This is a genomic window from Mycobacterium sp. E3198 (assembly GCF_001667015.1).
Lineage (GTDB): Bacteria > Actinomycetota > Actinomycetes > Mycobacteriales > Mycobacteriaceae > Mycobacterium.
This window is the reverse complement of the sequence record NZ_LZIS01000230.1, coordinates 1-55,991: the sequence shown is the minus strand read 5'-3', so window position 1 is coordinate 55,991 and position 55,991 is coordinate 1. Positions and strand designations below refer to the sequence as shown.

General features: G+C 68.5%; 55 protein-coding genes and 2 pseudogenes. 33 read left to right on the top strand and 24 right to left on the bottom strand.

What is annotated here, in order from left to right; translation table 11 throughout:
* Positions 1-364 precede the first annotated feature (364 nt).
* Both A5673_RS24025 and A5673_RS24020 read left to right on the top strand, forming a co-directional pair.
* Positions 365-1,267, top strand: a complete 903-nt coding sequence (locus A5673_RS24025) for an alpha/beta fold hydrolase (RefSeq protein ID WP_068238442.1) — start codon at positions 365-367, stop codon at positions 1,265-1,267.
* A 68-nt stretch (positions 1,268-1,335) separates the two neighbouring features.
* Positions 1,336-1,821, top strand: a complete 486-nt coding sequence (locus tag A5673_RS24020; RefSeq protein WP_068238441.1) for a pyridoxamine 5'-phosphate oxidase family protein — start codon at positions 1,336-1,338, stop codon at positions 1,819-1,821.
* A 17-nt stretch (positions 1,822-1,838) separates the two neighbouring features.
* On the opposite strand, the gene A5673_RS24015 is transcribed toward A5673_RS24020, so the two are convergent.
* The 4 genes from A5673_RS24015 to A5673_RS24000 form a co-directional block, all read right to left on the bottom strand.
* Positions 1,839-3,008, bottom strand: coding sequence for an aldose epimerase family protein (locus A5673_RS24015; protein ID WP_068238440.1), 1,170 nt, complete (start codon positions 3,006-3,008; stop codon positions 1,839-1,841).
* Between the two features lie 90 nt (positions 3,009-3,098).
* Positions 3,099-3,479: a DUF4189 domain-containing protein gene (locus A5673_RS24010; protein WP_068238439.1), complete on the bottom strand. Its 381-nt coding sequence runs from the start codon at positions 3,477-3,479 to the stop codon at positions 3,099-3,101.
* 82 nt (positions 3,480-3,561) lie between these two features.
* Entirely contained in the window at positions 3,562-3,996 is a 435-nt protein-coding gene (locus A5673_RS24005) for a DUF4383 domain-containing protein (protein ID WP_068238436.1), read from the bottom strand.
* Positions 3,997-4,063: 67 nt separating this feature from the next.
* A complete protein-coding gene (locus A5673_RS24000) occupies positions 4,064-5,620 on the bottom strand; it encodes a succinic semialdehyde dehydrogenase (protein ID WP_068238434.1) in 1,557 nt (518 codons plus the stop codon).
* A gap of 69 nt (positions 5,621-5,689) precedes the next feature.
* Between A5673_RS24000 and A5673_RS23995 the strand changes: the two genes are divergently transcribed.
* On the top strand, positions 5,690-6,055 hold the full coding sequence (locus tag A5673_RS23995) for a nuclear transport factor 2 family protein (RefSeq protein WP_156748560.1): 366 nt from the start codon (positions 5,690-5,692) through the stop codon (positions 6,053-6,055).
* Here A5673_RS23995 and A5673_RS23990 read toward each other — a convergent pair.
* Together A5673_RS23990 and A5673_RS23985 are read right to left on the bottom strand one after the other, a co-directional pair.
* Positions 6,052-6,597, bottom strand: a complete 546-nt coding sequence (locus tag A5673_RS23990; RefSeq protein WP_068238428.1) for a GNAT family N-acetyltransferase — start codon at positions 6,595-6,597, stop codon at positions 6,052-6,054. The two genes, A5673_RS23995 and A5673_RS23990, sit on opposite strands and share 4 nt — an antisense overlap.
* Before the next feature lie 40 nt (positions 6,598-6,637).
* Positions 6,638-7,087 carry a DUF5994 family protein gene (locus tag A5673_RS23985; protein WP_068238425.1) on the bottom strand — a complete coding sequence of 150 codons (450 nt, stop codon included), beginning with the start codon at positions 7,085-7,087 and terminating at the stop codon, positions 6,638-6,640.
* Between the two features lie 225 nt (positions 7,088-7,312).
* Here A5673_RS23985 and A5673_RS23980 point away from each other — a divergent pair, with 225 nt between their 5' ends.
* The 8 genes from A5673_RS23980 (at position 7,313) to A5673_RS23945 (ending at position 15,118) form a co-directional block, all read left to right on the top strand.
* Positions 7,313-7,546, top strand: a complete 234-nt coding sequence (locus tag A5673_RS23980) for a hypothetical protein (RefSeq protein ID WP_068238423.1) — start codon at positions 7,313-7,315, stop codon at positions 7,544-7,546.
* Between the two features lie 41 nt (positions 7,547-7,587).
* On the top strand, positions 7,588-8,178 hold the full coding sequence (locus A5673_RS23975; protein ID WP_068238421.1) for a TetR/AcrR family transcriptional regulator: 591 nt from the start codon (positions 7,588-7,590) through the stop codon (positions 8,176-8,178).
* Positions 8,179-8,284: 106 nt separating this feature from the next.
* Complete coding sequence (locus tag A5673_RS23970; protein WP_068238419.1) at positions 8,285-9,019, top strand: cysteine hydrolase; 735 nt, start codon at positions 8,285-8,287, stop codon at positions 9,017-9,019.
* 22 nt (positions 9,020-9,041) lie between these two features.
* The gene (locus tag A5673_RS23965; protein WP_156748558.1) at positions 9,042-9,989 is read left to right on the top strand and encodes an aldo/keto reductase; all 948 of its coding nucleotides are present in this window, start codon (positions 9,042-9,044) and stop codon (positions 9,987-9,989) included.
* 4 nt (positions 9,990-9,993) lie between these two features.
* A complete protein-coding gene (locus A5673_RS23960; protein WP_068238416.1) occupies positions 9,994-10,869 on the top strand; it encodes a pyridoxamine 5'-phosphate oxidase family protein in 876 nt (291 codons plus the stop codon).
* Between the two features lie 160 nt (positions 10,870-11,029).
* A complete protein-coding gene (locus tag A5673_RS23955) occupies positions 11,030-13,600 on the top strand; it encodes a SpoIIE family protein phosphatase (protein ID WP_068238413.1) in 2,571 nt (856 codons plus the stop codon).
* Positions 13,600-13,920: an STAS domain-containing protein gene (locus tag A5673_RS23950; RefSeq protein WP_068238411.1), complete on the top strand. Its 321-nt coding sequence runs from the start codon at positions 13,600-13,602 to the stop codon at positions 13,918-13,920. The genes A5673_RS23955 and A5673_RS23950 overlap by 1 nt, the downstream gene beginning before the upstream one ends.
* A 241-nt stretch (positions 13,921-14,161) precedes the next feature.
* Positions 14,162-15,118 carry a PE family protein gene (locus A5673_RS23945; protein WP_082958924.1) on the top strand — a complete coding sequence of 319 codons (957 nt, stop codon included), beginning with the start codon at positions 14,162-14,164 and terminating at the stop codon, positions 15,116-15,118.
* On the opposite strand, the gene A5673_RS23940 is transcribed toward A5673_RS23945, so the two are convergent.
* Together A5673_RS23940 and A5673_RS23935 are read right to left on the bottom strand one after the other, a co-directional pair.
* The gene (locus A5673_RS23940) at positions 15,115-15,441 is read right to left on the bottom strand and encodes a hypothetical protein (protein WP_068238407.1); all 327 of its coding nucleotides are present in this window, start codon (positions 15,439-15,441) and stop codon (positions 15,115-15,117) included. The genes A5673_RS23945 and A5673_RS23940 overlap by 4 nt on opposite strands.
* Before the next feature lie 120 nt (positions 15,442-15,561).
* Positions 15,562-16,290 carry a glycoside hydrolase gene (locus tag A5673_RS23935; RefSeq protein WP_369806521.1) on the bottom strand — a complete coding sequence of 243 codons (729 nt, stop codon included), beginning with the start codon at positions 16,288-16,290 and terminating at the stop codon, positions 15,562-15,564.
* Between the two features lie 121 nt (positions 16,291-16,411).
* Between A5673_RS23935 and A5673_RS29325 the strand changes: the two genes are divergently transcribed.
* The 3 genes from A5673_RS29325 (at position 16,412) to A5673_RS23925 (ending at position 19,576) form a co-directional block, all read left to right on the top strand.
* A complete protein-coding gene (locus A5673_RS29325; RefSeq protein WP_156748556.1) occupies positions 16,412-16,558 on the top strand; it encodes a hypothetical protein in 147 nt (48 codons plus the stop codon).
* A gap of 40 nt (positions 16,559-16,598) precedes the next feature.
* Positions 16,599-17,216, top strand: coding sequence for a DUF3060 domain-containing protein (locus A5673_RS23930; protein WP_068238405.1), 618 nt, complete (start codon positions 16,599-16,601; stop codon positions 17,214-17,216).
* Positions 17,217-17,287: 71 nt separating this feature from the next.
* Entirely contained in the window at positions 17,288-19,576 is a 2,289-nt protein-coding gene (locus tag A5673_RS23925; RefSeq protein ID WP_068238403.1) for an MMPL family transporter, read from the top strand.
* An 18-nt stretch (positions 19,577-19,594) separates the two neighbouring features.
* On the opposite strand, the gene A5673_RS23920 is transcribed toward A5673_RS23925, so the two are convergent.
* Positions 19,595-19,834 (bottom strand): three-helix bundle dimerization domain-containing protein, encoded by a 240-nt coding sequence (locus tag A5673_RS23920; RefSeq protein WP_068238401.1) that lies wholly within the window; start codon positions 19,832-19,834, stop codon positions 19,595-19,597.
* Positions 19,835-19,935: 101 nt separating this feature from the next.
* Here A5673_RS23920 and A5673_RS23915 point away from each other — a divergent pair, with 101 nt between their 5' ends.
* The gene (locus tag A5673_RS23915) at positions 19,936-20,967 is read left to right on the top strand and encodes an epoxyqueuosine reductase (RefSeq protein WP_068238399.1); all 1,032 of its coding nucleotides are present in this window, start codon (positions 19,936-19,938) and stop codon (positions 20,965-20,967) included.
* Between the two features lie 3 nt (positions 20,968-20,970).
* On the opposite strand, the gene A5673_RS23910 is transcribed toward A5673_RS23915, so the two are convergent.
* Both A5673_RS23910 and A5673_RS23905 read right to left on the bottom strand, forming a co-directional pair.
* Positions 20,971-21,309 carry a DUF732 domain-containing protein gene (locus A5673_RS23910; protein ID WP_068238397.1) on the bottom strand — a complete coding sequence of 113 codons (339 nt, stop codon included), beginning with the start codon at positions 21,307-21,309 and terminating at the stop codon, positions 20,971-20,973.
* Positions 21,310-21,387: 78 nt separating this feature from the next.
* The gene (locus A5673_RS23905) at positions 21,388-21,753 is read right to left on the bottom strand and encodes a DUF732 domain-containing protein (RefSeq protein ID WP_068238395.1); all 366 of its coding nucleotides are present in this window, start codon (positions 21,751-21,753) and stop codon (positions 21,388-21,390) included.
* Positions 21,754-22,055: 302 nt separating this feature from the next.
* On the opposite strand from A5673_RS23905, the gene A5673_RS23900 reads away from it, so the two are divergent.
* Together A5673_RS23900 and A5673_RS23895 are read left to right on the top strand one after the other, a co-directional pair.
* A complete protein-coding gene (locus A5673_RS23900; RefSeq protein ID WP_231971440.1) occupies positions 22,056-22,901 on the top strand; it encodes a CDP-alcohol phosphatidyltransferase family protein in 846 nt (281 codons plus the stop codon).
* Positions 22,898-23,533 (top strand): lysophospholipid acyltransferase family protein, encoded by a 636-nt coding sequence (locus A5673_RS23895; RefSeq protein ID WP_068238393.1) that lies wholly within the window; start codon positions 22,898-22,900, stop codon positions 23,531-23,533. The genes A5673_RS23900 and A5673_RS23895 overlap by 4 nt, the downstream gene beginning before the upstream one ends.
* A gap of 8 nt (positions 23,534-23,541) precedes the next feature.
* Here the strand turns inward: A5673_RS23895 and A5673_RS23890 are convergent, their stop codons facing one another.
* Positions 23,542-24,447, bottom strand: coding sequence for a phosphatidate cytidylyltransferase (locus tag A5673_RS23890; protein WP_068238392.1), 906 nt, complete (start codon positions 24,445-24,447; stop codon positions 23,542-23,544).
* Between the two features lie 208 nt (positions 24,448-24,655).
* Here A5673_RS23890 and A5673_RS23885 point away from each other — a divergent pair, with 208 nt between their 5' ends.
* The 6 genes from A5673_RS23885 to A5673_RS23860 all read left to right on the top strand — a co-directional run bounded on the left by A5673_RS23885 (position 24,656) and on the right by A5673_RS23860 (position 34,746).
* The gene (locus A5673_RS23885; protein WP_068238391.1) at positions 24,656-26,461 is read left to right on the top strand and encodes an N-acetylglutaminylglutamine amidotransferase; all 1,806 of its coding nucleotides are present in this window, start codon (positions 24,656-24,658) and stop codon (positions 26,459-26,461) included.
* Positions 26,458-28,254, top strand: a complete 1,797-nt coding sequence (gene ngg / locus A5673_RS23880) for an N-acetylglutaminylglutamine synthetase (protein WP_068238389.1) — start codon at positions 26,458-26,460, stop codon at positions 28,252-28,254. Before A5673_RS23885 ends, ngg begins: the two co-directional genes overlap by 4 nt.
* 54 nt (positions 28,255-28,308) lie before the next feature.
* Positions 28,309-29,790 (top strand): MFS transporter, encoded by a 1,482-nt coding sequence (locus tag A5673_RS23875; RefSeq protein WP_068238388.1) that lies wholly within the window; start codon positions 28,309-28,311, stop codon positions 29,788-29,790.
* Positions 29,791-29,994: 204 nt separating this feature from the next.
* Positions 29,995-32,172: a glutamine synthetase III gene (locus A5673_RS23870; protein ID WP_068238385.1), complete on the top strand. Its 2,178-nt coding sequence runs from the start codon at positions 29,995-29,997 to the stop codon at positions 32,170-32,172.
* Positions 32,173-32,387: 215 nt separating this feature from the next.
* Positions 32,388-34,304, top strand: coding sequence for a serine/threonine-protein kinase (locus A5673_RS30525; RefSeq protein WP_082958927.1), 1,917 nt, complete (start codon positions 32,388-32,390; stop codon positions 34,302-34,304).
* A gap of 76 nt (positions 34,305-34,380) precedes the next feature.
* Positions 34,381-34,746, top strand: a complete 366-nt coding sequence (locus A5673_RS23860) for a hypothetical protein (RefSeq protein WP_068238381.1) — start codon at positions 34,381-34,383, stop codon at positions 34,744-34,746.
* A 47-nt stretch (positions 34,747-34,793) separates the two neighbouring features.
* Here the strand turns inward: A5673_RS23860 and A5673_RS23855 are convergent, their stop codons facing one another.
* Both A5673_RS23855 and A5673_RS23850 read right to left on the bottom strand, forming a co-directional pair.
* On the bottom strand, positions 34,794-36,623 hold the full coding sequence (locus tag A5673_RS23855) for a serine/threonine protein kinase PknE (RefSeq protein ID WP_068238379.1): 1,830 nt from the start codon (positions 36,621-36,623) through the stop codon (positions 34,794-34,796).
* Positions 36,624-36,785: 162 nt separating this feature from the next.
* The gene (locus A5673_RS23850; protein ID WP_369806522.1) at positions 36,786-37,085 is read right to left on the bottom strand and encodes a hypothetical protein; all 300 of its coding nucleotides are present in this window, start codon (positions 37,083-37,085) and stop codon (positions 36,786-36,788) included.
* A 280-nt stretch (positions 37,086-37,365) separates the two neighbouring features.
* Between A5673_RS23850 and A5673_RS23845 the strand changes: the two genes are divergently transcribed.
* A complete protein-coding gene (locus tag A5673_RS23845) occupies positions 37,366-37,851 on the top strand; it encodes an SRPBCC family protein (protein WP_068238377.1) in 486 nt (161 codons plus the stop codon).
* A 4-nt stretch (positions 37,852-37,855) separates the two neighbouring features.
* Here the strand turns inward: A5673_RS23845 and A5673_RS23840 are convergent, their stop codons facing one another.
* The 6 genes and pseudogenes from A5673_RS23840 to A5673_RS23810 form a co-directional block, all read right to left on the bottom strand.
* The gene (locus A5673_RS23840; RefSeq protein WP_068238376.1) at positions 37,856-38,572 is read right to left on the bottom strand and encodes a pyrimidine reductase family protein; all 717 of its coding nucleotides are present in this window, start codon (positions 38,570-38,572) and stop codon (positions 37,856-37,858) included.
* 1 nt (position 38,573) lies between these two features.
* The gene (locus tag A5673_RS23835) at positions 38,574-39,071 is read right to left on the bottom strand and encodes a flavin reductase family protein (protein WP_068238374.1); all 498 of its coding nucleotides are present in this window, start codon (positions 39,069-39,071) and stop codon (positions 38,574-38,576) included.
* Between the two features lie 48 nt (positions 39,072-39,119).
* The gene (locus A5673_RS23830; protein WP_068238372.1) at positions 39,120-39,539 is read right to left on the bottom strand and encodes an ArsI/CadI family heavy metal resistance metalloenzyme; all 420 of its coding nucleotides are present in this window, start codon (positions 39,537-39,539) and stop codon (positions 39,120-39,122) included.
* Positions 39,540-39,567: 28 nt separating this feature from the next.
* A pseudogene (arsB, locus tag A5673_RS23820) lies at positions 39,568-41,067 on the bottom strand (ACR3 family arsenite efflux transporter).
* Positions 41,064-41,402 (bottom strand): metalloregulator ArsR/SmtB family transcription factor, encoded by a 339-nt coding sequence (locus A5673_RS23815; RefSeq protein WP_068238366.1) that lies wholly within the window; start codon positions 41,400-41,402, stop codon positions 41,064-41,066. The pseudogene arsB and the gene A5673_RS23815 overlap by 4 nt, the downstream one beginning before the upstream one ends.
* Before the next feature lie 48 nt (positions 41,403-41,450).
* The gene (locus tag A5673_RS23810; protein WP_068238364.1) at positions 41,451-42,707 is read right to left on the bottom strand and encodes an APC family permease; all 1,257 of its coding nucleotides are present in this window, start codon (positions 42,705-42,707) and stop codon (positions 41,451-41,453) included.
* A 42-nt stretch (positions 42,708-42,749) separates the two neighbouring features.
* Here A5673_RS23810 and A5673_RS30520 point away from each other — a divergent pair, with 42 nt between their 5' ends.
* The 5 genes from A5673_RS30520 (at position 42,750) to A5673_RS29320 (ending at position 49,307) form a co-directional block, all read left to right on the top strand.
* Positions 42,750-43,490 carry a helix-turn-helix domain-containing protein gene (locus A5673_RS30520; RefSeq protein ID WP_304442585.1) on the top strand — a complete coding sequence of 247 codons (741 nt, stop codon included), beginning with the start codon at positions 42,750-42,752 and terminating at the stop codon, positions 43,488-43,490.
* Complete coding sequence (locus tag A5673_RS23800; protein ID WP_068238362.1) at positions 43,487-44,977, top strand: multicopper oxidase family protein; 1,491 nt, start codon at positions 43,487-43,489, stop codon at positions 44,975-44,977. The genes A5673_RS30520 and A5673_RS23800 overlap by 4 nt, the downstream gene beginning before the upstream one ends.
* Positions 44,978-45,001: 24 nt before the next feature.
* On the top strand, positions 45,002-46,858 hold the full coding sequence (locus A5673_RS23795) for a serine/threonine-protein kinase (RefSeq protein WP_068238360.1): 1,857 nt from the start codon (positions 45,002-45,004) through the stop codon (positions 46,856-46,858).
* A gap of 44 nt (positions 46,859-46,902) precedes the next feature.
* On the top strand, positions 46,903-48,810 hold the full coding sequence (locus tag A5673_RS30515; protein WP_068238358.1) for a serine/threonine-protein kinase: 1,908 nt from the start codon (positions 46,903-46,905) through the stop codon (positions 48,808-48,810).
* A gap of 185 nt (positions 48,811-48,995) precedes the next feature.
* Positions 48,996-49,307, top strand: a complete 312-nt coding sequence (locus A5673_RS29320) for a hypothetical protein (RefSeq protein WP_156748555.1) — start codon at positions 48,996-48,998, stop codon at positions 49,305-49,307.
* A 94-nt stretch (positions 49,308-49,401) separates the two neighbouring features.
* Here the strand turns inward: A5673_RS29320 and A5673_RS23785 are convergent, their stop codons facing one another.
* Complete coding sequence (locus A5673_RS23785; protein ID WP_068238450.1) at positions 49,402-50,526, bottom strand: FAD-dependent oxidoreductase; 1,125 nt, start codon at positions 50,524-50,526, stop codon at positions 49,402-49,404.
* 138 nt (positions 50,527-50,664) lie between these two features.
* On the opposite strand from A5673_RS23785, the gene A5673_RS23780 reads away from it, so the two are divergent.
* The 4 genes and pseudogenes from A5673_RS23780 to A5673_RS28710 form a co-directional block, all read left to right on the top strand.
* Entirely contained in the window at positions 50,665-51,120 is a 456-nt protein-coding gene (locus tag A5673_RS23780) for a DUF1003 domain-containing protein (RefSeq protein WP_082958923.1), read from the top strand.
* Between the two features lie 47 nt (positions 51,121-51,167).
* Complete coding sequence (locus A5673_RS23775) at positions 51,168-52,022, top strand: hypothetical protein (protein WP_231971439.1); 855 nt, start codon at positions 51,168-51,170, stop codon at positions 52,020-52,022.
* On the top strand, positions 52,019-52,909 hold the full coding sequence (locus tag A5673_RS23770; protein ID WP_068238356.1) for an alpha/beta hydrolase: 891 nt from the start codon (positions 52,019-52,021) through the stop codon (positions 52,907-52,909). Before A5673_RS23775 ends, A5673_RS23770 begins: the two co-directional genes overlap by 4 nt.
* 136 nt (positions 52,910-53,045) lie before the next feature.
* Positions 53,046-53,257, top strand: a pseudogene (locus A5673_RS28710) (IS1380 family transposase); the annotation flags it as partial.
* A gap of 536 nt (positions 53,258-53,793) precedes the next feature.
* On the opposite strand, the gene A5673_RS23765 reads toward A5673_RS28710, so the two are convergent.
* From A5673_RS23765 to A5673_RS23755, 3 genes are all read right to left on the bottom strand, one after another.
* Positions 53,794-53,991 (bottom strand): hypothetical protein, encoded by a 198-nt coding sequence (locus A5673_RS23765; RefSeq protein ID WP_068238355.1) that lies wholly within the window; start codon positions 53,989-53,991, stop codon positions 53,794-53,796.
* A gap of 6 nt (positions 53,992-53,997) precedes the next feature.
* Complete coding sequence (locus A5673_RS29720; protein ID WP_082958925.1) at positions 53,998-54,414, bottom strand: DUF4190 domain-containing protein; 417 nt, start codon at positions 54,412-54,414, stop codon at positions 53,998-54,000.
* 458 nt (positions 54,415-54,872) lie between these two features.
* The coding region (locus tag A5673_RS23755) for an NHL repeat-containing protein (protein ID WP_255396656.1) at positions 54,873-55,991 on the bottom strand (1,119 nt) is incomplete at its 5' end.

Here is a 55,991-nt window from a genome sequence, read left to right as displayed (position 1 = left end):
TCGATCAGCCGGTCCTCGCCCTCCGGTATGTACTTTCTTGGCGCGGCGCTGCCGATGTGGTGTAGGCGGCAACGACCCCGCATGCGATGTCGTACATCGCTTGGCCATACCGATGCCGAGGGAACGAGGGCTACTGGCGCAAGGGCATGAATCAGGCCGACGCACCTTACCTTCCGCTGACTCCAGAGGTCGTTGACGCCCCCTGGGGGCGAGGCACACACCGGCCTGTATCCGCTCAGCGATGACGCAGTTGCTGGTGGATAGCGGGCATATGCGGCGCTTTTGTCCATTAGTTGAAGTCAGTCGCGCAGCGATTGGCGAGGGGCACCGAAGCCATCCGCTGTGCCCAAGGATGATTAGCGTCATGGACGCTGAACTCAAACACTGGCTGGACTCGGGCGAGTACTTCGACTACCTCGGATTCGACATCTTCTACCGTGTCGAGGGCGACGGGCCCCCGCTGCTGCTGATCCACGGCTATCCGTTCAACACGTTCGACTGGGCGCCGATCTGGCCCACGCTGACGCAACGGTTCACCGTCATCGCACCGGACATGATCGGCATGGGCTTCTCCGACAAACCCATGGCCTACGAATACTCGGTACACGACCACGCGGACATGCACGAAGCGCTGCTGCAGCACCTGAACATCAGCAACGCCCACATCCTGGCCCACGACATCGGCGATTCCGTGGGCCAGGAACTGTTGGCCCGTCACGAATTTGGGCAGCAGGCCTACGGCGCGCTGCGCATCGACTCGATCACTTGGCTCAACGGCGGAATGTTCATCGAGTCGTACACGCCCAGGGCCGCGCAGAAGCTGATGTCGGGTACCCCGTTGGGCGACATCTTCAGTCATGTGCAGAACAGTCCGCTGTCTCGCCGGCTGCTGGAACCCACGCTGCGCGAGATGTTCGGCCCGAACACCAAGCCGACCCGGCACATGATGGACGTGTTCAACCAGATCCTGGACTACAACGACGGCCGCCGGGCGCTGCACAAGGTGGGCCGGTTCATCAACGATCGCTACACGCACCGCAACCGGTGGGTGCGTGCCATGCGGCAGACCGCGGTTCCGATGCGATTGATCGACGGGCCGGTCGACCCCAACTCCGGTGCCCACATGGCGCGCCGCTACGCCGAGGTGATACCGAACCCCGATGTGGTGATGCTGGCCGACGACATCGGGCACTGGCCGCAAATCGAGGCACCCGAAGCGGTATTGACAAACTTCCTCGCCCACATCGATCGGGTCGCGGCTGGCTGAACTGCGGGCCGAGCCATCGCCTTTATCCGGTGTCCCGCTTGGGCCGGCCGGGTAGTAGTAGGAGTGTGATGAACAAGCAGGAGTTGGCTCGCGAGCTTGGCCACCCCGGCGCGCAGAAGCTGCTCTCCGGGTCCATGGCAAGGCTCGCTTACAATGGACCCGATGGCTTTCCGCGGGTAATCCCCGTCGGGTTCTACTGGACCGGCGAACGCGTCGTCGTCTCCACGGCACCGACGGCCCCGAAAGCCCGCGCGCTTGCATCACGGCCGCAAGTCGCGTTGACGATCGACACCGGCTCCACGCCAGAAGAGGCGAAGGCGCTCTCGGTGCGTGGCCTCGCCACCCTCGAAACCATCAACGGGGTCACCGACGAGTACCTCGCGGCGGCGAGGATCTCCATGGACGGACCCGAGCTTGCCGACTTCGAACGCAACGTGCGGTCCACCTATAAGCAGATGGTGCGCATCTCGATCGAGCCGCTCTGGGCGCGGTTTTATGACTTTGGCGCGGGCCGGTTACCGGCGTTCCTCGCAAACCTCGTCAACGACGGTTAACGAAATTCGTCGATGCGTCACCGGGCGCTGAAGGCAAAAACCGTTGTTGAATCGTAGGTTTGGCCCGGGTTGAGCGCGGTGGTCGGGAAGGTCGGGTGATTCGGAGTATCGGGGTAGTGCTGGGTCTCCATCGTGAATCCGGCGCCCTGCCGGTAGCTGTGCCCGCTGGTACCCGTCAACGACCCGTCGAGGAAGTTGGACGTGTAGAACTGCACACCGGGCTCGGTGGTGGAGACGGTCAGCACGCGCCCCGACTTCGGGTCCTCGGCCCTGGCCGCCTCCACCAGCCCGGAGTTGTTGCCGCGGTTGATCACCCAGTTGTGGTCGTAACCGTGGGCCAGCAACAGCTGCGGGTCATTCGCGGTGATATGCGCGCCGATCGCGGTCGGTGATGTGAAATCGAACGGTGTGCCCTTCACCGGGGCGATCTGCCCGGTCGGGATCTGCGTCGGGTCGGTCGGAAGGTAGTTGTCGGCGTAGATGGTGACCTTCTGGTCGTAGACGTCGAGCGTGTCCTCACCTGCCAAGTTGAAGTAGCTGTGATTGGTCAGATTGATCACGGTCGGCGCATCGGTGGTCGCGTGGTAGTCGATGCGCAGTTCGTTGTTGCGGTCCAGGGTGTAGGTGACGGTGGTGCTCAGCGTCCCGGGATAGCCCATTTCTCGTGCGGGGCTGACATATTGGAGCTTGAGGCCGACGCTGTCGCGACTGTTCTGCGGACCCGCCTGCCACACCTTTGTATCGAATCCCGAGGTGCCGCCATGCAGGCTGTTGCCGTTATTGTTGATCGGCAACTGATACTCGTTGCCGTTCAACGAGAAAGTCCCCTTGGCGATCCGATTGCCATAGCGGCCGATGATCGCGCCGAAGTAGGTCTTGGCGGATCCCGTGTTGTTCAGGTAGCCGGCCAAGGTCGGAAAGCCCAGCACCACGTTGTCGACGCCGCCGGTGCGATCGGGCACCTCAATCGACTGAATGATGCCGCCGTAGTTCAAAATTCGCACGCGCATGCCGTGTCCACTGGTGAGCGCGTAACGGGTCACCGGGTGGCCATCCACCTGACCGAACGGCTCGCTGGTGATCGATGGCGGCCCACCGGGTATCGGCGCATTGGAGTGGGTGCTACACGCCGCCAAGCCCGCTACACCGGCCATGGCGATCGGCCGAAGTAGTCGTCTGCCGCGCATGGGCGCTCCTCGCAGCTTGGTCGCGGGGCCGAACCCTGACGATGATAGCGCCAGCGCCGCGCGGATCGACTTAATCGGAACACGCAGTCACTACCCGGTGCAATGCACCTCGACGACGCGGCCCGACGAGACCTTAGCCAGCGCGGCGTTCTGAGCGGCCGCCGGGGTCGAGCCCCAGTCGGCGCCCCAGCCGGCGGGTCCGAGCGCCAAAGCGATGCAACGATTGTGCGTCCACGACGCGACCGTGCAACCGGGGCCGTGCACCTGGCAATTCCCCAACGCGACGTGGGTGGCCTCCTCCATGGTGCTGGCGTTGTTGGCCCAACCCGTCCAGCCGGTGACGGGGGAGTAGGCGATGACGGCATAGCGGTCAACGGCCGCCGCCTGCGCGGCGGGTGACGCCACGAACGCGGCGCCGAAGAAAGCGAAGGCGGCCAAGGCGATCAAGGCGTAGATGCGGTGGCGGGTCATGGCGAAACCTCACGAGTCGTTCTCAGTGGACGAACTCAGCCTCGGAGGCGCCGCTTGGAAGATCCTCCAGGAATCCTTGGTGCTACCGCGCCTTCCGGAGATCGGCGAGCGAGTTCCGCAGTCCACCATCCAGGCGGATCTGGATCGCCGCCACCGCAACCATCACCCCCGCGGTCACCAGATGCACCACCGCGTCGGTCATGTTGTGGGGAAACGTGAAGACGAAGGCCACCTGGTGCGAAAAGAACGCCCAAATGCCCGGCAGCGCACCGGCGATCGCGGCGAACAAGAGATACAACACCGCCCACGACTTGCGCATCGCAAAAACCAAACCCGGCCCGAACAAGGCCAGGCCGGCGACGGCGTGCCAGCCGTTGTAGTCCATCCCGAAAAGTTGAACAGTGGGGGCGCCCGGTCCGGTCGCAAAGCTGGGCTCGAGGATGAAGCCGATCACCGCCTGCACCAGATGGAAAACGCAGATGACCAGCAGCCCGATCTGGGCGAAACTCCACCTCACGTTGCACCTCCTTGTGCACGGTGGGATCGCCCCGAATACTACGCCGGGTAGTAGACCCTGGCAACGCTCACTTCCGGCCGGGTAGCCGCATCACCGCGCGCACGACGGGCACCAACGATTTCTGCCACAGGGTCGACGGAACGCCAAGCGGCGGATCGAGATTGAACACGCGCGCGGCCGCGATCGTCTGCGATTCGGTGTATTTCAGCAGGCCCTCGGGACCGTGCCGACGGCCGACGCCGGACTGGCCCATCCCGCCCATCGGCGCGCTGAGACTGCCCCACGCGAACGCGTAACCCTCGTTGACGTTGACCGTCCCCGAGCGCAGCCGGGCGGCGATCTGCTCGCCCTCCGCGGCCGAGCCGGCGAACACGCTGGCGTTCAGCCCGTACTCGCTGTCGTTGGCCTTCTGCACGGCCTCGTCCACGTCGGCGACGGGATAGATCGACACCAGCGGGCCGAACGTCTCGTTGGCCGCGCACTCCATCTCCGGCGTGACGTCGGTCAGCACCGTCGGCTCGTAGAACAGCGGCCCGACATCGGGTCGCGCGACGCCGCCTGTGATCACCTTGGCGCCCTTGGCTTTCGCGTCGTCGACGTGGTCGGTCACCGTGTCGAGCTGACTCGCGGAGATCAGGCTGCCCATGTCCACGGAGAAGTCATACGCGGTGCCCAGCTTCATGTTTCGGACCGCGGCGCCGAACTTGCTGGTGAAGTCGTCGGCGATGTCCTTCTCGACGTAGATGCGCTCGATGGAGATGCACAGCTGGCCCGCGTTGGAAAAGCACGCGCGGGTGGCGGCCCGCGCGGCCTTGTCGAGGTTGGCCCCGCGCGTGACGATCATCGCGTTCTTGCCGCCGAGTTCGGCCGAGAAACCGATCAGCCGGCGGCCGCAGTGTTCGGCGAGCTGCCTGCCGGTGGCGGTCGAGCCGGTGAACATCAGGTAGTCGCAGTTGTCGATGATCGCGGTGCCGACCACCGAGCCCGGCCCGGGCACGATCGCGTAGAGCGCGCGCGGCAGCCCGGCGCTATACATCAGCTCGGCGCACGCCAGCGCGCAATACGGGGTCTGGCTGTCCGGCTTGAGCACCACCGCGTTGCCCGCCAGCAGCGCCGGCACCGAGTCCGACGCCGTCAGCGTCATCGGGTAGTTCCACGGCGAGATCACCCCCACCACGCCCTTGGGCTGGTAGGTGACGACGGTCTTGCCGATTCCCGGGAGCAGCGCCTGCACCTTGCGGGGCTTCAGCAGGTCGGCGGCGACGCGCACGTAGTAGTTCGCGTTCGCCATCAGGTCGACGATTTCCTCCTGCGCCGCCCAGCGGGCCTTCCCGGCCTCGGCTTGCAGCAGGTCCATGAGGAACTCGCGGTTCTCCACGACCAGGTCGCGATAGCGGCGGATGACGTCGACGCGGTCGGCGACGGGACGCCGAGCCCACTCGACCTGCGCCGCGCGGGCCTCGGCGAACGCCGCTTCGACGTCCTCGGCCGTGCCGATGGGGATCGTGGCCAGCGGCTTGCCGGTGAACACCTCATCGATCGTCTTGGTGTCGCGCGCGGCGACGTCCTTGATCGCGGCGAGCTGGCGCAGGCGGTCGAAAACCTCGGCTGATGGTGCGGACATGTCGTTACCCCTCGGAAGTGCACAAGCGTCCAAAGCACCAGCCTATCGCCGCGACTACAGTGCTCCATCGTGAAGCCTGACGCGGTTGCCTTCGCCGAGCAGTGGGTGGACGCGTGGAACGCCCACGACGTGGAGTCGATTCTGCAGCATTTCGCCGACGACGTCGTGTTCACGTCACCGGTGGCCGCCAGGCTGCTCCCGGAGACCGGCGGCATCGTTCGGGGCAAACCCGCGCTCCGCGACTACTGGACCCTGGCGTTGCAGCGCGTCCCGAACCTGCGGTTCGCCGTCGAGGGCGTGTACGACGGCATCGGCACCATCGTCGTCGCCTACCGCAACCAGGACGGCGGCCTGGTCAGCGAAGTGCTCCGCTTCGGCGACGGCCTGGTGATCGAGGGCCACGGTACGTACCTCGTTGCCGCGCAACAAGATTAGACGATCGGTGTCGGCGGGCCGTCCGGCTCGGCGGCAGGCGACAGGTCGAGTTGCATCCAGGCGACGTCGTGCCAGCTGTCGTGTTTCCAGCCGACGCGACGGTAGAGGCCCGCATCCCGAAACCCGAAGGATCGATGAAAGGCGTTGCTGGACTGGTTGGGCTGGGTGATGCCGGCGAAGGCGCGACGATAACCGCGCTCGGCCAGCCGGCGCAGTAGCCGCGTGTAGAGCTCGCGGCCGGCGCCCGCACGGTGATGCGAACTATCGATATAGACGCTGGTTTCGGCCGACCACTGGTACGCCGCGCGCGGATTGAACGCGTGCGCGTAGGCGTAGCCGATCACTCGCCCGGCAGCGTCCTCGGCGACAAGCCACTCATGGGTCGCCCGGGCCGCGGCGATGCGCGCCGCCATTTCGGCCACCGTCGGGACTTCGACTTCGAAGGTGATCGCCGTGTTCTCGACGTAGGGTCGGTAAACCGCCGCGCAACCGGCGGCGTCCTCGGGGACCGCCGCGCGCACCGCGCTATCGCTTGCTGCCACGCCGGTAGTGTCCCACGACGAATTGGGCAGGCGCCCCGCGTTATTCGGTGGTAGCCGCGGCGAGTTGTTGGCGGGCGGCCTGCAGGATCAGACCGGCTGTCAGAAATGCCTGCTTGCCTTGGTCGCAGGAGTCGACGGGCAGGTCGGCGGCGCGGCGCAGGACCATCACAGCGAGCGCGGTGTAGGTGGCATACGGGATGACCAGAAGATTGACGTGTGCCAGACCGCCGCTCAACGTCATCACGTGCTGGCGCCTGTGTTCCCAACCCGCCCAATTGAAGTCGGGTGGGCGTTGCAGCGGTGGCCAGTTGACGTTGATCGCGTCGATCTCGCCGAGCAGGGGAGTCAGGGCCGTGACAAGGGTCGGTAATTCATTGGTGATCCGGTCCGCGCGGGGCCACCACGCACCGTCGATCGCGCCACCCAATTGGTGAGCCACGGAGAGCCGGACGGGATCGGTGCGGCGCCGGCGCGCGTGCGGATAAGTCACTGCTCAACCGATCGATCGGGGAGTTGCGCGGTGCGATCCACGGGCGGGTCCTTCACGGTCTGCATCGCTCGCCCCGCGGGCGCGGGCCGAGCGGAGGAATCGCATTGAAACGAAACGGCTCGCGGTTGACGCTACGCCACCAGCCGCCGGGCGGATCCGTCGGGTGACCAGCGCGAAACGCAAATCCCACGTAGGGTTGCGGCAACAGCTACAGGATGGACGAAATTGCCCATAGAGAATTGGTGCGACGCACCCCAGATCCATCCGTCGCAGGTCCGGGTCGGTGACATCATCGGCACACTGCGCGACACCAAATTGCGCCTCACCGTGAAACTGATCGGCGGGCCCCAGAGCACTCCGCGCCAGTGGACCTTTTTCACCCGCGACGACAACGGCTTGCAGCGCACCAGCACGTTCGGTGAGGACGAGCTGGTCCGTCGATACGTCAAGGCATCCTGACCGCACAAAGATAGCCGACCGGTCGGCTACTATAGGGCCCTATGCCGCGCCCGCCCAACCCTGAGGTGCGCCGCCGCCTGCTGGAGGCGGGGCTCGAACTGGTGCACGCCCGGGGTTTCACCGCCAGCGGCGTCAAGGACATCACCGACGCGGCCGGCGTGCCGAAGGGATCGTTCTACGCGTATTTCGACAGCAAGGAGGCTTTCGCCGCGGCGATCCTCGAGCACCACTGGGCGGACATCGAGGCGCGACTGCTCCCGATCCTGGACGCGGACGGGACGGCGCTGGAGCGAATCACGCGCTTCTTCCACGCGCTCGCCGACGAACACGAGGCCGGCGATTTCCTGCTCGGCTGCCTGGTCGGCAACCTGTCGCTCGAGCTTGGCGGCTCGAGCGAGCCGGTGCGCACGGAGCTCGTCCGCATCCTCGACCGCTGGGATGCGGCCCTGAGCGCGTGTGTGCGTTCCGGCCAGCGCGGCCCGGGCGACATCCGCAGGGACCTCGATGCGGGGGAGCTCGCCGCCCAGCTCATCGAGGCGTGGGAAGGCGCGGCTCTTCGGGGGAAGGTGACGCGCAGTCGCACCCCGTACGACCGGTTCGAAGCGGTCACCGTTCCGGCGCTGCTGCGCTGATCTGTTCCGCTTGGGAATAGCCGCCCCGATCCACTTGTTAGATAGACGACTGGTCATCTATAGTCACCCGACACCGCCGCCTCCGACCCGCAAGGACGAGCCCCCCATGACAGACCCAACCATCTACGCCGAGCCGCAGCACCCCGCGTTGCCGGATTCCGGGTTTGAACTCGACGCCGAGCACGCCGGGCTGGTCGTCATCGATCCCCAGATCGATTTCCTGAGCCCTGACGGTGTCGGCTGGCCGGTGTTCGGTGACAGCATCCGTGAGAACCGCACCGTTACCCACATCGGCGAGTTGTTCGATGCGGCGAAGCTGACGGGCATCACCGTCGCGATATCGCCGCATTACTTCTACCCAACCGACGAGCAGTGGCGGTTCGGCGACCCGCTGGAGAAATTCATGGGCGCCGCCGGCATGTTTCGGCGCCTGGGCGCGTACACGACGGACGGGTTCGCCGGATCCGGCGCGGACTTCCTGCCGGCCTACTCCCACCACATCCACGACGGACACACCGTGATCGCCTCCCCGCACAAGATCGTCGGCCCCGAATCGAACGACCTCGTGCTCCAGCTGCGCAAGCGGGGCGTCAACCAGGTCATCCTGGCGGGGATGGCCGCCAACCTATGCGTCGAAGGCCACCTGCGCGAGCTCATCGAGCAGGGCTTCGAGGTCGTCGTTGTCAAGGACGCCACGGCCGGCCCGCGCCTGCCCGAAGGCGACGGCTATCTGGCGGCCCTGGTGAATTTCCGGTTCCTGGCCAGCGCGGTCTGGACGACGGCCGAGGCCGTCGCGCTGCTGGCGAAAGTTGCGGAAAGCCTTGCTGCCCAACCGAAGTAAGAAAATAAGGAGGCCGATGGCCATGGCGACGAATCACACTCTCAGTCAGCACAGATTCGCCTTGAACGACGGCAGCGGCGAGATTCCGGCGCTCGGCTTCGGGACATCGCTGTCCGACAACACCAAGACGCGAGACGCCGTGCGGGCCGCGGTGCGGGCGGGATTCCGGCACCTCGATGCCGCCGAGCGGTACCGCAACGAAGCCGAGGTCGGCGCGGCGCTCGGAGAGTTGTTCGCGGACGGCACGGTGCGTCGCGACGAGTTGTTCGTCACCACCAAGCTGTGGAACAACAATCACCGACCCGAACGGGTCAGGCCGGCGTTACAGGCCAGCCTGGACCGGCTCGGCCTGGAGGCGGTCGACCTGTATCTGGTGCACACCCCGTTCGCGTTCCGGCCGGGCGATGACCAGGATCCGCGCGACGCCCACGGAGCCGTCGTCTACGACGACGGGGTCACGCTGGGGGAGACCTGGGCGGCGATGGAAAGCCTTGTCGACGAAGGGCTTACGCGGGCGATCGGCCTGTCGGACATCGACGCGGCGGGCACCCGCAACGTCATCGAGAACGCTCGGATCAAGCCCGCGGTCGTCGAGGTCGAGTCGCACCCCTACCACCCGCAGTGGGAGCTGCACGAATTGTGCACGACGCACGGGATCATTCTGTTGGCATTCGCGTCGCTGGGCCACGCGCTGGAACCGCGGCTGCTCGATGACCCCCTCATCACCTCGATCGCCGCCAACGTCGGAAAGACCCCCGCGCAAGTGCTGTTGGCCTGGGGCATCCAGCGCGGCAGCGCCGTCCTCACCGCATCCGTGACGCCCGCGCGCATCCGCGAGAACTTCGACGTCAGCGCGCTCCCGCCGGATGCGATCCACGAGATCAACGAGCGGCTGGAGACTCGGTACCGGTTCAATTCCGTCGTCGACGCGGGACAACCGGGCTTCGCCGAAGTCCCGCAAGGCAGTTGAGCACATGAGCGGCTTCCACAGCGGCGAGCTGGCCGTGCAACGGCAAGCCGGCGTCGCAGCACAGGCAGCCCGGCTCGCGCCCATGGTGGGCCGGCGCCAGCTGCGCGACGGAATGGCCGCGGCCCTCTCGGACATGACGTTCGCGGCGCTGGCCGCGCGCGATGCGACCGGGCGGCTGTGGACCTCACCGCTGCTGGGGCCGGCCGGTTTCCTGGAGGCCGCGTCGCCGACCACCCTGCGGGTCCACGCGTCGCTGCCCGGCGCCGACCCCCTGCACGGCCTGCCCATTGAGCAGCCGGTGGGCATCGTCGCGATGAACTTCCCGACCCGGCGGCGGGTTCGGATCAACGGCCGCCTCACCTCCACCGAGGCTGGACTGGCCCTCGACGTCGACCAGGCCTACGGCAACTGCCCGCAATACATCCGGCAGCGCCGCGTCCGGGTCGGTGAATCGTCCGACGACGACCGGGTCCGGCTGTACGCCGGAAAGGCGTTGCGGCCCGACGACATTCGCCTCGTCGAGGCCGCGGACACGTTCTTTCTCGGTACCACCCACGCCGCCTGCGGCAACGACGCCTCCCACCGCGGCGGCCCGCCCGGGTTCGTCCGCGCCGCGCACGGGCAGCTGTGGTGGCCGGACTACCCGGGCAACAACATCTTCAACAGCCTGGGCAACCTCTCCACCGATCCCACCGCGGCGCTGCTGTTTGTGGACTTCGGCACCGGCGTCGCGCTACAGCTGTCCGGCAGCGCGGCGCTCCGCTGGAGCGATCCGGCGGCCGCCGGCGACACCGGGCGTCGCGTCCATTTCGTTCCTCAGCGGGTGATCACTACGGCGGCGCCAGCCGTCGGGGAGGCGAGCGCCATTCCCCCGAGGTGAACTCCGTGCGCCGAAACTGCGCTCAGCGCCAGCGTTGCTGGGCGAACCGCCATCTGTGCGCAGTCTCGATGCCGGGCCGGGAGGCGAAGAAAGACTTCTCCAGGTCACCTGGAATGCCCAAACGGCAGACGGAACGAAATTAACAACTAAGTTTGTCCCTATGGGGGACGACGACAGGGACGAATCCGCGTTCACCTGGCAGGGCCGGCGTGAGCTGGTGGGCCCTGTGCATGAACAACTCGACGAGCTGGTGGCGGCCCGGGACCAGCTGGAGCAGCTGGTGCGGGTCATCGTCGAGATCGGCTCCGACCTGGACCTCGAGGTCACGTTGCATCGCATCGTCGACGCGGCGATGGAGCTGACCGGTGCGCCCTACGGCGCCCTGGGGATCCGCGCGTCCGACGGCGCCCTGATCTCATTCGTGCACGCCGGTATCGACGACGACACGGCGCGGCGCCTCGGCGCGTTGCCGGTGGGTACTGGTCTGCGCGTCGACGATGTGAGCGGCGATCCGCAGGCCGCCGGGCTGCGCATCCGCGGCACGCCGATCCGCGCACTCCTGGGAATACCAATCACCGTGCGGGCGGCTGACTTCGGCAGCCTCTACCTGGCCGATGACCGGCCAGGCCGGGTGTTTACCGTCATCCAGGAGGGCGCCGTACGGGCCATGGCCACGGCCGCGGCCGCCGCCATCGACAACGCGCGGCTCTTCGAGCGGGAACGCGAATCGGCGAAGTGGACGAAGGCCAGCCGCGAGATCACCACGGCGCTGCTGTCCGGCGCGCCGCAGGGGCCCTTGCAGCTGATCGTGAACCGGGCGCTGGAGCTGGCCGGCGCCGAGCAGGCGATCCTGCTGATTCCCAAAGAGCCGGATCTGCCCGCGGATGAGGTCGACACCCTGGTGGTGGCCGCCACCGCGGGCCGGTACGCCTCGGAGGTGATCGGCCGGCAGGTGCCGATGGAGGGCTCCACGACGGGCGGGGTGGCGCGGCGCGGTCTGCCGCTGATCACCGACTCGTTCCAATACCCGATCGAAGGGTTCACCGACGTCGGTGAACGTTCGGCAACCGTCATGCCGCTGATCGCCGACGACCGGGTGCTCGGGGTCATTGCCGTCGCGCGCCACCCGCAGCAGCCTCCGTTCGACACCGATTACCTGGAACTGGTGAGTGACTTCGCCCGGCACGCCGCGATCGCTTTGGCGCTGGCTGCCGGCCGGGAACACGCGCTCAATCAGGAACTCGCCCAAGCCGACACCGTCGATGACGCGCTGCGCGCGGTGGCCGAGGAACTGCGCCGGCTGTGGCGGGCCCGCCGCGTGCTGGCCGTCACTTTTCCGGCCCACGGTCCGTCCACCCAAACCGCTTACAGCGCACCGCAAGTGGTGTCGGTCGGCGAGCCCGCGCAATGGGCCGACCTGCCCGCCGATACGCGAGAGATGCTCGGTTCCCTGCGCGACGGCGACCTGCTGACCCCGAACGCCACCAAGCCCGGGACGGCCGGGATCGCGCTGCAGCATCCCGAGGGCGTGCTCGTCGTCTGGCTGGACCTGGCCGAGCAGCGCCCGTTCACGCTCGAGGACCAGACCCTGCTGACGGTGCTGGCGGGCAGGCTCGGCCAGGGCCTGCAGCGCGTGCATCAGGTGGATCAGCAGCGCGAGACCGCCCTGGCGCTGCAGCACGCGATCCTCGGCCCCGCCGATTTGCCGCACGGGTTCGCGGTGCGCTACCAGGCCGCAAGCGCCCCCCTGCAGGTGGGCGGTGACTGGTTCGACATCGTCGACCTGGACGACGGGCGCATCGCGATGATCGTCGGCGACTGCGTCGGCCATGGCCTTGCCGCCGCCACCGTGATGGGGCAGATGCGCAGCGCCTGCCGTGCGCTGTTGTTCGACAACCCCAGCCCCGCCGCCGCGCTCGCGGGGATGGACCGTTTCGCCGCGCGGCTGCCCGGCGCCCAATGCACCACCGCCGTCTGCGCGGTCCTCAACCGCGAAACCGGTGAGCTGGTGTACTCCACCGCCGGGCACCCGCCGCCGATCCTGGTCCACGCCGACGGCACCACCGAGATGCTCGAGGATGGCCACACCATCGCGTTGGGCGTGCGATCCGGCTGGCCCCGCCCTGAAGCGCACGTGACCATCCCGGCGCGCGCGACCTTGCTGCTCTACACCGACGGTCTGGTCGAGCGTCGCCGCACCGCGCTGCACCAGGGCATCTCCCGCGCCGCCGCCCTCCTTCAGGACGGCCGCACCTCCACGCTCGATAATCTGGCGGACCAGATCATGTCCGGGCTGGCGCCAAGCGGCGGATATCAGGATGACGTCGTCCTCCTGCTCTACCGCCACCCTGCACCGCTGGAGCTCACCTTTCCCGCGGACGTCAGCCAGCTCGCGCCCGCGCGCACCGCGTTGCGCACCTGGCTGACCCAGGCCCGGGTGGACCCGGATAAGACGGTGGACGTGCTCGTCGCCGCCGGAGAAGCCGTCGCCAATGCGATCGAGCACGGTCATCGCCACACCCCGGAAGGCACGATCGTCCTGGGTGCCACGGCACTGGTAGACCAGGTGCGGCTGACCATCACCGACACCGGCTCGTGGAAACCACCGCAGCCCGCGGCCGAAACCAACCGGGGTCGGGGCATCACGCTCATGCGGGGTCTCATGCAGGACGTCACGATCAGGCCCGGCACCGCAGGAACCACAGTTCACCTATCCGCGAGGATCACCTGATGACCACGCCGCTCACCCTCGACACCGCGCGTCGCGACGACGGGAACCTCGTCCTGACCGCGGCGGGGGAAATCGACCTGAGCAACATCGACGCGTTCAACCAAGCCCTCAGCACCGCCACCACCGAAGCCGGCAGCGGCGAAACGCTCACCGTCGACCTCAGCGCCGTCGAGTACCTCGACAGCGCCGCCATCAACGCCTTGTTTGCCCGCGCGGACGACATCCGCCTCGTCGCGCACCCGCTGCTGATGCCGATCCTCAATGTCAGCGGTCTCACCGAACTGGTCACCACCGAACCCGCGCCGTCCGCGGAACGCTGACGCACCGGCGGGTAACGTTCGACACCCGACGATTCGAAAGTCCGATCTCGTAACGGGCTGGCTGTGCGGCGACGAGTTCTTGAGATTTTCTGCGATTATGGGACGCGAAATTCGCCAATCTCATTTCGGCCGTGGCAATTGCTGAAAAGCCGAGTTTTCATCGCTATTCCGACGATTCCTATTACGCTTATGTTGCTTAGGTCATCGGGCGGCCGTCGCATTCCAGCCACAGGAGGCGCATGTGTCCTATCTGGTGACCACTCCGGAGGAAGTCGGAGCGGCGGCCCAGAACTTGGCAGGTATCCGCTCGTTGTTGGCCGGGTCCGCCGCATCTGCTGTGGCGCCCACGACTGCGGTGGCCGCCGCGGCACAGGACGAGGTGTCCGCCTTGGTCGCGGCGATGTTCAACGATTTCGGCCAAGAATTTCAAATTATCAATGCCCAGGCCAATACGTTTCACGGGGAATTCGTCGGCCTGATTAAGGCGGGCGCGGGCGCCTACCTGAGCGCCGAGGCGGCGAACGCCGCCGACCTGAGCCTGTCCTCGATCCTGGGCGGCAGCGCGAGCCTGTCGCTCGAGGGCGGTGTGGTGAGCTTGCCGCCGGTCCTGGGCGGTGGCGTGCTGAGCGTGCCGCCGATCTCCAGCGTCGGGCCCGCCGTCCTGACCGCTCTGAGCCCGATCATCAACGGCGGCGTGGTGGGCCTGCCCCCGTTCCTCGGCGGCGGGGAGCTGACCGTACCGTCGATCCTCGTCGGTGGCGTGCTGGACCTGCCCGCGTCGCTCGGGGGTGGGGTGCTGGGCCTGCCGTCGATCCTCACCGGCGGCCTGCTGAGCCTGCCCTCGAGCCTCGGCGGCGGCGTCTTCACCGTGCCGCCGATCACCAGCGTATTGACCTCGATCGTCAACGGCGGCGCGGTCACCCTGCCGCCGGTCCTGGGCGGCGGGCAGCTGAGTGTGCCGTCGCTGCTCACCGGCGGTGTGCTGATATTGCCGCCCATCGCCGGTGGCGGGAACGTCGGCATCCCCTCAATTCTCGTCGGAGGCGTGCTGACCCTGCCCTCGAGTCTCGGCGGCGGCGACGTCGGCATCCCGTCGATCGTCAGCGGCGGTCTGCTGACACTGCCCCCGAGCCTCGGCGGTGGGCAACTGACCGTGCCTTCGGTGCTCACCGGTGGCCTGCTAGGTCTATTCAGCTAGGCCGGCGCGGTAGGGGATTGCGGAAGCGTCCCCGCCGCCACCGATTCCAGGATTTCGGTGATGCGCCGCTGTGACCGGCGCCAGCCGCGAACCCACTCTTCGTCCACCTCGTCGCCGTCGCGCTTGATGACGATCCGCCACCGCAAACCGAGCCAGTGTGCCACAAACCAGAACGGCCACCACACCCCGACGAGGGCGGCGATCGTCACCACGATGCCGAGGCCCAGGTCCCCGGGATCGGTCATTTCCCAGCCGGCCAGGGAGTACCACCGGCGCCTGCGCACCGACCACTGCACGCCCCGCGGGTCTGTTGCCTGTGCCATGTCGCCTCGCTTCGAAATCGACGTTCGCCGCGCCACGCGGCGCGTCAGGTGCAGTTTGGGCGAGCGGCCTTGGAGGATCCTTGGCGCCAAACGGGATTGGGTGTTTGATCCGTCAAGCCATCACTGCGACGGCGCCGGGGTCATCGACCCGATGTAATAGGTTTCGTGCCCCGTCGGGTATCCGCCGCCGTTGGTGGCGATGTGGACGTGGTCGTAGTGGTTCAGCGTTTCGTTGCCCAGGTTTGACATCCAGCTCGGGGCGCCGACGCCCGGGTAAATTTTCTGCCGCCAGATCACGTGGTTGATTCCCCACCGCTTCGCATTGGCCAGCGCGTACCCGGCGATTTCGTTGCCCAGCTGGATGCCCTCGGGGGAGGAATGGTTGGGGATCATCACGTCGATCGCCAAGCCGTTGGGGTGCCACGGCAGGGGATCTTCCCGGTACCCGCCGATGGTCGTGATCTCCGGGAACAGCACGCTGATGGCGCGGGCCGCCCAAATGGTCTTGACCTGCAACCGCTGCTCGGGCGCGATGCCGGGTGACAACGGGAACAGGAACTGCTGGGCCGCCGCGGGGGCACCCGCCGCCAGTTTCTCCACCTCCGCGGGAGTGGCGATCTGCGGCGGCGGGCCGGCGGCCGCCGGCGGCGGTGCGGCCACCATGGACGGCGGGGCGGGCGCCGGCGGTGTCGGGCCCGCGGCCGGATTGTCAACGCAGCAGGGAGGTTTGGCGCTTTCGGCGTGCAGCGGCTTGGCGCCCTGGGCGTAGATGATCGCGGCCGAGACCACGAGGGAGGCCGCCAACGCCAGCCAGCGGCTCCTGCCGATGGCTAACACACCTTTGCCCACGACCAGCAGCTTAGTGGCGTGGGGGACCGCTGTGGCAATCTTTTTCATTTCTGGTCGGCTACTACATCGAGTCGTCGGGAAATCGTCGGCGCCGAAGCGGCGCGAGTGGGATCCTTTCCGGATGAGCGCCAACGACGAATCGGCCCGGCCGGGCGCGGATTGGCGCACGCTCGTCGAGAATTTCGGTTTGGCCCCGTATCTGGCCGTGGCGAGCGACGAAATGGGCGCCGCACACAGGTCGCGGTCGGGGTTCAGTCGGCGCACCTAAGCGCACGTCATCCACCGCAACGTGTGGGAGCATTCCCGTCATGGACTCCGACGATCCCGAAAAGCGCATCAGGGAGTTGGAACGCCGCCTCGCCGACGCGAAAGGCGGCCCCCGGGAGAACGTCCCGGCGGCCGGGGAGGTCGGGCCCGTGCCGGACGCGTGGGTGCCACCGCCGTCGAGCGTGAACCCGCCCAACTACGAACTGCTGCGCCGTCAGATGAACCGGCGGCGCCGGTTGAGCAGCATGTGGGGGATCCTCTTGGTGCCGGGCATCTTGCTGGTGGCCATCCTGGTCTTCCACCCGTACCGGGTCGAGAAGCACGCGCCGCCGGCAACCACCTTGCCGGGCGCCGAACCCACCGCGGACCTGTCGGGCGCGCTGACCGTGGCTCCGGGCGGGAACCTCACCCAGGAGCCCAGCAGCGCCACCTTCACGGTGTTCTGTGATCGGGCCGAACTGACGATCGGCGGCAACGGTAACTCGGCCTACGTGGCCGGCCACTGCGCCCATCTGATTGTGAAGGGCTCGGGCAACAAGGTGGTTGCCGACAACGCGGACGCCATCGACACCGACGGCTCCGCGAACCAGGTGACCTATCACAGCGGGGCGCCACAGATCTCGGTTGGGGGCACCGACAACATCGTCAGGAAGGGCTGAGACCGCCTGGGCGACTTGGGACCGGCCCATCTACGGTGAACTCATCGAACACGAAATGACACCCCGCTAGCGTGCTGTACGCATCCGCTCGTCTCGCCCTTGCCGCGCCACGCCGCGTCATCGCCCTGGCGATCCTGGTCATGATCGGCACCGCGATCTTCGGCATCCCGGTCAGCAAGACGCTGTTGCCCGGCGGCTGGTTCGATCCCGGCTCCGAGTCGTCGCGGGCGTCGGCGTTGCTCTCCCAGAAGTTCGGCCAGGGGGACATGGTCATGCTGATCACCGTCACCTCCGACGGCGGTGCGGAAGGCGCCAAGGCGAGGGCGGTAGGAACCGATCTTGCTGCGCGGCTACAGAATTCGCCGAATGTCGGGGAGGTGCAATCCGCGTGGACCGTGCCCGCGGCGGCGGCGCCCGCGTTCATCAGTAAGGACGGCAGGACGGGGCTCGTCGTCGCCGCGATCACCGGCGGCGAGGCCAACGCCCAGAAGGCCGCCGAGCGCCTGGCCCGCGAACTCGTTTACGACCGCGACGGCGTCACGGTGCGCGCCGGGGGCGACGCCACCGTCTTCTGGCAGGTGGACGACCAAACTCGCAAAGACCTCCTGGTGATGGAGTCGTTGGCGCTGCCGCTGAGTTTTCTGGTGCTGGTCTGGATTTTCGGCGGCTTGTTCGCGGCGGCGCTGCCGGTGGTGGTGGGCGGATTCGCGATTCTCGGTGCCATGGCGTCGCTGCGGGCGGTCTCGTTGTTCGCCAACGTGTCGATCTTCGCACTCAACCTGACGGTCGCGATGGGCGCGGCACTGGCCATCGACTACACGCTGCTGATCCTCAGCCGCTACCGGGATGAGTTGGCGGAGGGCCGGACTCGCGACGCGGCGCTGATCCGCGCGATGGCCACGGCCGGCCGCACGGTGCTGTTCTCGGCGACGACGGTGGCGTTGTCGATGGCCACGATGGTGCTGTTCCCGCAGTACTTCCTGAAATCGTTTGCCTACGCGGGCGTCGCGGTGATCGCGTTCGCGGTGGCCGCGGCGGTCGTCGTTACGCCGGCGGCGATCGCGCTGCTGGGCGACCGGCTCGATTCGCTGGACGCGCACCGCCTGCTGCGGCGAATCCTGCGCCGGCCGGAACCCCGGCCGGCGCCCTACGAACGGTGGTTCTGGTATCGCTGGACGAGATCCGTTACGCGCCATGGGCCGCCGATCGTCATCGCGATCGTCGCGTTGCTGTTGTTGCTCGGGTCGCCCTTCCGCGATGTGCGGTGGGGTGTCGCCGACGACCGGGTGCTGCCCACCTCGGCCTCGGCGCGCCAGGTCGGCGACCAGCTGCGCACCGACTTCCCGGGCAGCGGCGTCCCCGACGTCACCGTGGTGCTGCCCAACGCGACCGGCCTCAGCGCGCCGGATCTCGATGCCTACGCCGCCACGCTGTCTCGGGTGCCCGACGTGTCATCGGTGTCGTCGCCGGGCGGCACGTTCGTCGGCGGCAGGCCGGCCGGCCCGCCCGCCGGGCCCACCGACCTCAAGGACGGCAGCGCCTTCCTGACGGTGCGCACTGTCGCACCGCTGTATTCGGCCGCGTCGGCCAGTCAGCTCGACCGGCTGCACGCCGTCGCCACCCCGGCCGCCAGGCCGGTGCAGTTCACCGGCGCGGCACAAAGCGATCGCGACACCGTGCACGCGATCACCACGCGCCTGCCGCTGGTGCTCGCGATCATCGCGGTCATCACCGGAGTACTGGTGTTCTTGCTGACCGGGAGCGCGGTGTTGCCCTTCGAGGCGCTGGTGACGAACACCCTGTCGCTGGCCGCGGCGTTCGGCGCGGTGGTGTGGGTGTTTCAGCAGGGGCACCTGGGCGGGCTGGGCACGGCCGCGACCGGCACCATCGGGGTAGACCTGCCAGTGTTGTTGTTCTGCATCACATTTGGGCTTTCGATGGACTACGAGGTGTTCCTCATCGCGCGGATCCGGGAGTACTGGCTGGCCTCGCACCGGGGCTGGGGGGCGAACGACAAGAGCATCGCGCTCGGCGTGGCCCACACCGGGCGGGTGATCACGGCCGCGGCGCTGATCATGGCCATCTCGTTCGTCGCGCTGATGGCCGCCCAGGTGTCGCTCATGCGGCTGTTCGGGTTCGGGCTCACGGTGGCGGTGCTGGTCGACGCGACGCTGGTGCGAATGCTGCTGGTGCCGGCGGTGATGCACGTGCTCGGCCGGGTCAACTGGTGGGCGCCCGATTGGCTGGCCCGGTTCTTTGCCCGGTTCGGGATCCGAGAAACCGCCAGCCGGAACCGCGACGCTGCCCAACCCGATTGGCGGATGCTGAGTCGCCGCGTGCTGTTCGGCGTCCGGAGTTAGCCGCAGCGCGGCCGGTGATCAAACGGCGACGGCTTGTTCGAGCGTGGTTCGCGTGCCCGTCGGGGCCAGCGACCCGACTTCCTGCCCGGCGAACCGCTCCACGAGAAGCGGAACGTACTCCCGCACCGGCCGGCCATCGAAGCGAGCATGAACGTCGCGCACGACCGCGGTCACGGTTTCCCCCGAAACGGACGGATATTTCCTGGTCAATCGATCGGCCACCCCGTCGATGATCTGCTGTTCATTCAACTCGATCACGGCGTAAGGCTCGCATGCGTTCACACCGAAGTCAAACGTCGTTCACCCACGCGAGGCCACCGTGCGACCCCTTTTACTAAGTATTGTGTACTATACCCAGCATGGCGGAAAAGCTTCCCGGCCGGCTGGCCGAGCACCCCACCGTGCGGCGCGTGCGCTCGCGCACGACGCGACGGCCCGGCGCGCTGGACGCCGACTGGCTGCGCGAGATCTGCCTGGCCGCCGGCGTCGACGACGTCGCGTTCGCCGGCATCGACAACCCCGACCTGGCCTCCGAGGCCGAGCACGTGGAGGTCGCGCTGCCGGGAACCAAGAGCTACATCTCGCTCGTCGTGAGGATGAACCGGGACAACGTGCGCTCGACGGCGCGCAGCGTGGCGAATCAGGAGTTTCACCGCAGCGGTGAGGTGCTCAACGAAGCGGCCCACCGCATCGTGCGTCGACTGCAGGATGCCGGTTATCGGGCGCTGAACCCGTCGGCGACTTTCCCGATGGAGATGGACAACTTCCCCGGCCGGATCTGGGTGGTGGCGCACAAACCTGTCGCCGTGGTCGCCGGCCTGGGCGTTATGGGCATCCACCGCAACGTGATTCACCCCAAGTTCGGCAACTTCATCCTGCTCGGCACCATCTTGGTGGACGCACCGATCAGCAGCTACGGCCGGCCGCTCGACTACAGCCCGTGCCTGGAGTGCAAATTGTGCGTGGCGGCCTGTCCGGTCGGGGCGATCGGCAAGGATGGCGATTTCGACTTCGTCTCCTGCTCGGTGCACAACTATCGAGAGTTCATGGGGGGCTTCACCGACTGGGTGCAGACCATCGCCGACAGCGCGGACGCGGCCGAGTTCCGTGCGCGGGTAAGCGATTCGGAGAACGCCTCGATGTGGCAGAGCCTGTCGTTCAAGCCCAATTACAAGGCGGCCTACTGCCTGGCGGTGTGCCCGGCGGGGGAGGACGTGATCGAGCCGTACCTCGAGAACCGTAAGGCGTTCATGGACCTGGTGTTGAAACCGTTGCAGGACAAGAAGGAAACGTTGTACGTGCTGCCCGACTCGCGGGCGAAGGCGCACGCCGAACGCCGCTATCCGCACAAGCCGGTGCGGGTCGTCGACAGCGGAATCCGGGGGCGCTAGAACCTACCCGGACACCGTCGTCCGGTATTGCGGGCAGTAGGCCGACGCCGAAATGCCCAGGAAAAAGCCGGCTTGCCTGGCCGTGAGGTTGGTGTCGCGCATCAGCCGCATCACCAGCAGGGGTCGCGTGGTGCCTTGATCGAGTAGGGCACACATCGTGCGGCCCTCCCGGACCGCGGCGCCGCTGTCGGGAACCGGGAGTCCCTGGTTGACCAGCGCGGCGATGAAGGCGTCATCGACCTGGTCCGCCGCCGCCGGCGCCGCGGCGAGCAAGGCGCAGGCCGACAGCAGGACGGCAACGACTGCCGCCCACATCCCGCTACCAACCCTCGAGTGGGTCATGGTTCCCCTTCAGGCGGGCGATGTGCGTCGATTAAAAAAATAACCCCGCCGCGCCACGGGCGAAAGCGTTGCCCGGCATCACATCATCGGGGGGAACGGCACCGCCCAGTTGAACGAGTTGTCGGTGTTGCCGCGGTATTGCGGGCAGTAGGCGGCCACCGAGAGGCCGACGAAATAGCCGGCTTGTTTGACCGAGAGGGGTGTCTCCCGCGCGATCCCCAGCGCCACATGGGTGGAGGGTTCGCCCTTGTCGAACCCGGCGCACACCGTGTGGCCCAGCGAAACCGCGGTACCGCGGTCGGACAGGGGGATCCCGTTCTTTGCCAGGGCCGCGACGAACGCGTCGTCGATCGGCTCCGCGGTAGCCGGCGCCGCGCAGAGCATGGCGGCGGCCGACAGCAGGCCGGCGCACGCCGCCGACCACTGAGTGCGACCGATAGTCATGGCCTCCGATGCTGCTAAATCGGCTTCGAGTCAAGAACGGCCCGATTGAACGGTAGCTGAAATCTCGGCTTTTCTCTCCGCGGGCCGCCGCAAGAATTCCGCAAGAACTTCGCTACGAACCGGCAAGCGGCGGGGAGTTACGTATGCGCTGCGCAAGAAAGTGTCCGACCGCGGGGGTGCGGTGGCTCTTACCTACGCAGGCGGCCCACCGGGCGGCGGCGGTCGGAGATGTTGGGACCGGTAGCCGAGCGGGCGGGGTCGACTAGCACACAACGACAGACCACCCACCGAGAGGAAACCCCGTGAGCACCGACCTCGACAACGCGCCGACGCTGCGCATGCGGAGCATCGGAGCCCTGACCCCGGTGAGCGAGCCCCGCATCGCCCACCGCGGCTGCTACACGACGGGGTCGCGCGCGCTCGCCACGACGGACACGACCTCCCTTCCCCGGGTCCAGGGCCTCGGCGGCGCGGTCGTCCCGCCGACGGCTTCCGTCGGACGCGCTCCCCGGAAGTGGCAGGGCCTCTACGCGTTGAAGCCGTGGTACACCCGCCGGTTGACGCCGATCGTGAATGTCGCCGTCGCCCGGCGTATCTCACCGGATGTGTTCACCGCGGCCGGGGTCGTGGCGGCGGGCGCGGCAGGCGTCACCGTCGCGCTGGGATGGTGGCCGCTGGCGGCCCTGTTTCTCGCCCTGCGACTGGCCGGAGCCAATCTGGACGGCGCGGTCGCCCGCGCTCGTGGCGTGAGCCGGCCCTGGGGATTCGTCGTCAACGAAATCGGCGATCGCGCCTCAGATCTGCTGACCTTTGCCGGACTGACGGTCTGGGCGGCGCGACAGCGCGGCCCGGGGCTGCATTTCTTGTCCTGGCCGGTGGTCATGGTGCTGGTGGCGGCCCTGGCCGCGACGCTGCCCACCTTCGCGTCGCTGGCCGCGGCGGCCGCCGGCGCGCAGCGGCGCAACGGCGGCCCGCTCGGCAAGACCGAACGCTGCCTGTTCGTGTTGCTGGCCACCGCGTTCCCGATCATCCTGCCCGTCGCCTGCACGCAGCTTGTGAACGGATCGCTGATCACCGCCGCGCTGCGGCTGCGGGCGGCCCGGCGCGAGCTCGCGGCGAAGCGGCAGGGTGAGGTGCTGGCGTCATGAGCGCGACCCGAATCACCAGCGTGCTGCGGCACCGGCTGTGGCGGGCGGTCTGCGCGGTGTCGGGCGGACTGACCGTGACGGGGCGGTGGCGCGTGCCGGGCGGGTGCGTCGTGGTGGCCAACCACTCCTCGCACGCCGACACCGCGGTGCTCTTGGCCGCGCTGCCCGCCGGCGCCCAGCCGGTGTTCGCCGCGGCCGCGGACTACTGGTTCGACGTGCCCGTGCGCCGCTTCGTGGCGTCCTCGCTGATCGGCGTGCTGCCGGTGCGGCGCTCCGGGGCCGACACCTATGCCCAGTTGCTGGCCGCGGCGCGTCCGGCGCTCAAGGCCGGACGCACCGTCGTCATCTACCCCGAGGGCACCCGCTCCGCGGATGGCAGCATGGGTGAATTCCGTTCCGGCGCACTGCGTTTGGCGCGTGACTGCGGCGTGCCCGTGGTTCCGGTCGCCGTGCTGGGCACCGCCGAGGTGCTCCCCAAGGGCGCCAGCTTCATCTCCCACGCGCCGATGCAGGTCCGCATCGGCGAACCGCTCGACCCGCACGACGCCTCGGCGGCACAGCTGCGGTCGCAGGTGATGGCCCTGCGCGACGACTCCGCGCCGATGCAGATGGAGCTCGCCCACGCCGCATGAGCGGCCGCTCACGCCAGCAGATACGCCAGCGGAAGAACCAGTAGCAGCGAGTCGATCCGGTCGAGCAGGCCGCCGAACCCCGGCAGCCACGTGCCGGCGTCCTTGACCTGGGCCTGGCGCTTCACCATCGATTCGACCAGGTCGCCGAGCACGCCGCCGAACGCCACCGCGACCCACAGTCCGACCGTGACCGTTCCCAGCAGCATCAGCACGAGGAACGCACCGACGACCGCGCCGACCAGCCCGCCGACCGTCTTGTTCGGGCTCAACGGCGACAACGGCTTTCGGGCCCACCCGAAGAACCGCAGCCCCTTGCCGCCGCACCAGGCCGCGACGTCCGTGGCCGCCGCCGCGAAGCACACCAGGTAGGCGTCCGACCAGAGCGTCACCAGGTGCGCCAGGGACCAGCAGATCCACACAGAACCGAACGCGGTGAACGTGGTGCGCCGGCCGCCGTGCTCGACATCGCCGCCGAACACCGACGGCAGGGCGCACGCCAGCACGATGATCGGCGCCAGGCGCAGCAGGGGCGGGTGCAGCCACGCCGCGAGCGGATACAAAACGGCCAGGCTCAGCAGCAGATAGGTGTCGACCTTGCCGAGCCTCACCAGGCGGGCGTACTCGAAGACCGCCACCACGGCCAGCGCGGCCGCCAGCGCGGCGGTGGTGCCCCGCCCTATCCAGATGGGGATGCCGACGACCGGGGCGATCATCACCCAGGTCGTCCACCGCCGGATCAGCTCCCGCCGGCGCGACGCGAGCACCGCGACGCCGGCGACCAGCAGGATCACCACGGTGACCCACATGAAGAACACGGATCGCGCGTAGAGGTGCACGTGTAGCGGACCGAGGTCGAAGTTGAGCGGCATCCGCCGATCCCATTGCAGGATCCGCAGCGAGTCGTCGGTGAGCATCAGCGCGGCCGGGCGTGAAGGCGGTGCGGAGCGGTCGAGCTGTACGGCGTCCCGTCCACATCGGCCTCCCAGCAAACTGTGGTCCAGGAAACGATAAGCCGTGCGGCCCTATCCGGGAAACGAAAACGCAAGAACCGGGTCGGCGTTGGCTACCCATCGCCGCGGCCGCACTGTACGCACCGGAACGGGTCCCGGTAGGGTCAAAGGAGTGTGTGGACTCACCGGTGAGGTTCGACTCGACGGCCGGGTCCCCGATCTAGCGGCGGTATCAGCGATGGCCGCCGTGATGGCACCAAGGGGGCCGGACGCGGCGGGGGCCTGGTCACAGGGCCGGGCCGCCCTCGGTCATCGTCGACTCCGAATCATTGACCTGACCGAGGCCGGCGCCCAGCCGATGGTGGATGCCGACCTGGGCCTCACGATCGCCTGGAACGGCTGCATCTACAACTACCAGGAGCTTCGGCGCGAGCTCACCGGCCACGGCTACCGGTTCTTCTCGCACAGCGACACCGAGGTCCTGCTCAAGGCCTACCACCGCTGGGGCGACGACTTCGTCAGCCACCTGCAGGGGATGTTGGCCTTCGCCATCGTCGAACGCGACAGCGGCCGGGTCCTGCTCGGCCGCGACCGGCTCGGCATCAAACCGCTGTACGTGACCGAGGACGCCCACCGGATCCGGTTCGCCTCGACGCTGCCGGCGCTGCTGGCCGGCGGCGGCGTGGACACCCGCATCGATCCGGTCGCCCTGCACCACTACATGACGTTCCACTCCGTCGTGCCGCCGCCGCTGACGATCCTGCGCGGCGTGCGCAAGGTCCCGCCCGCCTCGCTCGTCGCCATCGAGCCCGACGGCCGGCGCGCCACCACCACCTACTGGACGCCCGACTTCAGCAGGCGCGACGACCGCGCCGGCTGGTCCGAGCGCGACTGGGAGGACGCGGTGCTGTCCGCCCTGCGGGTCGCGGTCGAGCGCCGGCTCGTCGCCGACGTGCCGGTCGGCTGCCTGCTCTCCGGCGGCGTCGACTCCAGCCTGATCGTCGGACTGCTCGCCGAGGCCGGCCAGCATGGGCTGTCGACCTTCTCGATCGGGTTCGAGTCGGCCGGCGGCGTCGAGGGCGACGAGTTCCGGTGGTCGGACATCATCGCCAAACGCTTCGACACCAACCACCATCAGATCCGCATCGGCACCGACCGGATGCTGCCCGCGCTCGACGGGGCGATCGGCGCGATGAGCGAGCCGATGGTCAGCCACGACTGCGTGGCCTTCTACTTGCTCAGCCAGGAAGTCGCGCGCCACGTGAAGGTGGTCCAATCGGGCCAGGGCGCCGACGAGGTGTTCGCCGGCTACCACTGGTACCCGCCGATGGGTTCGCCGGCGGCCGCGACGCTGCCCGGCGCGGTGGCCGAATACCGCGGTGCCTTCTTCGACCGCGATGCGCTGGGCGTCCGAGACCTGTTGGGACCGAACTATTTCGCCCAGGGCGACCCGAGCGAGCGGTTCGTCAGCGAGCACTTCGCCCGCGCCGGCGCCGAGACCGGCATCGACCGTGCGCTGCGCCTGGATACGACGGTGATGCTGGTCGACGACCCGGTCAAGCGGGTCGACAACATGACCATGGCCTGGGGGCTGGAGGGCCGCGTTCCCTTCCTCGATCACGAGTTGGTCGAGCTGGCCGCGACGTGCCCCCCGGAGCTGAAGATCGCCCATGAGGGCAAGGGGGTCCTCAAACAGGCTGCGCGACGGGTGATTCCGTCGGAGGTGATCGACCGGCCCAAGGGCTACTTCCCGGTTCCCGCGCTGACCCACCTCGAGGGGCCCTACCTGGACATGGTGCGCGACGCCCTGTACGCGCCGGTGGCCAAGCAGCGGGGGCTTTTCGATTCCGACGCGGTCGATGCCCTGCTGGCCGACCCGAACGGCAAGCTCACCCCCCTGCGCGGCAACGAACTGTGGCAGATCGCCCTGCTGGAGCTGTGGTTGCAGCGCCACGGCGTGACGGGGCCGGCCGCATGACCGCCGTCGACCCCGCCGAGGACCACGATCACACCGAGGCCATCACGATGGGGCTGCACGACGCCTCGCCCCCCGAGCTGGTCGACGCGATGGCCAAGGACGTCGAGCTCGAAATGGGTTGGGGCCGCCTCGTTTTCGGCCAGACCTTCGCGGATGCGGAGACCCTGGCCGAGACGCTGCGCCGGGAGGTCCCGGGCCGGCGCGACATCTGCATCTACGCGCGCGAGTCCCACGTGGTGGTCGCCGGGGCGCCGACCGAGCTGTTCATCGATCCCAGCCACACCTATCGGCTGCGCTTTCACCCGGACGACGAAGACGCGACGCCGACCCCGGTCGGCCTGACGGTGCGCACCCTCAACGACGCCGCCGACGCCGACGCGATGAACCGCGTGTTCGTGCGGTGCGGCATGGTGCCGGCGCCGGTCGAGACGATCTGGGACAACCACCTGCACGCCGACGCGGTGACGTACCTGGTCGCCGTGCGTGACGGCGACGGCGCCGTGGTGGGCACGGTGACGGGCGTCGACCACGAGTTGCTCTTCTCCGACCCGGAGGAGGGCTCGAGCCTGTGGACCCTGGCCGTCGATCCCGCCGCGGCGCTGCCCGGGGTGGGTGAGGCCCTGACCCGGGCCCTGGCCGGTCGCTTCCGGCGGGCCGGGCGTGCCTACATGGATCTGTCGGTGGCGCACGACAACGCCGCGGCCATCGGCCTCTACGAAAAGCTGGGCTTCGTTCGCGTTCCGGTGCTGGCGATCAAGCGGAAGAACGCGATCAACGAGCCGTTGTTCACCGCGCCGCCGGAAACCGTCGAGGATCTCAACCCCTACGCGCGGATCATCGCCGACGAGGCGATGCGCCGCGGCATCTGGGTCGAGGTCCTCGACGCCGAGACCGGCGAGATCCGGCTCACCCACGGCGGCCGCAGCGTCATCACCCGCGAATCGCTGTCCGAGTTCACCTCGGCGGTCGCCATGTGCCGCTGCGACGACAAGCGGTTGACGCGGCGCCTCGTCTCCGAGGCGGGCATCACCGTGCCGCGAGCGCGCCTGGCCACCTTCGACGACGGCGACTATGCCTTCCTGCAGGAAATCGGGGAGGCCGTCGTCAAGCCGACCCGCGGAGAGCAGGGCAAGGGCATCACCGTGGGCGTGCCCGCGGAGAAGGGCCCCGACGAGCTGGCCGCGGCCGTGGCGCGGGCACGGCAGCAGTTCCCGGAGGTGCTGATCGAGGAGCGGGTGGCCGGCGACGACTTGCGGCTCGTGGTGATCGACGGCCGCGTGGTCGCCGCCGCGCTGCGGATGCCGCCCGAGATCATCGGCACGGGGGAGCACAGCATCCGGGACCTCATCGCGGCCGAGAGCCGGCGGCGCTCGGCGGCCACCGGCGGCGAGTCGAGGATCCCGATCGACGACCTGACCGAGGCGACGGTCGCCGAGGCCGGTTGGACGCTGGACGACGTGCTGCCCCAGGGGAGCCGGCTCCGGGTGCGGCGCACCGCCAACCTGCATCAGGGCGGTACCATCCACGACGTCACCGCCGTGGTGAACCAGGAGCTGTGTCGCGTCGCGGTGGCCGCGGCGGAGGCGATCGGCATCCCCGTCACGGGCATCGACCTGCTCGTCCCCGACGTCACCGGAGCCGAGTACGCCTTCATCGAAGCCAACGAGCGACCCGGGCTGGCCAACCACGAACCGCAGCCCACCGCCGCGGCTTTCATCGACTACCTTTTCCCGGGCCAGCCCGGCCAGCCGCTGGCCTGGATCCCCGAGGAGTCCCGCCCGGACCGGGATTGACGCTTGCCCCACCGCTTGTTTGGGTAATTCTCTGCTCACCCGGATAGGAGTCAGATGAGCTCAGGCGTGCAAGCCGGAACCATCACGACCCGCGTGCCGGCCCGGCTGGACCGGCTGCCTTGGTCGCGGTTTCACTGGCGCGTCGTCATCGGCCTCGGCGGCGTCTGGATCCTCGACGGCCTCGAGGTCACCATGGTCGGCAACGTGTCGTCCCGCCTCACCGAGAAGGGCAGCGGCCTCGGCCTCACCCCGGCGCAGATCGGGACGGCTGCGGCGTTCTACATCGCCGGGGCTTGCCTGGGCGCGCTGTTCTTCGGCCACCTGACGGACCGCTTCGGCCGGCGCAACCTGTTCATCCTGACCCTGGCGGTGTACCTGGCCGCCACCGTCGCGACCGCATTCGCGTTCGCCCCTTGGTATTTCTTCATCGCCCGCTTCTTCACCGGGTCCGGCATCGGCGGCGAATACGCGGCGATCAATTCGGCGATCGACGAGTTGATCCCCGCCCGCGTGCGCGGTCGCGTCGACCTGGTGATCAACGGGACCTACTGGCTGGGGTCGGCGGCGGGGGCGGCCGGCGCCCTGGTCCTCCTGGACACCTCGAATTTTCCGGCGAACATCGGGTGGCGGCTCGCCTTCGGCGTCGGCGCCATCTTCGGGATCTTCGTGCTGCTGGTCCGGCGCAACGTTCCGGAAAGCCCCCGGTGGTTGTTCATCCACGGCCGCGCGGAGGAAGCCGAACGGGTGGTCGGCGAGATCGAGGGGGAAGTGCAGCGCGACACCGGCAAGCCGCTGCCGCAGCCGGGTGGCCGCCCACTCAAAGTCCGCCAACGCGAGACGATTTCGTTCCGGGAGATCGCCAGGGTGGCGTTCACCTTGTACCCGCGGCGCGCGGTGCTCGGGCTGGCGCTGTTCATCGGGCAGGCCTTCCTCTACAACGGGGTCACGTTCAACCTCGGCACGCTGCTGAGTGGCTTCTACGGGGTCCCGTCGGCGAAGGTGCCGCTGTTCTTCATCCTGTGGGCGCTGAGCAATTTCGTCGGCCCGCTGGCCCTCGGGCACCTGTTCGACACCGTCGGCCGCAAACCGATGATCACCGCGACGTACATCGGTTCGGCCGTCGTGGCCGTCGTCTTGGCGGTGCTTTTCGTGACGGGGACCGGCGGCGCCTGGACGTTCATCGCCGTCCTCGCGGTGGCCTTCTTCTTGGCCTCGGCGGGGGCGAGCGCCGCCTATTTGACCGTCAGCGAGATCTTCCCGATGGAGACCCGGGCGCTGGCGATCGCGTTCTTCTACGCGGTCGGGACGGCGATCGGCGGCATCTCCGGCCCGCTGCTGTTCGGCCAGCTGATCAATTCCGGGCAGCGCGGCCAGGTGATGTGGTCGTTCCTCATCGGCGCGGCGGTGATGGCCGTCGCCGGCCTGATCGAGCTGTGGCTCGGCGTCGCGGCCGAACGACGCCCGCTGGAAGAGCTGGCCTTGCCCCTGACGGTGGCCGACGCCGAGCGCGAGGAGGAATCACCTCCCCAGCAGTAGATGGTGGCGCCGAGCCTGCGCTGAGAGCGTCCAAACGCCAAGATTTGTGCTCTGGACGCAGGCCCGGTGAACGTCTCACGATCGCAACCATCGCGCGGTCAGCGTTGACACCGGCGTAACAGATTTGCCATCGAACGTTCCTACTGTGGGGCGGTCCGCTTTCCGGCAGGAAATCGTGGGCCCCCCTCAGCGATAGGAATTCAATTGAGCGGAAACGCTGTCCGCCTGCAGGCGATCAACAACGTCGAGGCGTACGTCCCCCCGGCCATCAGCTTCGTGCCCGGCGAGACGCCGGGTGAGATCTTCGGCTCGAACGTGTTCACCAAGGCGGAAATGCAGGCGAGGCTGCCCAAGTCGGTGTTCAAGTCCGTCGTGGCGACCATCGAAAAAGGCGTCAAGCTGGACCCCGCGGTCGCCGACACGGTGGCCGTGGCCATGAAGGACTGGGCGCTGGAGAAGGGGGCCACCCACTACGCCCACGTGTTCTACCCGATGACCGGCCTGACCGCCGAGAAGCACGACAGCTTCCTGGAGCCCATTTCGGACGGGCAGACGCTCGCCGAGTTCGCCGGCAAGACCCTCATCCAGGGCGAGCCCGACGCCTCCAGCTTCCCCTCGGGCGGCCTGCGCAGCACCTTCGAAGCGCGCGGCTACACCGGTTGGGACGTCACCAGCCCGGCCTACATCCTGGAGAACCCGAACGGCAACACGCTCTGCATCCCAACGGTTTTCGTGTCGATGACGGGCGAGGCGCTGGACTACAAGACACCGCTGCTGCGCAGCCAGCAGGCCATGGGCATCCACGCCGAGCGCATCCTGAGGCTGTTCGGCCACAAGGAGCTCAACAAAGTCGTGTCGTTCTGCGGCCCGGAGCAGGAGTACTTCCTGGTCGACCGGCACTTCTTTCTGGCCCGGCCGGACCTGGTCAACGCCGGTCGCACGGTGTTCGGCGCGAAGCCGCCCAAGGGGCAGGAGTTCGACGACCACTACTTCGGCGCGGTGCCCGAGCGCGTCCTCGGGTTCATGATGGACACCGAGCGGGAGCTGTTCAAACTCGGAATTCCCGCCAAAACCCGCCACAACGAGGTGGCCCCGGGCCAGTTCGAGGTGGCGCCGATGTTCGAGCGCGCCAACATCGCCTCCGACCACCAGCAGCTGCTGATGACGATCTTCAAGACGATCGCCAAGAAGCACGGCATGGAATGCCTGTTCCACGAGAAGCCGTTCGCCGGCGTCAACGGTTCGGGTAAGCACGTCAACTTCTCGGTGGGCAACGCCGAATTGGGTTCGCTGCTCGTCCCGGGAGACACCCCGCACGAGAACGCCCAGTTCCTCGTGTTCTGTGCGGCGGTGATCCGCGCCGTGCACAAATTCGCCGGGCTGCTCCGGGTGTCGGTGGCGTCGGCCACCAACGACCACCGGTTGGGCGCCAACGAGGCACCGCCGGCGATCATCTCGATCTTCCTCGGCGAGCAGCTCGCCGACGTGTTCGAGCAGATTGCCAAGGGCGCGGCCACGTCGTCGAAGGGCAAGGGCACCATGATCATCGGTGTCGACACCCTGCCCCCGCTGCCGACCGACGCCGGCGACCGCAACCGCACCAGTCCATTCGCGTTCACCGGCAACCGGTTTGAATTCCGGGCCCCGGGCTCCGGGCAGACCGTTGCCGTGCCGATGATCGTGCTCAACACGATCATGGCCGACTCGTTCGATTACCTCGCCACCATTCTGGAGAAAGCCGTCGCGAACGGCGAGGACTTCGATGCGGCCGTGCAGACGCTGCTCACCGACGTCATCACCGAACACGGCGACGTGGTGTACAACGGCGACGGGTATTCGGAGAAGTGGCAGATCGAGGCCGCCGAGCGGGGACTGCCTAACCTGAAGACCACGCTGGACGCGATCCCCGAGCTGATCAAGCCGGAATCCATCGAACTCTTCGAGAAGTACGGCGTGTTCAACGAGCGCGAATTGCACAGCCGCTACGAGGTCCGCCTGGAGCAGTACGCGCTGACCATCGCGGTCGAGGCAAAGCTGGCGCTCGAGATCGGGACCACGGTCATCCTGCCGGCGGCGATCCGCTACCAGACCGAGCTGGCGCAGAACGTCGCGGCCCTGAAGAAGGCGGGCGTGGAACCGAGTCTGGCTGCATTGGAAGGGGTTTCGGCGCCGCTGGCCGACCTGTCCGCGGCGTTGGCGACGCTGAAGTCCGCGCTGTCGGACCACTCGGCATCCTCGGCCCTGGATGAGGCGACGCACGCCCAGCAGGGGCTGCTGCCGGCGATGGAAGCCGTGCGCACCGCCGTCGATACGCTGGAAAACGTTGTCGCCGACGATCTATGGCCGCTTCCCACCTACCAGGAGATGCTGTACATCCTGTGATGGACTTCGTCGGGCGTGGGGGCCGGCCGCGCTTGCGGCGGTGATCCGCGGCCCCCACGCCCGGCGATCCGCGCGCAGCGCAAGAATTCCGCAAGGACTTCACCAAGATCTGGCAAGTTCGGTGCCGCAACCTTTCTGCTGACGGGCGATCGCCCGCTGGCCGGAAAGGATCGGAAGTGCCCAAAACCCCCGAAGACAAGACTTACGATCTGGCCATGTCGCTTGAGGTCGGCCAGGTGTTTGCCGGATACACGATCCGTCGGCTGCTGGGATCGGGGGGCATGGGCCAGGTGTACCTGGCGGCGCACCCGCGACTGCCGCGCGAGGACGCGCTGAAGGTGCTGCCGCCGGACCTGACCGCCGACGCGGAATTCCGCGCCCGTTTCGTGCGCGAGGCCGACCTGGCCGCGGGGTTGTCGCACCCGCACATCGTGCGCGTCCACGACCGCGGCGAAGAGGACGGCCACTTCTGGATCTCGATGGCCTACGTGCCCGGCACCGACGCCGGCCGGCTGCTGGCCGAAAACAACCCCGGCGGAATGCCGCTCGATGAGGTGGTGTCGATCATCACCGCGGTCGCCTCGGCGCTCGACTACGCCCACCATCGCGGGCTGCTGCACCGCGACGTCAAGCCCGCCAACATCTTGTTGACCGACCCCGACGGGCAGGAGCGACGGGTCTTTCTGGCCGACTTCGGCATCGCCCGCCGCATCGAGGACGCCACCGGGCTGACGGCGACCAACATGACGGTGGGCACGGCGGCCTACGCGGCGCCCGAGCAGCTCAAGGGCGAGCCGATCGACGGTCGCGCCGACCAATATGCGTTGGCCTGCACGGCGTTTCATCTACTGACCGGCGCGGCGCCCTACGTCGATTCCAATCCCGCCGTGGTGATCAGCCAGCACGTCAACGCCGCGCCGCCCTCCATCGGTGCGCGGCGGCCGGAGCTGGCCGCGCTGGACCCGGTGTTCGCCACCGCGATGGCCAAGGAGCCGTCGCAGCGATTCGGCAGCTGCGGGGAGTTCGCCGCCCACCTCGGCCAGCAGGCCGGCCCGGGCTACGCCTACGCCGGCCAGATACCGCCCCGCCCCGACTACGAGATCACCCAGCCCTCGTTCGGGGTTGCGGCGCCCACCACGCCGCTGCGGGGAAAGAAACGGTTGAGCCGCCGCCCCGCCGTCCTGATCCCCGCGCTGGCGGGCGTCGCGCTGCTGATCGCGGGCGGCGTGTGGGCGGGGGAACGGCTCACCCGGTCGCACCAGCCGTCGCCCGCCGCGGCGCCCACCGCCGCCCCGACACCCACGACCCCGCCGCCCAACTCGGGTCCCTTCACGGGCGTCTACCGGGCCGACTTCGCCCGGATCACAAGCATCGAGGGCATGCCGCCGCCGGGCGCCGCACCGACCACCGAGACGTGGGGGGTGAGCTCCGCGTGCCGCCCCACCGGGTGCGTGGCGACGGCCACCCGCCTCACCGGCGAGACGATGCAGGTGCCGACGATGGTGCTCGACCAGGTCAACGGGAGCTGGGTGGCCGTGAGCGCCGGGTCGAGCACGTGCGGCAAGGCCGACGGTGAAATCTGGGAAACGTTCACGCTGCAACCGCGTCCCGACGGCACCCTGGCCGGTGAGGCCATCGAAATGATGGCCAAGGGCTGCGCCAACAAACGCGCCGTGACGTTCACCCGCACCGGCGATGTCGACGTCAAGAGCGTGGCCGACCCGAATGCCCTGCCGCCGCGGGTGGTGTCGCCGGCCGAGGGCGTGCACGGCCACTACCAGGAGACCGGCACTCAGCCGAACGGTTACCGCGAGCAGAACGACTTCGTGGTCCATACGGACTGCCTCCGCAACGGCGACCGGTGCATGAGCTTCTTCCATAAGCCACCGCTGTCGGCCATGGCGCTCGTATTCGATGGCGGCGCTTGGACTTACGACCGCGAATTCGACATGCCCTGCACCAGGGGCGGCGCCATGGAGCACACCAGGATCGTCGCGCACTTTCCGATGCCTGCGCCCCCGCAGGACCCGATCCCGCTGATCACCGGACGCGGCTACGAGGACGTGACGGGCCCGCCGTCGCCCTGCAAGAGCACCGACGTCGACATCAAATTCGCTCGCACCGGCGATTAGGCCTGCGAGCTGCGTCCGGCAAGCTAGGGCCAATGGTCCCTACCCCCGTGGGGTATTTTGTGCGATCCTTCGAAGCATGACGGAAACACCCGAACCCACGATCGAACCGACCACCGTCACCGGGCCGCCCCGGTACGACAACCGATACGGCGCATCGAGCCGGTTAGGACAAGCCGCGGCATGGGTGGTCATCGTCGCCGGGACGCTATTCGTCGTCTCGGTGATTCTGTTCTGGGGGCTGTTGTTGGGCTGGTCCTCGGACGGCCATTATGGCTGGCACCACGGGTATTACGGCGGACACTCCGGTAATAGCTGCCCGATGATGGGGGGAAACGGCGGAATGGGCGGCATGATGGGGCCGGGCGGAATGATGGGCCCGGGCGGCATGATGCCACCGCCGCAAACACCCTCGGCGCCAACGCCTCCCACGCCGCGCCCCTAGCAAGGGGCAGGAGCGCAATCACCTACTGCGGCAACGCCGGCCGCGGCCTAGCCGATCAGTTTGGTGAGCCACGTCGGGTCCTGATAGTTCACCGACCTGGTGCCGTCCCACACAAACGGCGTGCCGCTGGCGTTGAGCCCGCTCAGCGTCGCGTCCCCGGCCGCTGCCTTGGCCTTGGCGGTGGCGACATCGTCACCGCCTTTGATGCAGTCGATCACGCTGGCGTCGACACCGACAGTCTTGGCGAGCTGCGCCAGTTCGCCGTCGGTGCGATCCTCGGGCGCGTTCTCCGCGGGCTGGAAGGTGCTGGCGAACAGGCCGGAGTAGAAGTCGCTATAGAGCTTCGGATCGTTTTGCGCCGCAACGCAATAGGTGGCAGCCACCGCGCGCGTCGAGTAGGTCTTGCTGTGCGACTTGTCGTCGAGGAAGTTGAGCAGGTGATAGCGCACCGCCAGCTTCTTGTTGTTCACCGCGCTTTCGATGTCGCCCGCGTTCGACCGGATGAAGCTGCCGCACGGCGGGCAGATCGGTTCGTTGAAGATGTCGATCGTCGTCGGTGCCGCGGCGCTGCCGATGGACACACCGTCGTCGAGAACTTTCAGCTCGACCGCGTCGGGCGGGGGTGGCGCCGACGTCGGGCTGGACGTGGGCCGGGACGAAGACGATTGCCAGGGATGGGCGGCAATCAGGGCCAATACGCCGACGACGGCCACCACCACGGCCACGGCGGCGGTCACCCACAGCCAGGGCTTGCGCCCGCCCCGGGGCGGCTGCCCCCACGGCGGTGCGCCCGTGCTGCCCATATCGCCGGTGCCCCAGGTCGGAGTTCCGGGCCACCCCGTCGGCTGCGGCACCGGTCCGCCGCCGATGACCGGTGACCCGGTGGCGGGGGTCGCGGGCCAGACCGGGCCCGGGGGCGGCGCGTGGTTGCCCATGGCGGGCGGCACCGACGGGTAGCCGCTGGGTTGCTGGCCGGCGAACGCCGCCGGCAGCTTGGCGACCTGGCTGCGCTCCAGGATGTCGGTGGCCCGATCCTGATCGGGTGTGGCCAGCGCGGCGTAGGCGGCCGCCGACAGGTCACCGCAGGTCGCGTACCGCGCCGCGGGGTCCTTGGCCATGCCGCGCGCGATCACGCCGTCGAAGGCCACCGGGATGCTCGGCCGCGCAACACTGGGCCGCGGGATCGCCTGGTTGAGGTGCGCCCCCATCACCCCGATCGTGTCGCCGGTATAGGGCGGGGTCCCGGTCAGGCATTCGTAGAGCACGCAGGCCAGGGCGTAGATGTCGGCCCGATAGGTCACTTCGCCGTCGCTGAACCGCTCCGGGGCCATGTATTTCACGGTGCCCACCGTGGTGCCGAACGTCGTCAGCTTCTCGTCCGACGTGGCGCTCGCGATCCCGAAGTCGACGAGGTAGGCGAAATCGTCCGCGCTGACGAGGATGTTCTCCGGTTTCACGTCGCGATGCATCACCCCGGCCGCGTGCGCAGCGTCGAGCGCCGAGCCGATCTGGCGCACGATCGCCACCGCGCGAGGCGGCGCCAGCGGCCCGAACCGGCTCAGCGTGGTGGCCAGGTTCTTGCCGTCGATCAGGCGCATGTCCACGTAGAGCTGGCCGTCGATCTCGCCGAAGTCGTGAATGGGCACGACGTGGGGTTCCTGCAGCCGCCCCGCGGTGCGGGCCTCGCGCTGCATGCGTGAGCGGAAGACCGGATCGCCGGACAGCGTCTGCGACATGAGCTTGAGCGCCACGATGCGTTCGCGCACCGTGTCCTCGGCCTCGTAGACGTCGCCCATGCCGCCGCGACCCACCAGCCGCCGCAGCCGATACGGACCGAACTGCGAACCCTCCCGCGAATCCGCGGTCGTGTCACTCATCGCCGACTCCTCACCCGGGGCCGCAATCGCCTACAAGCGTGGCCTGCCAGGCATAAGGCTAATGGTTTGGGCAGCGTCCGGGCACGGTGAATATCGAGAAAGCCGGCTCAGCCTGACTTTGCTGGCGGTGGCCCCTGTTCGCCGGACGGCGTGGGCAGCGGCTCAGCGGCATTCCTCGTCGCCGGCTTTGCGTTCGCTGAGACCTTCGCGGGACAGCGCCTGGACGAAGCCGTAGGCCTGCATCCCCGCGGGGCCGGGATTTTTCACGATCCAGTCGTTGATCTTGCCCAGGGCGGTGGCCAAGTCGTCGCGCCTGACCCGGATCAGGTACGTCCTTCGATCGTCGTGCGGATCATCGAGGGATTCGGCGACGGCGACGGGGTTGCGGAACGCGTAGGCGATGCCGTGCACCGAATCGTGGTTGAGCGCCCAGTGCAATTCGCCGGGCCGCAATCGGTTCACCGCCAGGTTGCGGTATTCGTCCTCGCCGTTTGAGTCGCTCACGTGGCCCGTGATCCTCCGTTCCGGTGCCCGCGAGTGGTGGGACGACGATGGACTGAAGGCAGTGTCGCGCAGGCAAATCGATGAAAATATCCCAAGCTTTCATCATAGGAACCCGCGGGAGGCGCTGCATGTCGAGCGGCCGTCCAGCAATCGCGGCGGCACTGCCCGCAACCGCAGCGGGCGACGTAGTGTTACCCGCGACGCAATTCATGGCTATCTCCGCCGGCTGCGAGGACTCATGACCGAACGCATCGAGACCAGTCGCACCATCGCCGCCCCCGCGGCCGACATCTTCGCGGTGCTGTGCGACCCGCAGGGCCACGTCGCGATCGACTCCTCGGGGATGCTCCAGGACGCCGACGGCGACTCGGTGAGCGGCGCCGGGGACAGCTTCGTGGTGCACATGGACCGCGCGGCGCTCAACGACTTCCCGCAGCTCGGCAAATACGACGTCACCGTCAGCATCGAGGACTTCGAGCAGGATCGGCTGATCTCGTGGACGGTGCTCGGCCAGATCCGCCCGCAGATCGGCCACGTCTACGGTTACCGGCTCGAACCCGCCGACGACGGCGCGTCCACCGTGGTGACCTCGTTCTACGACTGGTCGAACATCGACGCGAAGTGGCGCGACGCGGGCATCTTTCCGGTCTTGTCCGAGGGCGCGCTGCGGGCGACCCTGGGCATTCTGGACCGGACGGTCCGCCGGGGCTATTCCCGCGGCTGACCCGTCAGCGGCGGTATTTCAGGAACAGGTAGCCGTCGCAGGCCAGCGCGTGCTCGAGCCGCATCGCGACCGGCACCGACAGCCGTGCGGTCCGCCGCAGGCCCACGGGCTGGCCCCCGGCGAGCTTGGGCGCCAGGGTCACGCAGATTTCGGCGATGGCGTCGGCCTCCACCAGTTCGTCGAGCAGGGTCGGTCCGCCCTCGCACAGGATGCGATGCATGCCGCGCTCGCGCAGCAGTTCGATGGCACGGTTGACGTCGACCGAGCCGTCGCCGGCCACCATCGCCGGCGGGCGTGGGGCGTTGCCGGCGTCGTGCCGGGCGGGGGACCGGGCACAGGTCACCAGTATCGGCGGCTGGTCGGGGTCGCCCAGCAGCCTGGCCGGCAGCTCCCCGCTCCGGCTGACCACGGCGATCGGGGGCGGCGCGGCTCGCCCTTCGGCCTGCCGTTGCCGCCGTTGCGCGTCGGTGAGGCGGACCGGGCCGTAGTTTTCGGCCCGCGCGGTGCCGGCGCCGACCAGGACCACGTCGGCGAAGCCACGCAGGATCTTCAGCAGGTGCTGGTCGGTGGGACACGACAGCGGTCCGGCCCGGCCACCGAAGGCGGCGGCGCCGTCGGCGGAAAAGATCATGTTGGCGCGAACCCCGTCCGAGGGATCGGCGTAGAACGACGCCAATTCGGTGATGTCGCCGACGGCGCCCAGCCGCGCGGATTCGGTCACGTCAGGCCTCGTGGCCCGGTTCCAGGTGGCGCACGTCGCCGAAGGACACCCATTCCTCCAGTTCCTGCGGCGGGCGGCCGTCCACCGGCTCCAGCAGATGCCCGACGTGATCACCCAGGGAGAACCGATCCAGGATCTTGCCGGCGAACCAGGCGGCCGCGTCGTCGAGAATGGGCAGCTGCGCCGGCCCGCGATGCCACGAGCACCGCTCGAACTTGTCGACCGTGTCGCCGGTCTGGCTGCCGAAGAATTCCGCGACGTCGATGTGTTCGCGGTCGAACACGTGCACCGCCAGGTGGCTGGCCCCGGCGGCCACCCGGAACGTGTGGTTCTTCTTGGACAGGCCGACCAAAAAACGCGGCGGGTGGATGCTGGTTTGGCTCGCGAAGCCGACCAGACAGCCGGCGTCGACGCCGTCGGCGTGGGTGGTCACCACGAACATCGGGTAGTTGAGCAGCGCCACCAGCTGTTCGAATGCTTCCGTTCCGGGCTCGGCCACCCGCTCAGTCTTCCCGTTCGGGTCGACCGGGAATCGCCGCGGGGGTTGCTACGCCTGGCAGCAGGCCGGTTCGGCTTCCTCGCCGGCGGGCGATCCGAACGTCTCGGAGTCGGCCAGGACGGTGTAGACCTCCCAGCGTTCACCGCCCGGGCCGGTGACCCACACCTTGTCCTGGGCGGCGAAGCAGCAGGTGGTGTTCATCTCTTCCTCGGTGAAGAGTCCCCGCTCGCCGAGACGGCCGATTTCGGCGCGCACCGCGTCGGTGGACGGCACCTCGACGCCGAGGTGGTTGAGCGTGCCGCCGTGGCCCGGGTTCTCGAACAGCACCAGCTTGAGCGGAGGTTCGGCGACGGCGAAGTTGGCGTAGCCGGGTTTGACCTTGGCGGGTTCGGTGTTGAACAGCTTGGAGTAGAACGCGATCGCCTCGTCGAGGTCGTCGACGTTGAGGGCTAGCTGCACGCGGGACATGTTGATTCCTTTCTCCGGGTGCGGGTGGTCATGGGGCGGTGGACGCGGGCAGGAGCTCGGCGACCAATGCTTGGACCCGCGCGGCGATGTCGTCGCGGATGGCGCGCACGGTGGCCAGCGATTGGCCCGCGGGGTCGGGCAATGCCCAGTCGCGGTAGGACACGCCGGGGAAGTAGGGGCAGGCGTCACCGCAGCCCATGGTGATCACGATGTCGCTGCTGCGCGCCGCGTCGGCGGTGAGGATCGTCGGCGTGGCGGCCGTGATGTCGATGCCGATTTCGGCCATCGCCGCGATCGCGACGGGGTTGACCGCGTCGGCGGGTTCGCTTCCCGCGGAGCGGATCTCGATGCGCTCCCCGGCGAGGTGCCGCAGCAGGCCGGCCGCCATCTGCGAGCGCCCGGCGTTGTGGACGCAGAGGAACAGGACGCTGGGTTTGTCGGTCATCGGCTAGGTCTCCTCCCGGAACAGCCGGGTGCGCAGCGCGAGGGACACGTAGACCAGACCGACCAAGACGGGCACTTCGATCAACGGCCCGACCACCCCGGCCAGGGCCTGCCCCGACGTGGCGCCGTAGGTCGCGATCGCCACCGCGATGGCCAACTCGAAATTGTTACCGGCGGCGGTGAACGCCAGCGTGGTGGTGCGCGCATAGCCGAGCCGCAGCAGCAATCCCAGGGCATAACCGCCGGCCCACATGATCGCGAAGTAGGCCAGCAGCGGAATCGCGATGCGGGCGACATCGGCTGGCCGCGCGGTGATTTGGTGGCCCTGCAAGGCGAACAGCACGACGATGGTGAACAGCAATCCATACAGCGCCCATGGCCCGATGCGGGGCAGGAAGCGATTCTCATACCAGTCGCGTCCCCGCGAGCGCTCACCGAGTCGGCGCGACAGGTATCCGGCCAGCAGCGGGACGCCGAGGAAGACGAGCACGGATTGCGCGATGCGCCAGGGCGATACGGCGATGCCGGTCTGCGGCAAACCCAGCCAACCGGGCAGCACGGACAGGTAAAACCAGCCCAGCGCGGCGAACATGGCAACCTGGAACAACGAGTTCAACGCGACCAGCACGGCGGCGGCCTCGCGGTCCCCGCACGCGAGATCGTTCCAGATGATGACCATCGCGATGCAGCGCGCCAGCCCGACGATGATCAGCCCGGTGCGGTACTCCGGCAGATCCGCCAGCAGCAGCCACGCCAGGGCGAACATCACCGCGGGCCCGATCAGCCAATTGAGCGTCAGCGACGTCATCAGCAAGCGGCGGTCGCCGGTGACCTCGTCGAGTCGGTCGTAGCGCACTTTGGCCAACACCGGATACATCATGACCAGCAGGCCGACCGCGATGGGCAGCGAAATGCCTTGCACGGCAACCGCGCTCAACGCAGATCCCAGGCCACCGATGAGGCGGCCCAACAGCAGGCCGGCGGCCATCGCCGCGACGATCCACACCGGCAGGAATCGATCCAGCGTGGACAGGCGGGTGGCCACCGCCCCCGGGGCGGGCGCCGACGTGGGGGTCTCGGTCACGAGCGGTCGTCCACCCGTAGGACCCCCGAAAGCTGCTGCAGCGCAGCGGGAATCACCCAGTAGTACACCCAGGTCCCGCGCCGCTCGCAGTCCAGCAGGCCGGCGGAGCGCAGCAGCTTGAGGTGGTGAGAAATCGTCGGCTGCGAGACGTCGAACGTCGCCGATATTTCGCAGACGCAGGCCTCGCCGCCCGGGTGGCCGGCGATCAGGCTCAGCAGGCGTAGGCGCACCGGGTCGGCCAACGCCTTGAACATCGCCGCCAGGTCGACCGCCTGTGCCTCGTCCATGGCCGCCGAGCCGAGCGTCGGGCAGCACGCCGGCGAATAATTCGACATCTATCTATATAAACACTCATCGAATCAGATGGCAAGCCCGGCGTCGGCTCAGGCTCGATCGGTGGGTCGTGCCGCGCGCCGAAGCGCATAGGCCGCGGCGCCGATGCCCAGCACGATCGCGCCCGCCAGCACCGAAGACAGCGGCATCGCGAATGCCAGGACCACGCAGCCGACCAGCCCGATCACCGCGATCGGGCGGCGCGGGCGGCCCTCGTCGGGTCGCAGGGTGAACGCGGAGGCGTTGGCCACGGCGTAGTAGATCAGCACCGCGAAGGAGGAAAAGCCGATCGCGCCCCGCAGGTCGACGACGGCGGCCGCCACCGCCACGATGGCGCCGATCAGCAGCTCGGCGCGGTGGGGCACACCGAACCTCGGGTGCACGGCGGCCAGCGCGTGGGGGAGGTGGTGGTCGCGAGCCATGGCCAGGGTGGTGCGGGAGACCCCGAGGATCAGGGCGAGCAGCGAGCCCACCGCCGCGACGGCCGCACCCACCTGGACCACGGGTGCCAGCCAGCCGATTCCGGTTACCCGCACCGCATCCGACAGCGGTGCCGGGGAGTCGGCCAGGCGCCGCGGACCCAGCACGGCGAGTGCCGCGACGGCCACCGACGCGTAGACGGCCAGCGCTATGCCGAGCGCGAGCGGGATCGCCCGCGGGATGGTGCGAGCCGGGTCGCGGACCTCCTCGCCCAACGTGGCGATCCGCGCATAGCCCGCGAACGCGAAGAACAACAGCCCCGCGGCCTGGATCACGCCGCCCGCGGTGACGCCCGCCAGGCGCAGGTGATCGGCGGCGGCGCTGCGGGAGGTGAACGCGGCCACGACCACCGCGGCCAGCACGGCCAGCACCACCGCGACGATGATGCGGGTCAGCCAGGCCGACTTCTGCACCCCGGCGTAGTTCACGGCCGTCAGCGCGACCACCGCGGCGACGGCCACCGCGTGCGCCTGCGCGCGCCACGCGTAGGAGCCGACGGTCAGGGCCATCGCCGCGCACGAGGCGGTCTTGCCGACGACAAAGCCCCACCCCGCCAGATACCCCCAGAACTCCCCGAGCCGCTGGCGGCCATACACATACGTACCGCCGGAGGCCGGGTAGAGGGCGGCCAGCCGGGCCGACGAGGTGGCGTTGCAGTAGGCCACCACCGCCGCCAGCGCCTGCACCACCAGCAGCCCCGGGCCGGCCGCGCGCGCGGCGGGGCCGAGCGCGGCGAAAATTCCGGCGCCGATCATCGAGCCCAGCCCGATCACCACCGCGTCGAACACCCCCAGGCTTCGTCGAAGCTCCGGGTTCGTCGCGTTCACAGCCGGTAACCTATCAAACTGGTTTGATGTATTGTCCGAAGGGTGGCGGCGACCGATCGGGCGGTGGTTCCCCGGCTGATGCAGATGGCCTCGCATCCGGTGCGCTGGGCGCTGCTGACCGAACTCGCGGCCGGCGACCACCGGGTGCGGGAACTGGCCGCCGCGGTCGACGAACCGCAAAACCTGGTCTCGTATCACCTGCGGCTCTTGCGTTCGGCCGGGCTGATCGACGCGCGGCGAAGCAACTTCGACGGCCGCGACACCTATTACCAGCTGAACCTGGCCAGCTGCGCGGGGGCGTTCGCCGACGCGGCGGCCGCGCTTCATCCGTCGCTCGCGGCGGCCCCCACCGGGCAGCCGGCCGGGTCGGTGCTGTTTTTGTGCACCGGCAACAGCGCGCGCTCGCCGATGGCCGAGGCGCTGCTGCGCAAGAAGGGCGGAACGCGCGTCGGCGCCGCGAGCGCGGGCAGCCATCCCAAGCCCGCGCTGCACCCCAACGCGGTACGCGTCATGCGCGACAGGTACGGCATCGACCTCGGCGACGCCCGGCCGCGGCCGCTGACGGCGGTCGCCCGGCGGCGTTTCGATTACGTGATCACGTTGTGCGACAAGGTCCGCGAGTACGCCGACAAGCACGGCGTGGCCACGGCGATGCACTGGAGCCTGCCCGACCCGTCGGCCGCCGGCGGCATCCGGGAGAGCTACCCCGAATTCCGCCGCGTGGCAAGCGAACTGGATAGCCGTATCGAGTTTCTGCTGCCCGTTTTGGCCCGGGGGCGATGAGCGTGGCGGTCGATCGACGCCGGTTCCTGGCGGGCGGCGGGCTGGCGCTGATCGCCGCGAGCGGCGGCGCCGGCCTCGCGACGGCCGCGTGCTCGCGGACCGCGCCGCCGTCCCCGCCCAACGGCAAGCCGGATTACACCCTGCGGATCGGCACTTCGACCGTGGAGTTGGCACCGGATCACATCGCGTCGACCCTGACCTACAACGGCCAATTCCCCGGTCCGCTGCTGCGGTTCAAGGAGGGGCAGCGGACGTGGGTGGACATCTTCAACGACACCGATTCCCCCGAGCAGCTGCACTGGCACGGCCAGCACGTGGGCGTCGACGTCGACGGCTCGGCCGAGGAGGGCACGCCGTATGTCCCCGCGCACGGCATGCGCCGCATCTCCTTCGTCCCCGGTCCGGCGGGCTTCCGGTTCTATCACACCCACGTCGTCCCGCGCTCCGACCTGTCCCGCGGCCAATACAGCGGCCTGGTCGGCCCGGTCTACATCGAACCCCGGCAGAACGCCGGTGCCTACGACCAAGAGATCTTCTTGACGCTCAAGGAGTTCGATCCCTCCTTCAGCCGCGGCGGCGACATGGCCAGCGACTTCCTCGTTGGCGAGCAGGAGCCCGACCTCAGGGACAAGGGCGAATCGGCGATGAAGGCCTCGCTCGGCCGCGGCGACCCGCGTGGCTACGAGGTCAGCTACGGGGCGTTCGCCATCAACGGGCGCATGCTCGGCCACGGCGACCCCATCCGCGTCCACACCGGGCAGCGGGTGTTGCTGCACGTCCTCAACGGCAGCGCCACCGAGACGCGCAGCCTGGCGTTGCCCGGTCACAGCTTCCATGTGATCGCGCTGGACGGAAACCCGGTGCCGAATCCGGCGCCCGTGCCGGTGCTGTGGCTCGGTGCGGCGGAACGGGTTTCGGCGGTGGTCACGATGAACAACCCGGGGGTGTGGGTGCTGGGCGACCTGTCCGACGACGACCGCGGCCACGGGATGGGCGTGGTGGTGGAATACGCCGGCCGCGGCGGAGATCCGCAATGGGCGCCGCCGCCGCCGTTCAAGTGGGATTACCGCTTGTTCGCGCCGCCCCACCCCCCCCCGCCTCCGGCGCCCGACGGCACCATCGAGATGCTGATCGAGAAGCGCAACGCCGCCGAGGGCGGCTTCAATCTCTGGACGATCAACGGAACGCCCTTTTCGATGGGCACCAACTCACCCGTGCTCGACGTGCAACGCGACAAGCGCTACCGGCTGCGCTTCCGCAACGCCACCGACGACCTGCACCCGATGCACCTGCACCGGCACACTTTTGAGATCACCCGCTTCGCCGGCACACCGACCGCCGGCGTGCGCAAGGACGTCGCGATGCTGGGCGGCTACCAGAGCATGGAGGTCGATTTCGTCGCCGATCAACCCGGCCTGTCCCTGCTGCACTGCCATCAGCAGATCCACATGGACTACGGGCTGATGCTGCTGCTCAACTGCGGCTGACCCGCCAGACTCTACGATTTGCCCATGGCGCTTGACGCCGGCCAGGTGTTTGCCGGATACACGATCCTGCGGGTGCTGGGTTCGGGCGGCATGGGCCGGGTCTACCTGGCCGCGCACCCGCGGTTGCCTCGCGAGGACGCGCTGAAGGTGTTGGCCCCCGAGGTGACCGCCGATCCGCAGTACCGGGAGCGGTTCGAGCGCGAGGCGGAGCTGGCCGCCGGCCTGTCGCATCCCCACATCGTGGGCATCCACGACCGGGGCGAATTCGAGGGCCAGTTCTGGATCTCGATGGAGTACGTGGCCGGCACTGACGCGGCCCGGCTGCTGCGGGAGCGGTTCGGAGGCGGCATGCCCGCCGACGAGGCGATGGCGATCATCGCCGCGGTCGCCTCGGCGCTGGACTACGCGCATCATCGCGGCCTGCTGCACCGCGACGTCAAGCCCGCCAACGTCCTGGTCACCGATTCCGACGAACAGGGTCGGCGGATTTACTTGGCGGACTTCGGCATCGCGCGCCGCCTCGATGATGCGGCGGGGCTGACGTCGACCAAGATGGCCGTGGGCACGGCGGCCTACGCGGCGCCGGAGCAGCTGATGGCCGGGCCGGTCGACGGCCGGGCGGATCAATACGCCTTGGCGTGCACGGCGTTTCACCTGCTGGCCGGCGTCCCGCCGTATCGGGGCCCCAACCTCGCGGTGGTGATCGGCCAGCAGGTCAGCGCCCCGCCGCCCTCGGTCGGCGCTCGCCGGCCGGAGCTCGCGGGGTTGGATCCGGTGTTTGCCACCGCGATGGCCAAGGAGCCGTCCGGGCGCTTCGGCAGCTGCGGGGAGTTCGCCGAGCAATTGCGTCGGCACCTCGGCGCGGCCAACGCGCGCTCCGATCGGGCACTCGACCCGACCGCGCTCGCGTTGCCGCCGTTGCCGCCGTCGTCGCCGTCGTCGCCGTCGAGCCGGAGATCGGGTCGGCGCCGCGCCCTGGTGACCGGCGTCGTGGCGGGCGTCCTGTTGCTGGTCGCCGGCGGCGTGGTCGCGGCCCTGCAGCTCACCGCGCAGCGCCACCCGGCCCCCGCGTCGGACCCCTTCATTGGCACCTACCGGGCGGACTTCGGATCGACCATCGCCCTCGACGACATCCCGGATTCGGCTGCGCCGCCGGCGCTGACGAGCACGTACGGGGTCCGTTCGGTGTGCCGCGCGCAGGGCTGCGTGATGACGGCGCAACGCCTGGGCGGCGCGACCGTGACGGACGCGACGCTGGTGTTCGACCGGATCGACGACAGCTGGGTGGCGGTGTCGCTCGGGACGGACAGGTGCCGCGATGGCCCCGCGGAGTTCTGGCAGGTGTTCACGCTGCGACCCGGTCCCGGCGGGAGCCTCACCGGTGACTTCACCGCGACCGCCGCCAATGCCTGCGCGACCAAGCGAACCGTGACCTTCACCCGCACCGGGGACGTCGATACCAAGGGCATCCCCGACCCGGCCGGCGTCCCCACGCGCATCGTATCGCCGGCCCAGGCGCTGCGTGGTCGCTACCACGTGACGTGGATCCTGACGAGCGGCGAGCTGCTGCAGCAATTCGACACCGCCGTCACCACCCATTGCCTGCGCAGCGGTGAGCGATGCATGAGCTACTTTCACGAACCGTCCAATGACCTACCGCTGGTGTTCGGGGGCGGCAAGTGGACCTGGAACGTCGACGCCACCAGCACGTGCCCGCGCTCGGGGGACACGACGCACATGAAATCCACCGGCGAATATGCGCTGCCACAACCGCCGGCGGACCCCATCGCGAAGCTGACCGGGCGCGGTCACCAGGAACAGAGCGCGCCGTGCCCACTCAACGCGGACTTCGACGAAACGTTCACGCGCACCGGGGATTAGCGAATTGCACGTGCCGCCGCGGCTTCAGCATCTACGATCTGGCCATGTCGCTCGAAGTCGGCCAGGTGTTTGCCGGATACACGATCCTGCGGATGTTGGGCTCGGGCGGCATGGGTCAGGTGTTTCTGGCGGCGCACCCACGGCTGCCGCGCGAGGACGCGCTGAAGGTCCTCGCGGCGGATTCGACCGACGATCCGGAGTTTCGGGCCCGGTTCCTGCGCGAGGCGGACCTGGCGTCCGGCCTGTCGCATCCGCACATCGTGGCGATCCACGACCGCGGCGAGGAAGACGGCCGGCTTTGGATCTCAATGGATTACGTGGCCGGCACGGACGCGGGCCGGCTGCTGCGCGAGAGCCACCCCGGCGGACTGCCGCCCGAATTGGTGGTCGCCGTCGCGACCGCGGTCGGCTCCGCGCTGGACTACGCGCATCAACGCGGGCTGCTGCATCGAGACGTCAAGCCGGCCAACATCTTGTTGACCGATCCCGACGGGCAGCAGCGGCGGGTGTTTCTGGCCGACTTCGGCGTCGCGCGGCGCGTCGACGACGCCACCGGGCTGACGGCGACCAACATGACGGTGGGCACGGCGGCCTACGCGGCGCCCGAGCAGCTCAAGGGCGAGCCGATCGACGGCCGCGCCGACCAATACGCGTTGGCCTGCACGGTTTTTCACCTGCTGACCGGTGCGGCGCCCTATGTCGATTCCAATCCCGCCGTGGTGATCAGCCAGCACATCGGCGCCCCGCCGCCCTCGATCGCGGCCCATCGTCCGCAGCTCGCCGCGCTGGACCCGGTGTTCGCCACCGCGATGGCCAAGAGGCCGGCCGAAAGGTTCGCCGGCTGCCGCGAATTCGCCGACCAGCTGGCCCGCGCCCTGGGCGCCGGCCCGTCCGGGCCGGGCGCCGTTCCGTTCCCCGACACCCAACCCGCGATCGACGCCACCATGCCCGCCATGCGGCCCCCCGTCGGACCGCGGCCCCGGCGGCGTCCCCGCGCGCTGATCGGCGCGCTGGCCGGCGTCGGGCTGCTCGTCGTGGGGGGAGGTGTTTTTGCCGGCGTCAAGCTCCTGCACGGCCATGATCCCGGTCGTGCAGCCGCGCCGACCGGCGCCCCGCCGACGAAGACCCCGCCGCCCAACACGGGCCCGTTCACCGGTGTCTACCAGGCGCATTTCGGGCAGGGCGGCACCCTCGACGACGTGACGGCTGCGGCCGCCAAGCCGACGACGGACACCTACGCGGTGCGCTCGGCGTGTGGGTCGACAGGCTGCCGGGCCACCGCGTCGCGCCTCGGTGGGGAGCTGAGGCTCGCCTCGAGCTCGGTGTTCGACGAGGTGGACGGCCGCTGGGTGGCCGTCAGCCTCGGCTCGGACAAATGCCGGGACGCACCGGCCGAGGTCTGGCAGGTCCTGACGCTGCAGCCGCAGCCCGACGGCACCCTCACCGGCGAATACCGCGGGGCATCCGAAAACGCCTGCAACGAAAAGCGGACGGTGACCTTCACCCGCACCGGGGACGTCGACATCAGCACCCTGCCCGACCCGAGCACGCTACCGCCCCGGGTCGGGTCGCCGGCGGAAGCGCTGCACGGCCGCTACCACGTCACCCGAAGATTCAAGAAGGCCATCCCGCCACAGCAGGGCGATCAGGCGGTCGTCACCGACTGCCTGCGCGGCGGTGACCGGTGCATGAGCTACCTCCACTCCAAGACGATCGACACACCGCTGGTCTTCGCCGGCGGAGCGTGGAGCCTGCACGTCGAGCACGACGACAACGACCCCGGCTGTGGGGGCCTGGTCTACGCGAAAGCCACCGGGCAGTACCCGTTGCCGCAGCCGCCGCAGGATCCCCTCAAGCAGCTCATCGGGCACAATCACCTGGACGAGTCCGGTGGGCCCAATTGTCAGTGGAGCCTGGACTACGACGAAACGCTCACGCGCACCGGCGATTAGGATCGCGGTCGCGGCCAGCGCGGGCGAAATGGCCTGCCGGGCCTTACAGTGAGACATGTCGCATCCGCTGGACCCCGGCGCGCCGCCGCCGTACCCGGGCGCGTATCCGGTGGGTCCTTACCGCGCGCCACAATTTGGGCTCGGTCAGGCTTCCAGCCCTTGCGTAGGGTCCTAGGCTGCGGAGTATGAGCAGTCCTTCGAACAAGGCTTCGCCGGGTCCCGGTTGGTGGCTGGCGTCAGATGGAAACTGGTATCCGCAGCAGTACGAGTACACTTCTTTGTCCTCGGGCCCTCAGGGCAAACTCAACGATGCATTGGCGTATATAGATGAAAAGGCCACCGGCATGGGCAAACAGGGGTGGAAGATGGTCAGCCACGACGTTGCCTCGATGAAGACGGTGGGCAGCACCTTTGGCGGGGGCGGGAATCCCGTGCAAAGAGTCGACTTGTGGGTCGCCACCTGTTTCATGGAACGGCCCCTTAGGCCAGGGCAATAGGTCACCCGCCCAACCCATCAAAACCCTTGGCTGTGTTGGACACTGAGGATCTCGCAACCGAGCCCGGTCCGCCACTATCCAAGTGGCTGATTTTCTATCGAAGCGGCTGGTTTTCGCGCACTCCCCGATACATGCCCCATCGGACGACCCATGGCATCACCACCCGCTCGACCGACCAGGACGGGAAGCGCAGCGATTGACCGGTGGGGAAGAAGACCTCGAGCCCGTTGGGCTGAATACCGAGCAACGAACCCCAGCGGCGTCCCGGGGTCCGGAAGGTGCCCAGCTCCCGACCCGCGAACTCGGCGCGAATGTTGCGGGCTACCAACGCATCCCCGCGATTGCGAGCCGAGCTGCGCAGCGGGTCGGTGGCCGCGACGTCGCCGACGGCGAACACGCCCGGGTGCCCGGGCACCCGCAACTGTGGGGTCACGCGCACAAAACCGTGTTCGTCGAGCAGTTCGGGCGGCAGCCAATCGGTGTTGGGTCGCGCCCGCCCGATGGCCCAGAGCACGGCGTCGGCGGAACTCGGCGGTTGCCCGGTGCTCCACTCGACCGGTTCGCCGGTGATCGCGTCGCCCGAGAAGCCGTCGGGAACCCGGGCGCGATGCCCGCCGTGCACGCCCACCCCGAGGTCCGTCAATCGGTCGCGGACGCGTTGCCAGGTGGCCGGGTGATACTCGGCCAGGGCGCGCTCCTTCGGGAAGTACAGGTCGATCCGCTTGCCCGGCCAGGTCGTCGCGAGGTTGACGGCGCTGCTGACGGCGGCGGCGCCGCCCCCGATGACCAGCACCGAATCCGCCGCGGACAGCCGGTCATGGGCGGCGCGCAGGTCGGCGCCGATCTCGGCGGCCGACTGCAGGGTCGGCCGGCGCCAAAACCCGTTGCTGACCCCGGTCGAGATGACCAGCGCGTCGTACTCCTCGGCCAGCGGTGTCCCGTCCGGGCGGCGGCCCAGCACGGTTCGGGCGGCCAGATCCAGGCCCGTCAACGAGGCCTGCTCGGTCCGCACCCCGTCCAGGCGGCGGAACCTGTCGAACGGGATCCAGTAGTCGCGGGCCCAGTCCTCGGGGCGGGACAACCGGACGCCGAGTTCTTGACCGCTCACCAGCGCGGGTTTGCTGGAAATCCCGACGACGTCGGCGTGCCGGGCCAGCCGGATCGCGGTCAGGACGCCGACGTCGCCCAGTCCCGCGATGACGACGCGCTTGCGGTTCATGAACAGGTCCTTCGCCACGGTCGGCAAACTGTAACACGTTCTACCTGCGGGGCATCGGGCATGGCTCAGCCGGAAGCCGCATCAGTAGCATTAGCCAGCGCCCCGCACTGGCACCTACGAACTTAAGGAACGGCTCCCATGACGACACAGGCCGACGCCCATCGCCACGCCCCGCAACTCATTCCGCGCCGGCTGCTGCGCGGCGGGCAGGTCCACCACCCGGCGGTCCTCGGCGAGGCCAGGAGGCGCAGCGACAGCTTCCAGCTGCGGTTGGCCGACCGGATCACCGCGTTTGCCGGGTCGATGAACTTCGTGTGGCTGCACGCGGCCCTGTTCGGCGTGTGGATGGCGTTTCTGGAACCTAACCCGTGGCCCACGCTGACGCTCGCGGTGTCGCTCGAGGCGATCTTTTTGTCCACCTTCGTGATGATCGGCCAGAACCGGCAGGCCGCTTTCCAGCAGGCCCGGGCCGACCATGACTTCCAGACCCAGGAAGTGGAGCTCAAGACCGACCTCGAGCTGACCCGCCAGATTCACCTCCTCACCGAGGAGCTGCACAAGCGCATCATCGGGAAACCGGGTTCGCAAGGGTAACCAAAAGCGTTGCGGGGCAGGCGTTGAGCGGTCCGGCGGGGGAGCAGATGACGGAACTACAGGCGACGATGCGTCCACGACTGGACGCCGCGCTGCGCGCCGCCGTGCGGGTGTCGGCCCCCCGCCCCGCCGCCGCCCGGCGGGCCGCCAAGGATCTGCAGCGAGGACTGTGGACGGCGGTCGGCGCGGAGATCCGCTGGGCGTTCACCCCGCCTCGCACCTGGCTGATGGGAGTGCTGGCCAACGTCGTCTTCGCGGCGACGTGGTTGCTGGTGCAGCCGTTGACGACCGGCCGCCACCACTCGGATTGGGTGATCTTGATCGGCACCTACTTCTCCTCCTGGATCCTCGCCGACGTGACCACTACCAACCTGCTCGGGGCTGACCACTACCGCGTCCGGCAGGCGATGGCCGACGGCGTGCCATTCTGGCGGATCATGCTGATCAAGAACCTGGCCCTGCTTGCGATCGTCGGCCTGCCGACCCTGGCGGCGGCGATGGTCCTCACGCTGTGGTTGGAGTCGCCGGGGCGCCTCGGGGTGACCATCCCCACCGTCGCGGTGCCCATCGTGTCCTGGCTAGGGGTCGGTAACCTCATCTCGGTGTTGCACCCGGTGGGCGTCGCGCCGCTGCTTCGGCGGTGGCGCCAGCGTGGCGATCGCCTCCGCACCGGCGGTTGGGTGCTGGCCCTGTCGCTGCCGTACGCGCTGTATTACGTCGCCGACCCGATGAACGGGGTCGAGCACCGGGTGCTGTGGACGCAGGTGCCCAAACTGATCTGGCCGGTCTTCGGGCGGGACACGAAAAGCTTTGTGCACCTGGGCATCGCCACCGGGGTCTATCTCGCGGGAACGGTCGGCGCCCTGCTGTGGGTGCGCAAGCGGGGGTTGCAGATCAGGTGACACCGAGCTGGCGAAGCCGGGCGCTGCCCACCGTCCTCCGGCTCACCCGCGGGCGGCCGTACCGAAGTGCGGAAAGCGCCCGCGAGCACATCGAGCAGCGGGCGTCTCTTCCGCAGGCGTTCGGGCCGCCCCCGCGGTTGCGGTCCGACCTTGATGTGCACATGGAGATCCGGGCGGACTGGCCGATTTTCACCCTGACGCTGAAGGACAGCGCGACACCGCGCGGCACCGTCTTCTATTTTCATGGCGGGGCCTGGGTCAACGAAATCGCCTCGCAGCATTGGCGTTTGGCGGCGCAGATCGCGGCGGAGGCCGGGCTGCAGGTGGTCGTTCCGATCTACCCGCTGGTGCCGTTCAGCACGGCCGCCGAGGTCATGCCCATGGTCGTCGAGATGGTGGCCGAGAAGACGGCGGCCGATCACAGCGTGTGTCTGGCCGGGGACTCCGCCGGTGGGCAGATGGCTTTGTCGGCCGCGCTGATGCTGCGTGACGAGCGCAGCCTGGTGTTGCCGCGGACGGTGTTGATCTCCCCGGTTCTCGACGTGTCGCTGGCCAACCCGTTGATCGGCGGCGTCGACGATCCGTGGCTGACCCGCGCGGGCCTGCTGGAATTCGCGGGGCGCTGGCGCGGCGACCTGCCGGCGACCGACCCGATGGTGAGCCCGTTGAACGGCGACCTGGCCGGCCTGGGGCCACTGACCGTCTTCAGCGGCACCCGCGACATCCTCAACCCCGACGCGCGGCTGCTGGCCGAGAAGGCCGCGGCGGCCGGCGTCGACGTCGAATACCGCGAAGGACCCGGCCTGGTACACGTCTACCCGCTCACGCCGACTCCGGAAGGTCGCGCCGCCCGGGCCGTCATCGTGGAACGCTTACGCGAGAGCTGATGGGGTTCCAAAGCCGGACATGGATCCTCGTTGTCGCTCAGGTGAATACAGGCATCCGTTGGACTGGTGCCGCCTAGCCTCAGGCTTTCACCGAGAATCGATTTGCCGAAGTAGCGTTAACGAAGATGGTGGCGGGGGAACGGGGGCACTTGCTCATGAGGCTGACGCCGCACATCCGGTGGGCATTGATATCGATGCCTCGCTGGTGTGCGCGCATTCGGGGGCCGGGAGTCTGCAGCGCCAACGTATCAGCGGGGCTTCGGGTTTCACCCGTTGTGCGCGCTCATCGACCATGGCCCCGGGGGAACTGGTGCACCGGTGGCGATCCTGCTGCGACCCGCGCGTGCTCATCGCCATGCCATGAACGTCACTCGCCACACAGAAGGCTGGGTCGAATTACAACAATCCCCGCGTCGAGCCGCCTGACCATGGCGTTGGCCGCTCCCTCGTGGCGGCCCGAGCACCAAAATCCATCAGTTTGTTGATGGTGCCGGCCTGCCCCTGGTGATCCTCGTCGGTGCCGGCCAAGCAGGCGATAACCCGGTGTTCGAGCATTTGCTGAACCATCTGAAGGTCAGGGGTGGCACCGGCGGAATGTTCGGACTCGCCCTGACCGGATCCGCGCCGACACGGCCTACTCCTCACGGCACAACCGAACTCTGTTGCGGCGACGTCCCATCGGTGCGGTCATCCCTGAACCTCGCGACCAAAAGGGCCACCGCCAACGACGGGGATAGCAGGCGGACGCCCGCCGAGCTTCAACCCCGAGGATTAAAGGCGCGCAACGTTGTTGAGCGGCGATTTGTCAGACATGCCCTAAGCCCAGCAGCGTCGCGATGGTGTGGTGGGTTGTCAGAAGCAGGGCGTCGGGGCTGGTGTTGGGGTCAGCCCCGCGAGAGGATGGTGTGGGCATTCGGCTTGTAGCCGTTGATCAGCTCGGTCCGGGTCATGCGTAAGCCGCTCCAGTCGGCGCTCACCTCATCCGCAGCGTTGGCCTTGGCGCTGTGAATCTGATACGCGACAGCAGCGACAATGACCGCAATTATCAAGATGAAGATGAGTGACACTTCGTCCCACCCCATTTCACGTCACCTTGACGACGCCAGTCCACCGACGACGAGCACGACGATAAGGCCGATGGCGACCGCCACGCCGCTGGTGATGAGGCCGCCCAGCGCCATCCCCCTGCCGTGGCCCGTCTGCTTGCTCTTATTGAATGCGATGAGTCCCACGATCACCCCAACGATCCCCATGAAGGCGCCGACGCCGCAGAACATGTCCAGCAAAAGGCTCAAAATGCCAACCACCAGCGACCATGCTGCCAGGCCGTTGGTGACCCAGATCGACCGATTCTCCGCCATGGCGGCGCGGAGAGCATCAGGGCTCAACGCAGGCTGCTGAGGCACAGGGGGTGCACCAGACGACCACTGCTGGCCATCCCAATACATCTGGCCGGATCCACCGTTCGGATCGGGATACCAGCCCGCCGGGGCTTGCTGAGTCATAATGTTCGCTTTCTCTCGCAGGTGGATGAGATCTGAGGCCGCTGTGCTGGCATCAATCAAGGTTGGGGGCTACGCCTTGTCGGATTCTTGGAGCCTTTGGGCAGATGCGCATGCTCGGCACTGCCAGCCGTCCTCCCTGACGACACCGTCTGGCCGATCGGGCACCGTCATGGGAAGGTCCTCCCTGCACGCTGAATTGCACTCGTGGGAGGCACAATACTCCCTGAGGGTCAGGCGTCGCTCTACTTTCCGCTGATGAATTTTTCCGCCGGACGAGCGGCAGTGACCGCCCGCACCCCGGCACGCGGTTGACATCGTTTCGGGTCGTTGAGCGTACTGGACGGCCGGTTGCCCGCCTCGCTGATCGGCGATCGCTAATACAACGGTTGGCGAATGTTCATTTGCCTCCGGACATGTTGCGGCACAATGGGTTTAAGGGGGGCACGAACGATTGAAGGTCATCCCGCCAGCTTGACCACCCGGTTGTGTCCGGCATCGGTGACGTAGACGTTCCCGGCGGTGTCGACCGCGACTCCGGCGAGGTTGCTCAGGCCGGCGGACGGCAACGCGGTTTGCGTGGTCGAACCGGCGGCCAGCTTCACGACGCGGTTGTTGCCGCGGTCAACGACGTAGAGGTCGCCGGCGGTGTCCACCGCCACGCCGACCGGATCGTTGAGGGCGGTGACGGGCAGCTCCGTCGGGCTGCTGGAGCCCGCGGCCAGTTTCAGCACCCGGTTGTTGCCGCTGTCGCTGACGTAGACCGCCCCGGCATCGTCCACCGCGACCCCGGTGGGGCTGCTGAGGCCGGTGAAGGGCAGCGTCGTCGGATCGGTGGAGCCCGCCGCCAATTTCAGTACCCGATTGGAGCCGTCGGTCAGGTACAGGTTGTCGGCGCGATCCACCGCCACGCCGCGCGGGCTGCTGAGCCCGGTGACCGGCAGCTCCGTCGGGCTGCTGGACCCCGCCGCAAGTTTCAGCAACGGATTGTTCCCGGGACAGACGACGTAGATAGTGCGAGCGGCATTCACCGCCACGCCGCTGGCCCCGCCCAGGCCCGGAAACGGCAGCGTGGTCGGGCTGTTGGACCCCGTCGCCAGTTCGAGCACCCGACTGTTGCCAGCGTCGGCCACATAGACGTTGCCGGCGTTGTCCACCGCGATGCCGCCGGGGTTCTTGAGGCCGGCGAAGGGCAACACGGTTTGCCCCGAAGACGTTGCCGGTTGGGCGGTTTGCCCCGGTTGCGGCCCGGGCTGAGCCGCTGAGTTGCCCGGCGTCGACGCTTGCGGTCGCAACAGGTAACCGGTGGTCACGGCGGCGACGGCCAGGACGACGATGGCCCCGACGGTCAGCGGCCACTTGAGGCGGCCGCGCCGGCGGGCCGGCCGCGATGGCGGCGTGCGCCGCGGCGGCTCGGAACGCTGCCGCGGCAAGACGGGCAGTGGTTTGTCCGGCGGGGTGGTCTTGGGCACGGGCCGGGTCGGATCGAACAGCCCGGGCGGGGGATGGGTCGTTGGCCGGTTGACGGGTATCAGATTCACAGCGCCAAGGCCAACGCTGCGGATGAGGTGAGCGCCGAC

Coding starts and splice junctions, on each gene's coding strand:
- A5673_RS23930 (WP_068238405.1), top strand. CDS start 16,599: ATGGACTCCGACGATCCCGAAAAGCGCATCAGGGAGTTGGAACGCCGC.
- A5673_RS23845 (WP_068238377.1), top strand. CDS start 37,366: ATGACCGAACGCATCGAGACCAGTCGCACCATCGCCGCCCCCGCGGCC.
- A5673_RS23890 (WP_068238392.1), bottom strand. CDS start 24,447: ATGCTCACCGACGACTCGCTGCGGATCCTGCAATGGGATCGGCGGATG.
- A5673_RS23855 (WP_068238379.1), bottom strand. CDS start 36,623: ATGAGTGACACGACCGCGGATTCGCGGGAGGGTTCGCAGTTCGGTCCG.
- A5673_RS30525 (WP_082958927.1), top strand. CDS start 32,388: ATGTCGCTTGAGGTCGGCCAGGTGTTTGCCGGATACACGATCCGTCGG.
- A5673_RS23970 (WP_068238419.1), top strand. CDS start 8,285: ATGACAGACCCAACCATCTACGCCGAGCCGCAGCACCCCGCGTTGCCG.
- A5673_RS23795 (WP_068238360.1), top strand. CDS start 45,002: ATGGCGCTTGACGCCGGCCAGGTGTTTGCCGGATACACGATCCTGCGG.
- A5673_RS24025 (WP_068238442.1), top strand. CDS start 365: ATGGACGCTGAACTCAAACACTGGCTGGACTCGGGCGAGTACTTCGAC.
- A5673_RS23955 (WP_068238413.1), top strand. CDS start 11,030: ATGGGGGACGACGACAGGGACGAATCCGCGTTCACCTGGCAGGGCCGG.
- A5673_RS23765 (WP_068238355.1), bottom strand. CDS start 53,991: ATGGGGTGGGACGAAGTGTCACTCATCTTCATCTTGATAATTGCGGTC.
- A5673_RS23905 (WP_068238395.1), bottom strand. CDS start 21,753: ATGACTATCGGTCGCACTCAGTGGTCGGCGGCGTGCGCCGGCCTGCTG.
- A5673_RS23895 (WP_068238393.1), top strand. CDS start 22,898: ATGAGCGCGACCCGAATCACCAGCGTGCTGCGGCACCGGCTGTGGCGG.
- A5673_RS23780 (WP_082958923.1), top strand. CDS start 50,665: ATGACGACACAGGCCGACGCCCATCGCCACGCCCCGCAACTCATTCCG.
- A5673_RS23815 (WP_068238366.1), bottom strand. CDS start 41,402: ATGTCGAATTATTCGCCGGCGTGCTGCCCGACGCTCGGCTCGGCGGCC.
- A5673_RS23965 (WP_156748558.1), top strand. CDS start 9,042: ATGGCGACGAATCACACTCTCAGTCAGCACAGATTCGCCTTGAACGAC.
- A5673_RS29325 (WP_156748556.1), top strand. CDS start 16,412: ATGAGCGCCAACGACGAATCGGCCCGGCCGGGCGCGGATTGGCGCACG.
- A5673_RS23830 (WP_068238372.1), bottom strand. CDS start 39,539: ATGTCCCGCGTGCAGCTAGCCCTCAACGTCGACGACCTCGACGAGGCG.
- A5673_RS23975 (WP_068238421.1), top strand. CDS start 7,588: ATGCCGCGCCCGCCCAACCCTGAGGTGCGCCGCCGCCTGCTGGAGGCG.
- A5673_RS29720 (WP_082958925.1), bottom strand. CDS start 54,414: ATGACTCAGCAAGCCCCGGCGGGCTGGTATCCCGATCCGAACGGTGGA.
- A5673_RS23950 (WP_068238411.1), top strand. CDS start 13,600: ATGACCACGCCGCTCACCCTCGACACCGCGCGTCGCGACGACGGGAAC.
- A5673_RS23915 (WP_068238399.1), top strand. CDS start 19,936: ATGGCGGAAAAGCTTCCCGGCCGGCTGGCCGAGCACCCCACCGTGCGG.
- A5673_RS23775 (WP_231971439.1), top strand. CDS start 51,168: ATGACGGAACTACAGGCGACGATGCGTCCACGACTGGACGCCGCGCTG.
- ngg (WP_068238389.1), top strand. CDS start 26,458: ATGACCGCCGTCGACCCCGCCGAGGACCACGATCACACCGAGGCCATC.
- A5673_RS29320 (WP_156748555.1), top strand. CDS start 48,996: ATGAGCAGTCCTTCGAACAAGGCTTCGCCGGGTCCCGGTTGGTGGCTG.
- A5673_RS23940 (WP_068238407.1), bottom strand. CDS start 15,441: ATGGCACAGGCAACAGACCCGCGGGGCGTGCAGTGGTCGGTGCGCAGG.
- A5673_RS24010 (WP_068238439.1), bottom strand. CDS start 3,479: ATGACCCGCCACCGCATCTACGCCTTGATCGCCTTGGCCGCCTTCGCT.
- A5673_RS24020 (WP_068238441.1), top strand. CDS start 1,336: ATGAACAAGCAGGAGTTGGCTCGCGAGCTTGGCCACCCCGGCGCGCAG.
- A5673_RS23785 (WP_068238450.1), bottom strand. CDS start 50,526: ATGAACCGCAAGCGCGTCGTCATCGCGGGACTGGGCGACGTCGGCGTC.
- A5673_RS30515 (WP_068238358.1), top strand. CDS start 46,903: ATGTCGCTCGAAGTCGGCCAGGTGTTTGCCGGATACACGATCCTGCGG.
- A5673_RS23910 (WP_068238397.1), bottom strand. CDS start 21,309: ATGACCCACTCGAGGGTTGGTAGCGGGATGTGGGCGGCAGTCGTTGCC.
- A5673_RS23960 (WP_068238416.1), top strand. CDS start 9,994: ATGAGCGGCTTCCACAGCGGCGAGCTGGCCGTGCAACGGCAAGCCGGC.
- A5673_RS23800 (WP_068238362.1), top strand. CDS start 43,487: ATGAGCGTGGCGGTCGATCGACGCCGGTTCCTGGCGGGCGGCGGGCTG.
- A5673_RS23860 (WP_068238381.1), top strand. CDS start 34,381: ATGACGGAAACACCCGAACCCACGATCGAACCGACCACCGTCACCGGG.
- A5673_RS23875 (WP_068238388.1), top strand. CDS start 28,309: ATGAGCTCAGGCGTGCAAGCCGGAACCATCACGACCCGCGTGCCGGCC.
- A5673_RS24015 (WP_068238440.1), bottom strand. CDS start 3,008: ATGCGCGGCAGACGACTACTTCGGCCGATCGCCATGGCCGGTGTAGCG.
- A5673_RS24000 (WP_068238434.1), bottom strand. CDS start 5,620: ATGTCCGCACCATCAGCCGAGGTTTTCGACCGCCTGCGCCAGCTCGCC.